This is a genomic window from Wolbachia endosymbiont (group A) of Phasia obesa (assembly GCF_964028125.1).
GTDB lineage: Bacteria > Pseudomonadota > Alphaproteobacteria > Rickettsiales > Anaplasmataceae > Wolbachia > Wolbachia pipientis.
Genome location: NZ_OZ034764.1, coordinates 806,452 through 864,122, shown reverse-complemented (window position 1 = coordinate 864,122; position 57,671 = coordinate 806,452). Strand labels below are relative to the sequence as shown.

Annotated in this window: 59 protein-coding genes, 1 pseudogene and 1 riboswitch (1 of these 61 running past the window's edge); of the genes and pseudogenes, 24 read left to right on the top strand and 36 right to left on the bottom strand. The window is 35.4% G+C overall.

Annotation, left to right across the window (positions count from 1 at the left end):
* The first annotated feature begins 97 nt into the window (after nt 1-97).
* Both ABWU29_RS04385 and tatC read left to right on the top strand, forming a co-directional pair.
* Entirely contained in the window at nt 98-1,195 is a 1,098-nt protein-coding gene (locus ABWU29_RS04385; protein ID WP_174516762.1) for a type I glyceraldehyde-3-phosphate dehydrogenase, read from the top strand.
* Nucleotides 1,192-1,953 carry a twin-arginine translocase subunit TatC gene (gene tatC, locus ABWU29_RS04380; RefSeq protein WP_015588978.1) on the top strand — a complete coding sequence of 254 codons (762 nt, stop codon included), beginning with the start codon at nt 1,192-1,194 and terminating at the stop codon, nt 1,951-1,953. The genes ABWU29_RS04385 and tatC overlap by 4 nt, the downstream gene beginning before the upstream one ends.
* Nucleotides 1,954-2,006: 53 nt before the next feature.
* Here the strand turns inward: tatC and ABWU29_RS04375 are convergent, their stop codons facing one another.
* Entirely contained in the window at nt 2,007-2,462 is a 456-nt protein-coding gene (locus ABWU29_RS04375; RefSeq protein WP_015588977.1) for an arginine repressor, read from the bottom strand.
* A gap of 125 nt (nt 2,463-2,587) precedes the next feature.
* On the opposite strand from ABWU29_RS04375, the gene ABWU29_RS04370 reads away from it, so the two are divergent.
* Genes ABWU29_RS04370 through ABWU29_RS04360 form a run of 3 tightly spaced genes read left to right on the top strand, consistent with a single transcriptional unit; the run spans nt 2,588 to nt 4,594 of the window.
* The gene (locus ABWU29_RS04370; protein ID WP_015588976.1) at nt 2,588-3,322 is read left to right on the top strand and encodes an ABC transporter substrate-binding protein; all 735 of its coding nucleotides are present in this window, start codon (nt 2,588-2,590) and stop codon (nt 3,320-3,322) included.
* The gene (locus ABWU29_RS04365) at nt 3,322-3,969 is read left to right on the top strand and encodes an amino acid ABC transporter permease (protein ID WP_007548901.1); all 648 of its coding nucleotides are present in this window, start codon (nt 3,322-3,324) and stop codon (nt 3,967-3,969) included. The genes ABWU29_RS04370 and ABWU29_RS04365 overlap by 1 nt, the downstream gene beginning before the upstream one ends.
* Nucleotides 3,962-4,594 carry an amino acid ABC transporter ATP-binding protein gene (locus ABWU29_RS04360; RefSeq protein WP_227738583.1) on the top strand — a complete coding sequence of 211 codons (633 nt, stop codon included), beginning with the start codon at nt 3,962-3,964 and terminating at the stop codon, nt 4,592-4,594. Before ABWU29_RS04365 ends, ABWU29_RS04360 begins: the two co-directional genes overlap by 8 nt.
* Nucleotides 4,595-4,984: 390 nt before the next feature.
* On the opposite strand, the gene ABWU29_RS04355 is transcribed toward ABWU29_RS04360, so the two are convergent.
* A complete protein-coding gene (locus ABWU29_RS04355; RefSeq protein WP_015588975.1) occupies nt 4,985-6,184 on the bottom strand; it encodes a phage major capsid protein in 1,200 nt (399 codons plus the stop codon).
* A gap of 48 nt (nt 6,185-6,232) precedes the next feature.
* On the opposite strand from ABWU29_RS04355, the gene ABWU29_RS04350 reads away from it, so the two are divergent.
* Complete coding sequence (locus ABWU29_RS04350; RefSeq protein WP_010962608.1) at nt 6,233-6,526, top strand: hypothetical protein; 294 nt, start codon at nt 6,233-6,235, stop codon at nt 6,524-6,526.
* Nucleotides 6,527-6,718: 192 nt separating this feature from the next.
* Here the strand turns inward: ABWU29_RS04350 and ABWU29_RS04345 are convergent, their stop codons facing one another.
* From ABWU29_RS04345 to ABWU29_RS04325, 5 genes are all read right to left on the bottom strand, one after another.
* Nucleotides 6,719-7,516, bottom strand: a complete 798-nt coding sequence (locus ABWU29_RS04345) for a hypothetical protein (RefSeq protein WP_353280176.1) — start codon at nt 7,514-7,516, stop codon at nt 6,719-6,721.
* 49 nt (nt 7,517-7,565) lie between these two features.
* The gene (pyrF, locus tag ABWU29_RS04340) at nt 7,566-8,240 is read right to left on the bottom strand and encodes an orotidine-5'-phosphate decarboxylase (RefSeq protein WP_006280567.1); all 675 of its coding nucleotides are present in this window, start codon (nt 8,238-8,240) and stop codon (nt 7,566-7,568) included.
* 30 nt (nt 8,241-8,270) lie between these two features.
* Nucleotides 8,271-9,593: a hypothetical protein gene (locus tag ABWU29_RS04335; protein WP_015588973.1), complete on the bottom strand. Its 1,323-nt coding sequence runs from the start codon at nt 9,591-9,593 to the stop codon at nt 8,271-8,273.
* Between the two features lie 157 nt (nt 9,594-9,750).
* Nucleotides 9,751-11,229 (bottom strand): hypothetical protein, encoded by a 1,479-nt coding sequence (locus ABWU29_RS04330; protein ID WP_353280174.1) that lies wholly within the window; start codon nt 11,227-11,229, stop codon nt 9,751-9,753.
* A gap of 74 nt (nt 11,230-11,303) precedes the next feature.
* Nucleotides 11,304-13,772 (bottom strand): valine--tRNA ligase, encoded by a 2,469-nt coding sequence (locus ABWU29_RS04325; protein WP_174516760.1) that lies wholly within the window; start codon nt 13,770-13,772, stop codon nt 11,304-11,306.
* 259 nt (nt 13,773-14,031) lie between these two features.
* On the opposite strand from ABWU29_RS04325, the gene ABWU29_RS04320 reads away from it, so the two are divergent.
* On the top strand, nt 14,032-15,042 hold the full coding sequence (locus tag ABWU29_RS04320; protein WP_353280173.1) for a hypothetical protein: 1,011 nt from the start codon (nt 14,032-14,034) through the stop codon (nt 15,040-15,042).
* A 50-nt stretch (nt 15,043-15,092) separates the two neighbouring features.
* Here ABWU29_RS04320 and ABWU29_RS04315 read toward each other — a convergent pair whose 3' ends face one another.
* Entirely contained in the window at nt 15,093-15,608 is a 516-nt protein-coding gene (locus tag ABWU29_RS04315; protein WP_141457186.1) for a gamma carbonic anhydrase family protein, read from the bottom strand.
* Nucleotides 15,609-15,752: 144 nt separating this feature from the next.
* Here ABWU29_RS04315 and secG point away from each other — a divergent pair, with 144 nt between their 5' ends.
* The 3 genes from secG to ABWU29_RS04300 are packed head-to-tail and all read left to right on the top strand — an operon-like array spanning nt 15,753 to nt 18,113.
* Complete coding sequence (gene secG / locus ABWU29_RS04310; protein WP_007548880.1) at nt 15,753-16,073, top strand: preprotein translocase subunit SecG; 321 nt, start codon at nt 15,753-15,755, stop codon at nt 16,071-16,073.
* On the top strand, nt 16,073-17,677 hold the full coding sequence (locus tag ABWU29_RS04305; RefSeq protein WP_015588967.1) for a CTP synthase: 1,605 nt from the start codon (nt 16,073-16,075) through the stop codon (nt 17,675-17,677). The genes secG and ABWU29_RS04305 overlap by 1 nt, the downstream gene beginning before the upstream one ends.
* 25 nt (nt 17,678-17,702) lie before the next feature.
* Nucleotides 17,703-18,113 (top strand): nucleoside deaminase, encoded by a 411-nt coding sequence (locus ABWU29_RS04300; protein WP_015588966.1) that lies wholly within the window; start codon nt 17,703-17,705, stop codon nt 18,111-18,113.
* Between the two features lie 106 nt (nt 18,114-18,219).
* On the opposite strand, the gene ABWU29_RS06035 is transcribed toward ABWU29_RS04300, so the two are convergent.
* Together ABWU29_RS06035 and ABWU29_RS04290 are read right to left on the bottom strand one after the other, a co-directional pair.
* A complete protein-coding gene (locus ABWU29_RS06035) occupies nt 18,220-18,423 on the bottom strand; it encodes a hypothetical protein (RefSeq protein WP_341813952.1) in 204 nt (67 codons plus the stop codon).
* Between the two features lie 160 nt (nt 18,424-18,583).
* Entirely contained in the window at nt 18,584-19,849 is a 1,266-nt protein-coding gene (locus ABWU29_RS04290; RefSeq protein ID WP_256359313.1) for an MFS transporter, read from the bottom strand.
* A gap of 1,102 nt (nt 19,850-20,951) precedes the next feature.
* Between ABWU29_RS04290 and ABWU29_RS04285 the strand changes: the two genes are divergently transcribed.
* Nucleotides 20,952-22,052, top strand: a complete 1,101-nt coding sequence (locus ABWU29_RS04285; RefSeq protein ID WP_015588963.1) for an ATP-binding protein — start codon at nt 20,952-20,954, stop codon at nt 22,050-22,052.
* A gap of 547 nt (nt 22,053-22,599) precedes the next feature.
* Entirely contained in the window at nt 22,600-23,598 is a 999-nt protein-coding gene (locus ABWU29_RS04280) for a pyruvate dehydrogenase complex E1 component subunit beta (protein ID WP_015588962.1), read from the top strand.
* Here ABWU29_RS04280 and ABWU29_RS04275 read toward each other — a convergent pair.
* A complete protein-coding gene (locus ABWU29_RS04275; RefSeq protein ID WP_015588961.1) occupies nt 23,574-23,954 on the bottom strand; it encodes a TrbC/VirB2 family protein in 381 nt (126 codons plus the stop codon). The genes ABWU29_RS04280 and ABWU29_RS04275 overlap by 25 nt on opposite strands.
* Before the next feature lie 101 nt (nt 23,955-24,055).
* Here ABWU29_RS04275 and ABWU29_RS04270 point away from each other — a divergent pair, with 101 nt between their 5' ends.
* Nucleotides 24,056-24,298 carry a hypothetical protein gene (locus ABWU29_RS04270; RefSeq protein ID WP_141457193.1) on the top strand — a complete coding sequence of 81 codons (243 nt, stop codon included), beginning with the start codon at nt 24,056-24,058 and terminating at the stop codon, nt 24,296-24,298.
* 382 nt (nt 24,299-24,680) lie between these two features.
* Here the strand turns inward: ABWU29_RS04270 and ABWU29_RS04265 are convergent, their stop codons facing one another.
* From ABWU29_RS04265 to ABWU29_RS04255, 3 genes are all read right to left on the bottom strand, one after another.
* Nucleotides 24,681-25,436, bottom strand: coding sequence for a hypothetical protein (locus tag ABWU29_RS04265; protein ID WP_015588960.1), 756 nt, complete (start codon nt 25,434-25,436; stop codon nt 24,681-24,683).
* Between the two features lie 463 nt (nt 25,437-25,899).
* The gene (gene lepA / locus ABWU29_RS04260; RefSeq protein WP_015588959.1) at nt 25,900-27,696 is read right to left on the bottom strand and encodes a translation elongation factor 4; all 1,797 of its coding nucleotides are present in this window, start codon (nt 27,694-27,696) and stop codon (nt 25,900-25,902) included.
* Nucleotides 27,697-27,775: 79 nt separating this feature from the next.
* Entirely contained in the window at nt 27,776-29,179 is a 1,404-nt protein-coding gene (locus ABWU29_RS04255; RefSeq protein WP_353280172.1) for a malonyl-CoA decarboxylase, read from the bottom strand.
* A gap of 800 nt (nt 29,180-29,979) precedes the next feature.
* Between ABWU29_RS04255 and ABWU29_RS04250 the strand changes: the two genes are divergently transcribed.
* A complete protein-coding gene (locus ABWU29_RS04250; protein ID WP_081600765.1) occupies nt 29,980-30,171 on the top strand; it encodes a hypothetical protein in 192 nt (63 codons plus the stop codon).
* Here ABWU29_RS04250 and ABWU29_RS04245 read toward each other — a convergent pair.
* From ABWU29_RS04245 to pgsA, 11 genes are all read right to left on the bottom strand, one after another.
* Entirely contained in the window at nt 30,164-30,799 is a 636-nt protein-coding gene (locus ABWU29_RS04245) for a transposase (RefSeq protein ID WP_264953956.1), read from the bottom strand. The two genes, ABWU29_RS04250 and ABWU29_RS04245, sit on opposite strands and share 8 nt — an antisense overlap.
* Nucleotides 30,783-31,112 (bottom strand): transposase, encoded by a 330-nt coding sequence (locus ABWU29_RS04240; protein ID WP_141456678.1) that lies wholly within the window; start codon nt 31,110-31,112, stop codon nt 30,783-30,785. The genes ABWU29_RS04245 and ABWU29_RS04240 overlap by 17 nt, the downstream gene beginning before the upstream one ends.
* Nucleotides 31,113-31,522: 410 nt before the next feature.
* A complete protein-coding gene (locus tag ABWU29_RS04235) occupies nt 31,523-32,215 on the bottom strand; it encodes a thiamine diphosphokinase (protein WP_010962623.1) in 693 nt (230 codons plus the stop codon).
* Nucleotides 32,196-32,471 (bottom strand): SemiSWEET family sugar transporter, encoded by a 276-nt coding sequence (locus ABWU29_RS04230; RefSeq protein WP_006280002.1) that lies wholly within the window; start codon nt 32,469-32,471, stop codon nt 32,196-32,198. The genes ABWU29_RS04235 and ABWU29_RS04230 overlap by 20 nt, the downstream gene beginning before the upstream one ends.
* Nucleotides 32,460-32,562: riboswitch (TPP riboswitch) on the bottom strand. It overlaps the preceding gene by 12 nt.
* Before the next feature lie 76 nt (nt 32,563-32,638).
* Nucleotides 32,639-33,484, bottom strand: a complete 846-nt coding sequence (locus tag ABWU29_RS04225) for an SPFH domain-containing protein (protein ID WP_141457374.1) — start codon at nt 33,482-33,484, stop codon at nt 32,639-32,641.
* A 7-nt stretch (nt 33,485-33,491) separates the two neighbouring features.
* Nucleotides 33,492-34,430 carry a M23 family metallopeptidase gene (locus ABWU29_RS04220; RefSeq protein WP_015588956.1) on the bottom strand — a complete coding sequence of 313 codons (939 nt, stop codon included), beginning with the start codon at nt 34,428-34,430 and terminating at the stop codon, nt 33,492-33,494.
* Nucleotides 34,427-35,167 (bottom strand): YebC/PmpR family DNA-binding transcriptional regulator, encoded by a 741-nt coding sequence (locus tag ABWU29_RS04215; RefSeq protein WP_015588955.1) that lies wholly within the window; start codon nt 35,165-35,167, stop codon nt 34,427-34,429. The genes ABWU29_RS04220 and ABWU29_RS04215 overlap by 4 nt, the downstream gene beginning before the upstream one ends.
* Nucleotides 35,168-35,227: 60 nt before the next feature.
* On the bottom strand, nt 35,228-35,935 hold the full coding sequence (locus ABWU29_RS04210; RefSeq protein ID WP_015588954.1) for an outer membrane protein assembly factor BamD: 708 nt from the start codon (nt 35,933-35,935) through the stop codon (nt 35,228-35,230).
* A gap of 60 nt (nt 35,936-35,995) precedes the next feature.
* On the bottom strand, nt 35,996-36,553 hold the full coding sequence (locus tag ABWU29_RS04205) for a hypothetical protein (protein ID WP_246039528.1): 558 nt from the start codon (nt 36,551-36,553) through the stop codon (nt 35,996-35,998).
* Nucleotides 36,554-36,581: 28 nt separating this feature from the next.
* A complete protein-coding gene (locus tag ABWU29_RS04200) occupies nt 36,582-36,944 on the bottom strand; it encodes a hypothetical protein (protein ID WP_246039529.1) in 363 nt (120 codons plus the stop codon).
* A gap of 111 nt (nt 36,945-37,055) precedes the next feature.
* Nucleotides 37,056-37,598: a CDP-diacylglycerol--glycerol-3-phosphate 3-phosphatidyltransferase gene (gene pgsA, locus ABWU29_RS04195; protein ID WP_015588952.1), complete on the bottom strand. Its 543-nt coding sequence runs from the start codon at nt 37,596-37,598 to the stop codon at nt 37,056-37,058.
* A 134-nt stretch (nt 37,599-37,732) separates the two neighbouring features.
* Here pgsA and ABWU29_RS04190 point away from each other — a divergent pair, with 134 nt between their 5' ends.
* A complete protein-coding gene (locus ABWU29_RS04190; protein WP_015588951.1) occupies nt 37,733-39,055 on the top strand; it encodes a malic enzyme-like NAD(P)-binding protein in 1,323 nt (440 codons plus the stop codon).
* Between the two features lie 14 nt (nt 39,056-39,069).
* On the opposite strand, the gene ABWU29_RS04185 is transcribed toward ABWU29_RS04190, so the two are convergent.
* Nucleotides 39,070-39,942: a P44/Msp2 family outer membrane protein gene (locus tag ABWU29_RS04185; protein WP_080717615.1), complete on the bottom strand. Its 873-nt coding sequence runs from the start codon at nt 39,940-39,942 to the stop codon at nt 39,070-39,072.
* A 164-nt stretch (nt 39,943-40,106) separates the two neighbouring features.
* Here ABWU29_RS04185 and ABWU29_RS04180 point away from each other — a divergent pair, with 164 nt between their 5' ends.
* Complete coding sequence (locus tag ABWU29_RS04180) at nt 40,107-40,331, top strand: BolA/IbaG family iron-sulfur metabolism protein (RefSeq protein ID WP_015588949.1); 225 nt, start codon at nt 40,107-40,109, stop codon at nt 40,329-40,331.
* A gap of 9 nt (nt 40,332-40,340) precedes the next feature.
* Complete coding sequence (gene grxD, locus ABWU29_RS04175; RefSeq protein ID WP_006280013.1) at nt 40,341-40,664, top strand: Grx4 family monothiol glutaredoxin; 324 nt, start codon at nt 40,341-40,343, stop codon at nt 40,662-40,664.
* Between the two features lie 194 nt (nt 40,665-40,858).
* Here the strand turns inward: grxD and fumC are convergent, their stop codons facing one another.
* The 5 genes from fumC to murC form a co-directional block, all read right to left on the bottom strand.
* Nucleotides 40,859-42,253, bottom strand: coding sequence for a class II fumarate hydratase (fumC, locus tag ABWU29_RS04170; RefSeq protein WP_015588948.1), 1,395 nt, complete (start codon nt 42,251-42,253; stop codon nt 40,859-40,861).
* A gap of 264 nt (nt 42,254-42,517) precedes the next feature.
* Nucleotides 42,518-42,748 carry a hypothetical protein gene (locus tag ABWU29_RS06030; protein WP_231115872.1) on the bottom strand — a complete coding sequence of 77 codons (231 nt, stop codon included), beginning with the start codon at nt 42,746-42,748 and terminating at the stop codon, nt 42,518-42,520.
* Nucleotides 42,729-43,751, bottom strand: coding sequence for an Obg family GTPase CgtA (gene cgtA / locus ABWU29_RS04160; RefSeq protein WP_174515741.1), 1,023 nt, complete (start codon nt 43,749-43,751; stop codon nt 42,729-42,731). The genes ABWU29_RS06030 and cgtA overlap by 20 nt, the downstream gene beginning before the upstream one ends.
* Nucleotides 43,739-45,013, bottom strand: a complete 1,275-nt coding sequence (eno, locus tag ABWU29_RS04155; protein WP_015588946.1) for a phosphopyruvate hydratase — start codon at nt 45,011-45,013, stop codon at nt 43,739-43,741. The genes cgtA and eno overlap by 13 nt, the downstream gene beginning before the upstream one ends.
* Before the next feature lie 4 nt (nt 45,014-45,017).
* Complete coding sequence (gene murC / locus ABWU29_RS04150; protein ID WP_015588945.1) at nt 45,018-46,514, bottom strand: UDP-N-acetylmuramate--L-alanine ligase; 1,497 nt, start codon at nt 46,512-46,514, stop codon at nt 45,018-45,020.
* A 26-nt stretch (nt 46,515-46,540) separates the two neighbouring features.
* Here murC and ABWU29_RS04145 point away from each other — a divergent pair, with 26 nt between their 5' ends.
* The 3 genes from ABWU29_RS04145 (at nt 46,541) to ABWU29_RS04135 (ending at nt 51,070) form a co-directional block, all read left to right on the top strand.
* Entirely contained in the window at nt 46,541-47,215 is a 675-nt protein-coding gene (locus ABWU29_RS04145; protein ID WP_015588944.1) for a septal ring lytic transglycosylase RlpA family protein, read from the top strand.
* Between the two features lie 869 nt (nt 47,216-48,084).
* Nucleotides 48,085-49,449 (top strand): ankyrin repeat domain-containing protein, encoded by a 1,365-nt coding sequence (locus tag ABWU29_RS04140; protein WP_141457199.1) that lies wholly within the window; start codon nt 48,085-48,087, stop codon nt 49,447-49,449.
* A 133-nt stretch (nt 49,450-49,582) separates the two neighbouring features.
* Nucleotides 49,583-51,070 carry a type II secretion system protein GspD gene (locus ABWU29_RS04135; RefSeq protein WP_015588942.1) on the top strand — a complete coding sequence of 496 codons (1,488 nt, stop codon included), beginning with the start codon at nt 49,583-49,585 and terminating at the stop codon, nt 51,068-51,070.
* 7 nt (nt 51,071-51,077) lie between these two features.
* Here ABWU29_RS04135 and ABWU29_RS04130 read toward each other — a convergent pair whose 3' ends face one another.
* Both ABWU29_RS04130 and mtaB read right to left on the bottom strand, forming a co-directional pair.
* Nucleotides 51,078-51,989 (bottom strand): P44/Msp2 family outer membrane protein, encoded by a 912-nt coding sequence (locus ABWU29_RS04130; RefSeq protein ID WP_353280170.1) that lies wholly within the window; start codon nt 51,987-51,989, stop codon nt 51,078-51,080.
* A gap of 67 nt (nt 51,990-52,056) precedes the next feature.
* Nucleotides 52,057-53,283 carry a tRNA (N(6)-L-threonylcarbamoyladenosine(37)-C(2))-methylthiotransferase MtaB gene (gene mtaB, locus ABWU29_RS04125; RefSeq protein WP_015588940.1) on the bottom strand — a complete coding sequence of 409 codons (1,227 nt, stop codon included), beginning with the start codon at nt 53,281-53,283 and terminating at the stop codon, nt 52,057-52,059.
* A gap of 389 nt (nt 53,284-53,672) precedes the next feature.
* Between mtaB and gatA the strand changes: the two genes are divergently transcribed.
* Nucleotides 53,673-55,142 (top strand): Asp-tRNA(Asn)/Glu-tRNA(Gln) amidotransferase subunit GatA, encoded by a 1,470-nt coding sequence (gene gatA / locus ABWU29_RS04120; RefSeq protein ID WP_015588939.1) that lies wholly within the window; start codon nt 53,673-53,675, stop codon nt 55,140-55,142.
* Nucleotides 55,143-55,322: 180 nt separating this feature from the next.
* Here gatA and ABWU29_RS04115 read toward each other — a convergent pair whose 3' ends face one another.
* Nucleotides 55,323-55,916 carry a hypothetical protein gene (locus ABWU29_RS04115; protein ID WP_227738582.1) on the bottom strand — a complete coding sequence of 198 codons (594 nt, stop codon included), beginning with the start codon at nt 55,914-55,916 and terminating at the stop codon, nt 55,323-55,325.
* A gap of 85 nt (nt 55,917-56,001) precedes the next feature.
* On the opposite strand from ABWU29_RS04115, the gene ABWU29_RS04110 reads away from it, so the two are divergent.
* The 3 genes from ABWU29_RS04110 (at nt 56,002) to ABWU29_RS04100 (ending at nt 57,044) form a co-directional block, all read left to right on the top strand.
* Nucleotides 56,002-56,346, top strand: coding sequence for a transposase (locus ABWU29_RS04110; protein WP_353280162.1), 345 nt, complete (start codon nt 56,002-56,004; stop codon nt 56,344-56,346).
* A complete protein-coding gene (locus ABWU29_RS04105) occupies nt 56,300-56,641 on the top strand; it encodes an IS3 family transposase (RefSeq protein WP_095866567.1) in 342 nt (113 codons plus the stop codon). The genes ABWU29_RS04110 and ABWU29_RS04105 overlap by 47 nt, the downstream gene beginning before the upstream one ends.
* Nucleotides 56,642-56,879: 238 nt before the next feature.
* Nucleotides 56,880-57,044, top strand: coding sequence for an IS3 family transposase (locus ABWU29_RS04100; RefSeq protein WP_081600771.1), 165 nt, complete (start codon nt 56,880-56,882; stop codon nt 57,042-57,044).
* A 67-nt stretch (nt 57,045-57,111) separates the two neighbouring features.
* Here the strand turns inward: ABWU29_RS04100 and ABWU29_RS04095 are convergent.
* A pseudogene (locus ABWU29_RS04095) lies at nt 57,112-57,319 on the bottom strand (IS4 family transposase); the annotation flags it as partial.
* 221 nt (nt 57,320-57,540) lie between these two features.
* Nucleotides 57,541-57,671, bottom strand: partial view of a gamma-glutamyl-gamma-aminobutyrate hydrolase family protein gene (locus tag ABWU29_RS04090; RefSeq protein WP_015589047.1) — the end only. 733 nt of this gene lie beyond the right edge of the window; 131 of the gene's 864 nt are visible here — the last part of the coding sequence; its start codon lies off the right edge, out of view; the stop codon is at nt 57,541-57,543.

Here is a 57,671-nt window from a genome sequence, read left to right as displayed (position 1 = left end):
ATTAATATATTAAGGTTAAAACTGCCAATTAGCAGTCAAAAGAATAAAATGAAATATCAAGTGATATCCTCTATAATTAAATTTTTTGAATGAAGAGATGACGGTTCGCGTAGGAATTAATGGTCTGGGTAGAATAGGCAGAGGCGTATTGCGTGCTATTTTCGAAATAGAAGAATATAGCAAACAAATAGAAGTTGTAGCTGTCAATGGATCGCTCAGTGCAAAGCAGCATGCACATTTGATTAAATATGATTCTGTTCATGGCAAATTCAGTGGTGATATTGATTTTAATGAGTCTCAAAATTGGATTTCTATAAATGGCAAAAAGTTTTCTTTATATAGAGAACGGAATCCTGAAAATATTCCTTGGAATGTTGATGTAATACTTGAATGTACTGGTGCATTCAATAAACGTGAAGAAGCAATAAGGCACAATGCAGAGAAAGTAATTGTCTCTGCTCCAGTTCCGGATGCTGATGTCACTATAGTTTATGGTGTGAATGACGATATGCTCGAAAAAGAGCATAAAGTGATATCAGCAGGTTCTTGCACTACAAATTGCCTTGCTCCGATTGTGAAAGTCCTACACTCCAGTTTAGGTATAAAAAGCGGTTTTATGACTACTATACATGCCTACACGAATGATCAAAATGTTCTTGATGGTAATCATAAAGATTTGCGTAGAGCAAGGGCTTGCGGATTATCTATGGTGCCAACTACAACCGGGGCAGCAAAAACAATTGGTTCTGTCATCCCTGAATTAAAAGGAAAACTAGATGGCACTGCCGTCAGAGTTCCAGTTAGCAATGTTTCTATGGTTGATTTTAAATTTACGACTGATAAGAAAGCGACCGTTGAAGAAATCAATGAAATATTTAAGGATGCAGCTCTCTCCTCTACGTCATTCCAGCGCATGACGCTGGAATCTAATTTCTGGATCCCAGTGTCAGCTACTCGGATGACATCAGAGGGTACTAGGATGACAGAGGGTTATCCAATGTCAAATGTACTTTCTATATGCGAGGAACCTTTAGTCTCAATAGATTTTGTGCATAACCCTTATAGTGCAATTGTGGATTTAACTGGTACATATGTTACAGGTGATATATGCAGGGTTGCAGCGTGGTATGACAATGAGTGGGCTTTTTCGCTGAGAATGTTAGACATAGCATTATTGAGCTATAGTAAAGTATGAACTGGAACTCAAGCAAATACGCCTCATTTTATGAGCACTTTGCGGAACTCAGAAAAAGAGTTATCTTTTGCTTTCTATTTTTTTGCGTTGCTTTTGGTTTTTGTTATTACTTTAAGGAAAATATATACCGTTTTTTACTCGCACCTTTAATAGAAGCAACAAAAGGTAGCGAAGGTTTTTCTTTAATTTACACAGACTTAACAGAGGCATTTTTTGTGTATCTCCAAGTTGCAATAATGAGCGCACTTTTGTTTTCTTTTCCTGTGTTTGCATGGCAATTTTATATGTTCTTAGCACCTGGGTTATATAAAAGTGAAAGGGCAGTGTTGTTGCCATACTTGATTGCAACACCGGTTTTATTTGTAACGGGAGCTACTGTAGTCTATTACTATATATTTCCTTTAGCCTGGAAGTTTTTCATCACTTTTGAACATAGTGGGAAATCTTTCGGTATACCAATAGAGTTTATGCCATCAGTTAGCGAATATTTAGACCTCGTTCTCCAATTTATGTTTGCTTTTGGCACTGCATTTCAAATTCCAGTAATACTCACATTAATGGTGAGAGTTGGGCTACTGACTGCACAAAGTTTGTCAAATAAACGTAGAATTGCAATAGTGGTAATTTTTATTATCGCTGCAATCTTAACTCCACCTGATGTATTAAGCCAAGTAGGGCTTGCAATACCTATGCTGATTCTATATGAATTGTCTATTCTGATATGTAGGTATATTGAAAAAAAGAAGACAAAGATTTAAACAAAGAAATCCCTCTTATCTCCTTTATATCACATTTTTAACTTACAACATTCTTATTCAGGACTTAAATATGGAAATGTTTCATAAATTGATTGTAATACTTTGTTAAGTTCAGCCTTACTTTTGATGATCAATAATACTGTATCATCACCTGCTATAGTTCCTATAATTCCTATGTTTTTGCTATTATTTAATGAATAAATAACATACTTCTGATCTAGAAAGTAAGCTAGGCTGCTAGCTTGTCCTGGTTGAGTGTGTAGTACTATTAAACCAAAATCCGAAATTTGCATATTAAGTATTAATGGTAATCGATATTGGTTGATGTCAATTACTTTATACATACCAGCAACTTTGGCAATTTTAAGTTTTTTTAATTTTCTTGATAAAGTAGCCTGAGGAATGTTGTGCCCTCTTTCTTTAAGCAAGATCTGTAAATCGCTCTGCTCTAAAATTTCGTGATTTTGAATAATATTTAAAATATGTTCACCTAGTGTGTTGTCATGCATTATGCATTTTCCTCATATTGAATATGTAATAAGTATATTTGAAATTATATTCATTATTTCTTGACTATTCAATTTTTAATGTCTATATTCATAAGATGAATAAAATATGAATATAAATTAGTAATATGAAAAAATATATTTTAAATGCTATTATAGTGATAAGTATTCTATTAACAGGATGCAAGGAAAATAAACACGATAATATCATTAGATTTGCAATTTCTGCAGATTATCCACCTTTTGAATATTATGAAAATGGTAAATTTACTGGCTTTGACATTGAGCTTGCTCAATTAGTAGCAAAAGAGTTAGGTAAAGAAGCGATATTTAAAGATATGCAGTTTAGTACTATATTTGCAGCATTGCAAAGTAATTCTGTAGATGCTGCTATATCTACTATTGGTAGCACAGAAGAGCGTGAAAAAAATTTTGATTTTTCAAATAGTTATTATACAGGGGAATTTGGTATTCTATATCACAAAAATAAACCCATAGCCGGTATAAACAACTTAACTCGCAAGAAGATAGCCGTTCAACTAGGAACTGTCATGGAAATTTGGCTAAAAGAGCATGTTCCTACAACAGCTCAAATTATTGCTATAGACAATAATAATCAAGCTGTAGAAACATTAAAGTCTGGTCATGTTGATGGCGTCCTAATTGATGAATTCCAAGGTAAAGTATTTAGCAAAAAAAATCCTGGTCTATCATGGTCAGCCACTGCCAAGTTAGATGGTGGTTATGTTATTGCTGTGAATAAAGGATCTGCTTTAAAGGATAAAATAAACGAGGCATTAAAAAGTTTAGAAAGTAAAGGTGTAATACAAAAAATAGCAGAAAAATGGCTAGGAGATAACTGATGCAGGAATTAATTTCTAATTTCTTGTTTGTTGGAACAGGCCTTGCCTTTACTTTAAAATTATTGATTGGAGGACTGCTTTTAGGTATGAGTCTAGGAGGGTTATTTTCAGTACTCAGATATAATAAGATCTGTATTCCATTAATTAATGGAATTATATCTGTAATACGTGGCACCCCCCTTATATTACAGTTAAGTGTTGTTTATTTTATGACTCCAACCATTGCAGGAATTAAATTAAACATATTTAGTGCTGGCATTATAGCATTTGGTCTAAATAGCTGTGCTTATATTGCTGAGATTTTACGAGCTGGTATTGAAACTATATCAAAAAACCAGTTTGAAGCAGCTAAAACTTTACAAATACCTAGTTTCTATATGTGGAGAGATATTATATTACCACAAGTTATTAAAAATATTCTTCCTGCAATGATAAATGAGATCATTGCACTCCTTAAAGAAACGGCATTAATCTCTACTATTGGTGGTGTTGATATTATGCGCTCTGCGCAAATGCTTGCAGCAGAACAATTTACTTATTTTATACCACTTTGTCTTGCTGGGGCTTATTATTACGCTCTTGTATTACTAATTGAATATATAGGCAAAAAGATTGAACAGAAAGGTATATATGATAAAAATGCATAATGTTTGTAAATTATTTAATAATGTTCCAGTACTTAATAATATTAACCTGATTATAGAACAATCTATAGTTGGTCTTGCTGGTCCTTCTGGTAGTGGTAAATCAACATTGTTACGTTGTATACAAAAACTCGAAGTTTTAGATTCTGGTAGCATTGAATGCAATGATAGTACTGGTTTTGTATTTCAGGATTTTCAACTTTTCTCACATATGACTGTCTGGGAAAATCTTACATATGCTCCCAAACTTAAAAACAAAACTCAGGATCAAAGTGATTCACTACTTGAGTCTTTGGGTATTGCCTCTAAAAAAAATGATTACCCTAGTAATCTATCCGGTGGGCAAAAACAGCGGGTTGCGCTTGCCAGAAGCTTAATGATGAATCCAAGGATTCTATTATGCGATGAGCCAACGTCTGGTTTAGACGTAGCAACAATAGTCGACGTTGTGGAACTATTACAATCAGTTAGAGATATGGGTATTACTATGATTATCGCTTCTCACAATTTGGATTTTTTAACAAAAATATCAGATCGGATTATTCTGTTAAAAAACGGAAAAATAATTGTAGATATCAATCCTAAAGAAATTGATGAACCAACAAACTATTTAAAAAATAATTATTAAAAGAGAATCACTCATATCATACTGAGAGCTATAACAGATTTTAGCATCGAAAATTACATAATATACATTATGGAAAACAAAATTACATAATGTAAGAAGCAATGCTAAAAATAAAATCACATAATATAGCAAACTATAGCTAACCCAAGAAAGGTTTTCCTACGTCATACCGCCGCGATATCTCAGCATAGATTCCGCTAACAAGTAGCGGAATGACGAATTTTTGTTTTTCAAACTGTCGGTAAATCTAAGTCAGTTTAGCTATATGTGTCAAGCACTGGGATGACACCCTCCTGATGGGCCAAAATCACAATGTTCGTACAGTTATGGAATGAATCGCGGTATGACGTGTTGCTTTGATCAGCTATAAAGATGATGCTGCGGAAGTTTTTAGTACTTGCTCGCAACTTTCAACAATTTAATAGCACTGGTGTTTACAACCTCTCCGCCGACACGCTTAGTGACAAAAAACCTCACATAAGGTTTATTCGTATAAGAGTCTCTTAATATTCTCATTCCTCTGTTATCTACAATCTTATAAGCTTGTTTGAAATCTGCCATCGCAATTACTGGTAGCTGATTGTTTGGCGCTGGTGGCATATCGGCAGATTGATATACTGGTATTCCCATTAAAGTATCTGGAGCTTCAAGCGACAGACTTGGCTGCCAGAGATACTGACCTGTTTGAGATTTTAGCAGCCTGATATCCTTCAACGTACTCCTGTTTATCAAAAATGACGCATTTTTGGAATAATATTCGTCCAGAGAGTAATACAACATCATTATTGAATCACTATCTAATTTTTCAGTTTTAACTTGCTCTATTTTATTATAACTGTTTCCATTTTCATAAGCTAAAATTCCTTTTGGTTGAAAAGTGCCCTCACCCTTAATGAAGGCTTCGCTTTCTTCCTTACTAAAAGTCTCGGCAATCTTTTCCACCAGCCAACTCTCAACATCGACAAACGCATCATCGAGTAACTTTTGTGATATTTGTGGTTGAGCATATAACTCGTAAGTTGTGACGGAAATCTTTTGGATTTTGGGCGTGTCCGTATCTTTTGCAAAATCATACTTAGACTTATTGCCACCGTTCTCATCATCTACTGTTTCACTGCTCCAACCTGCACCGGCGCGGTCAAAATCTTCTATAATGTAATCCAATGTTTCAGTAGAGATTCTTTGACTGGAGCATATTTGTCGCATTGGGGACGAATCAGTTACGCGCTTGTTTATGCGTTTTACAATATGCGGAGTAACTAGATACCCTCCGATATCACTGTCATCTCCACTGAGGGTTTTGTGTGATAAACCGCTTTCCATTCCCTTGCGGATATAATCAGAAAAATATTTATCGCTTGTGCTAAAATCTGTATTTACTTCTGGGCGTTGAGCTGCAGTTTCGATCAAGTCTAAACGCTCTTTGCAACTATCAATGGCATTATTTACCTTGCATAGCTGCTCAATTGTTGCAGAATCAGCACGCCCTTTGCTTTCAATTTCTTTTAGTTTGCGATCATTTATTAATTTAAATTGCTCCCATGATGAAGCGAGTTCATTGATACGGTGAGCGATATCGGTAAGTGACATAATAGCCTCCTTTGAAAATGAAATAAAAATGGAAATAAGGTAATAGGAATGGCATCCATAGATGTTTCCCACAGTTGTACGAATATTGCAATATGGTACATAGTAAACGATGTCATTCCAGTGCTTGACACTGGGATCCAGCTTCTATGCAACTTAATTAAAAACGTTTGTTTTAGCGTAAGACAACTACCTTTAGCTCATCAGCTCAGTTATAAGCAAAATTTCTGGATTCCAGTGTCAAGCACTGGAATGACATCATCTGTTGTGCAATTTACCTTTAAAAATGAATATCCGTACAGTTATGTGCTTGGCACTGAAATGGCATCATTTTTTATCTGTTGAAAATGTAAACCGAAAAATAGCGTGGCACTTTGTGCCACGCTTAGTACTGTAAGCTTAATCCAGTAATTAAATTAAGCGAGGTAAAATAAAAGATAATGACACTATATAATGTTCGTTCTTTTATGTCAAGCACTTTTTTGAATTTTTTTGGTGATAATTTTTATCCAGTTATTTTATTATTGTAGTATAATTTCAATGCCAGATACTATCATTATGATCACTATCTAAATTTAAATCGTAATTATCATCAAATTTATATATCCCCTCCATCTCTTCTCTATGCAATTCATGTGAATCACCTAAAGCTTTTTGATTAGAAACGTCAACACAATACTGTAACAGTGCTCTTAATGATCCAGCACTATCTTGATCTAAATTAAAATTGCTAAAATCAAATTTCTGCATACTCTCCACATGTCCTTCTCTACATAACCTACATATCTTAGCAAAAGCCCTTTCACTTTCTCGACTCCAAGCATTAAGAAAGTAAGGATCTACTACTTTGCTAAATTGTTTCTCTATCTCTTCAAGAGAGCTCTCTGGATTAAGTTCTAATATTACTTTGAAAATCCCACTGCCATGGAATCTATAAAATTTACTAGATAAGCTATCTTTTACAAAATTAACTGCATCATCTATTGTAACACCAGAGCGAGATTCAAATATCATCTCAAATGCTCCATAACAACTATCAATACCAAAATTAATTATTTTTTCCATAAAATCAATTACCTCTTCTAAGGAAATTTGTGGCTTATTCCTCAAGATAACTTCTAAACTCTTGACAAAATTATGCCCATGCTGACCCATAGCATGGGTTTTCCCATTTATTGTATAATGATATAGCTTCTTATTTTCTATTATATGCTTATTGCACTGGTAGATATGTAGCTTATTCAATTTGCCAGAATATTCCTCTATTTCCTTATCTGGTAATTTTGAGCGGAATTCCTTGATTACTTCGCGTATTATTCTATTGATATTACTCATGCTTATTCCTAATTAATATGTTAGTATTTTTATAAATTAAGTTATTATATTAAAATTCTTTCATGGATTTCAATATTAGCTCCGCACTACTTGTAGTTTTTGTAATGGGTCTGCCAATGACGATATAATCAGCTCCTGAATTTATTGCTTCTTTTGGTGTTGCTGTTCTTTTTTGGTCGTCATGACCTGGATCTATACGAATTCCTGGAGTAATAATTTTAAAGTCTTCACCGCATTCTCGGCGCACTTCTTGAGCTTCTAGTGCAGAACAGACTACTCCATGGAGTCCAATCTTTTTTGCAAGCTTTGCAAGCAAAATTACCTGTGATTTTGCCTCTCTTGCTACTCCAAGCTCGTTTAAATCCTCATTGCTCATACTAGTTAGCACTGTCACCCCAATCAGCTTTATTTTTGTGCCTTGCACTACACTTAGCGCTTCTTCAAGCATTTTTGTTCCACCGCTGATGTGCAGAGTTAACATTTCAATGTTCAGAACTTTTATTACTTCAACTGTTTTGGCTACAGTGTTTGGAATGTCATGCAATTTCAGATCTAAAAAAATTGGTACATTGCATTTTGCAACTTCTTGCACTCCAGAAAGACCTTGAGCAGCAAAAAATTCTAATCCCAGCTTTACCATGCCAACTTTACCACGCAGAGCATTAGCTAGAGAAATAGCCTTATTTAAGTCTTGTGTATCCAGTGCGCATATTATTGGGTTCATTATCTTGCATGATTTATCTTATAATAAGACTCATTGTTGTGTTTTGCAAATACTTTCACTCTGATTGAACTGACTGCGTTCATAAGATTCTGTCAATAGTGAATTTGGCAACTTGGTCGGGGTGGATGAGCGACTGACAAATAATGATTCATATCCAAGATCTTCCAGCGAAGAAGAAGGCGTTTCGTCTGGCAAAAGCCGTGCAATTTCTCCTTGTAACGCAGACTTTAATATTTGAATCGTATCTAATATTGCTTTTCCATCATTATTTCTTATTGGTTCTTCTATATTGTCTGTTACGCATCTTATCAACAGTTGCGCAAAATTCACTTGTTTTTCTTTCTCTTTCAAAAAATCTTCTATTTGACTGTCTCGTTCTAAAAGTGAATTTCTTAAACTTTTTACTTCATTATTACAATCTTTTCTTATCCCATCTAACTCAAAAGATTGATTTTTAATTAAACCATTTGCTTCATCTAACTCTTCAAATTTCTCTTTTAATTCTTTAGATAAATTTTTCTTTTCTTTGTTGACCTCTTTAATTTTACATTGTAGCTTATCTAAGTTTGCATGCAGTCTTTCTTGTTCTTCACGTAATTCCTCTACTTCTTTAGAAAATCTATTTTTTTCCTTATTCAATGCCTCTACTTTTTCACTAAGTTCATGTTTTTTCTCACGTAGTGCCTTTTGTACTTCACGTGACGTTTCTATTCTATCATTTAACCCCTTATTCTCTAGCTCTAAATGTTTATTATCATCCACTTCCATCTTCAGCTTTGCAATAAATCTACTTCTTTCTTCCAACTGTTTCTTTAAACATGAGATTTCAAGTTTTAATTTCTCTTCCTGCTCATTAAGCTTACCTATTTCCTTTCTTGTTTTGTCCAATTCATTGTCTATTTCAAACGTACGATTCTTTGCTGTTTCTAATTTTTTCTCTAAAGATTTTTTTTCTTCAAGAAGAGATTCTCTCTCAACTTCTGACTCATTTACTTTCTGATTCAATTTTTTTGCTCTCTTGTCTAAATTTTGCTTTTCTCGAGTTAATTCATGTTTTAATTTTTCCACTTCTTTGTTTGCAGCTTTTTCAGCTTCCTTTCCTAGAGTTATTTTATTTTCCAACTCTTGCTCTTTCTGAGCGAATTTATTTCTCTCAACCTCTATTTTTTTATTATTACTAATTATTTTATACGAAAGTGCAAGCACCAAAACAGATAATGTAGCTAAAGCAAGAATTAGAGGAAGAGGCACATTAGAAGTTACAATAAGCGCTAAAGATGTAAGTAACGTAAGAGTAGCTAAGGAACTAGCTACAAAATAAAATGCATTAGCCTCACTAAGCAAATTGCTCATTACTCCCCTCCCCCCCACGTTCAGCAGTCTTGTATATATTTATTAAAATTCTCTTATCTGTGGAGGAATTATAGTGCTGCACCTACAACAAACTTTCCTTTTTCAGCCTGCTAGCTAAAAATAGCTAAGGTTTTATGTATCCAGTGTACAACTGTACTCAAAATGTGTGGCAGCTGTTGGTCGGGGTAGAACATCCACTGGTATATCCAGAATCACATGAAGCATCATTCAGCTTTTTATATGGCGGTCTTATTAGAGTGGATATATAAGGTGGTTTTGGTTTCGGGAACTGTTTATTAACAGACTCATTTTCACCTATTCCTTCAAGTTCTGATAAATGTTCACTGCTTATATCTGAAGAAATGGAATGACTTTGCTCGTCTTCCTGCCCAGTTACTGCTTGCAGATGTTCAACTTTTCTTTTCAAATCAGAATTATGTCTTTTCAAATCAGAATTATGTTCTCTTAATTCCTCGCATCCGTCATCCAACTCTTTTTCGCTACTTTTCAACTCACTGTTATTATCGCGCAACTTTTCATTAAGTTTTTTTAACTCTCCGATCTTATCAAGATTTTCATTGTTTTCCTCTTCTAATTCCTTGTTTTCCTCTTCTAATTTCTTGCATAGTTTTTCTTTTTGTTCTAAATCTGCAGCTAGCTGGATCGTTTCTTGCGCTTTTTTATTTAACTCTTTTTTCAATCGTCCTTCTTCTAATACATCATCTAAATCAGATTGTAAACAAGAAGTTTTGCCTTTTTCTTTTCTTAACTGCACTGCTAATTTTCCTACTTTTTTCCTTTTCTCCTCTAAACATGTTTCCAATTCTGTTATTCTTTCTTTTAATGAAAGAGCTAAAATTCCTTCATATTTTAATTCATCTAACTGCCTTTTTAAGGAATCTATTTCTCTTTGAGATTGAGATAATTCCTCCATTAAAGAATCCACTCTTTCATTCAATCTTACATTTTCATCACGTAACTCTTGGTATTCAAGAGAAAGCATCTTCTCCTTATGTTCTAACTGACCTTGTACTTTTGCACTCAATTCTGTATTTTCATCGTGTAAATCTTTGTTCTTATTATTAAGAGCACCTATCTTACCCTCTAATTCTCGGATTTGATTACCTTTATTATTTAACTCTTTTGTAGCATTATCTAATTTTTGCTGTGTATCATCTTGTTGTGTCTTTAACTGCTCTATTTCCTTATTTAACCCTGCAATTTCGCTTTCCAAATCTTGCTTTTCTCGAGTTAATTGATCTTTTAATTCCTTCACTTCTTTATTTACAGCTTCTTTAGCTTTTTCTCCCAGAGCTATTTTACTTTCTAACTCTTGTACCTTACTCTCTGATTGTTGTTTTACGCTTTCTAACTCTTGCTCTTTTTCAGCAAATTTATTTTTCTCAACCTCTATTTTCTTATTATTACTAATTATTTTACATGAAAGTGCAAGCACCAAAATAGAAAGTATAGACAAACTCAAAGCAACAGGAAGAGCTACATTAAAGGCTGCAACTGAAGACAAGAACTTAACATAAGGGGCAACAGCAAGTGTCCCAGACGCAAGCAATACCAAAGTAGCAAGAGCACCAGCTATAAGATATGGTGCATTGGTTTTACTATACAAATCCCTCATTATTCCCTCATTATTCCCTCATACTAATAATGATTACAATAGCATGGATATTAAAGGAAGTAAAGCTATAAAAATCAGTATAAGTCTATATTCACTATGTATTTTCCGTCTTCAGTTTCAAGCTCAGACTGCATCCACTCTATCATTTCTGCATTGCACACTGCCTGCAAATCATCCTGTGCAGATTGATCTAACTTATCCTCTTGTACGCTCGCTTTTATCATCAACTTTTTTATCAGATGCTTAACTGATACATTATTATCTGCCTTTATCTTTCTGATAATGTTTAATATCTGAATAACATTATCTCCCATTTCCTCTGAATATTTATCGTAGATAAGTTCTTCTTTGCTCGGCCAATTACTTTGATTGTGTACAGAATTATAACTATACAACTGGTGGTATATCTCTTCTGTAATGTAAGGCAAGAAAGGTGCAAATAACCGCAAAATAATATTCAGTACATATGCCAAACTTTGCTTTGCACTTAAGGTTGCTTCACTGCTTCCGTACGCGCGTTTTTTTACTAATTCCAAGTAGTTATCACAAAAATCCTTCCAAAAAAATTCTTCTACTGCGCCCAAAGCTTCGCAGTATTCAAACTGTAATAGGTTATTCGTTGCTTTACCTATTACTTTGTACAGCTTAGACAGTATCCATTTATCCATCGTCTCACTGATGGAATTTATGCTTACTGTTTGATGCTTTTCCATGAACATGGAAACAAACTTGCTAGCGTTCCAAAGTTTTGTAACGAGGCGCTTGCCAATTTTGAATATATTTTCAGAGTAGACTGTATCAACTCCAAGCCTTGAGTTCGCTGCCCAATAGCGCACTACATCAGCTCCATAAGTTTCAAGTATTACATGAGGAGTAATGATGTTACCCTTTGATTTACTCATCTTTTTCTTATCATCTGCTAAACACCAACCGCTGATCATAATGTTTTTCCAAGGTAAAGAATTTGCATGATAATGTGCCTTTAAAATAGTATAAAAAGCCCAAGTTCTTATTATCTCATGGCTCTGGCTGCGCAGATCTGCAGGAAATATCGTATCATAGCGATGATTTGGTAAGCTAAACTCACTGTTTACTGCTAGTGCACTTAGTTGAGGAGTAATTGAACTTGTGGCCCAGGTATCCATTACATCTTGATCTGGGATAACCTCTTCTTTGCTATACCCTTTTGGCAAATCTTTCAATGGATCTATAGGCAGGTCCTTTATCTCAGCTAGAATAATTTTACCTTCTTCTCCCTTACGGTTGGAATACCACGCTGGAAATGGCACACCAAAATAACGTTGCCTTGAGATGCACCAGTCCCAATTTAGCCCTTCTATCCACACTTCCATACGTTTACGCATAGTAGCTGGATGCCAATTGCATTCTTTTACTTTATCTAATACTTGAGCTTTTTGCTCTAAAGTCTTGATAAACCATTGATAAGTAGGCAATATCTCAAGTGGTGCACCAGATCTTTCTGCGCACTTAACAGAATGAGAAATGTTAGTGCTTTCTACCAAAAGTCCTTTTTCAGTTAGGATTTCGATCATCCTCTTTCTTGCTGCTACAATTTTTAGTCCATTTATTTCATAGATTCCAGCGTCACGCGCTGGAATGACGCCGGGGTGTGGTGGAATGACATCATGAAGGTTCATCCTCCCATCCTGATCGATGATAATTTTCATCGGCAGATTATGCTTTTGCTGCCAATATATGTCGAGCTCATCACCGAATGTACAACACATAACAAGCCCAGTGCCTTTATCTATTTTAACCTTATCATCAGCTATTATTGGAACTTTTGTCTCTGTGATCGGCACCACGGCTGTTTTTCCGATCAGATGGGTGTAGCGCGCATCCTCTGGATGACAAAAAACTGCAACACATGCGGGAAGTAACTCAGGCCGCGTAGTTGCAATATTGATCTGCTCATTTTCTTGAGTAGAGAAAACTATCGTGTTTAAGGATGACTCAAAAACTTTATCTTCTATTTCTGCTTGTGCAATTGCTGTTTTATCAACCGGGTCCCAAAGGATGGGCTGCATTTTTCTATATGCATATCCCTTATTATATAGATCAATAAACGACATCTGTGAAAGCGTCACAGTTTCCTTGCTGATCGTGTGGTATTCCAAATCCCAGTCATAACTAATGCCGACCGATTTAAATAGTTCCTTGAATTCTTGCTTTGATTTTTCAATAACCTCATGGCACATCTCTATAAATTTTTCCCTGCCAACTTCTTTTGCGCGGGTTTTATAGGTTTGCTCAACCAATCTTTCAGTGGGAAGCCCATTATCATCAAACCCAATTGGGTAAAACACATCTTTTCCCAGCATGCGCTGAAACCTTGCAATAAAGTCCGTGTGGCAATAGCTAAATATATGGCCGATATGGAGTTTTCCTGATATTGTCGGTGGAGGCGTGTCTATAGTGAAAGTGTTATCCTTTTCACCATTCCATTTATAAACTTTACTACCTTCCCATAATATGTTGCATTTGTCTTCAACTTCTTTAAAGCCGTATTTTTCTTTTAACATAAATATTTCTCAATTTTAAACTTTAAGCTAGCAACGTCATACCGCCGCGGTATCTCTAGATCCCGCTAACAAGCAGCGGAATGACGATGGTCGGTAAACCTAAATTACTTTAGCTATAGCACAATTAAGTAAATACGGCAATTTTACGCCAAAATTTTTTGTTTACGAACATAAATTTTCTATGCTATGATAAAAATATTACTTGACCTTAGGTTCTAAGGGTATTATGTAATGTTAATTATATATATTGAGGTTAAATATGCATAATTCAAATCAAAATCTTTCACCTGGAGCAACTTCACCAACTGATATAACATCTGATCAAGAAGGAACTATAAATAAAAACTCTATTGAATCAGGAACAGAGCAGTCGTTACAAGGTTCTTTAGTTGGTAATCAAGAGTCTTTAAATGATTATGTTGATGCGAGTAGCACGCCTGTGTCTGAAGGGATTAATGATACAATGCAGGTTGCCGATGATAATGAGGTTACGTCGGGCAATAAAGGTAATCGAAGTGTTGTTTCTAGTGATAGCACGACATTAAGTGAAGGTTCTGTTAATGGGCAAGAAGGTGTTACTAAGTCAAAAAAAGGAAAAGGAAAAAGATCAACAAGTAAAAGAATACAACGGAGTAAGCAGCAGTTAAAAGAGAAAGACGAGGAAATAACAGCATTAAAAGCTCAACAAAATACACAAGAAGTTGCGGACTTACAGCAACAGTTACAAGCTAAAGACGAGGAAATAACAGCATTAAAAGCTCAACAAAATACACAAGAAGTTGCGGACTTACAGCAACAGTTACAAGCTAAAGACGAGGAAATAACAGCATTAAAAGCTCAACAAAATACACAAGAAGTTGCGGACTTACAGCAACAATTAGCAGATAAAGAGAAAGAAATAGCACAACTAAAACAACAACAGCCAAATGCTGAAGTTGACAAACTGAAGGCAGACTTAACAGCTAAAGAGAAAGAAGTTGACAAGCTAAAGAAGGAAAATAAAGAATTAGAAGCTGAAAACAAAAAAATTCAACAACTAAAACAAGGCAATGGAGCACGGTACACTGCTACTGTTGGTATGGGTCTTGCTGCTGGACTGATAGCATTTACTGCACTTGAACGTACAGTTAAGTTAGAGATGTTAGTAATGATTGGTATAGCAGTAGCATCTGCACTCGTAGCCGGTGGTATTACATATGCAGTATTACCTAGTACTCAAGTAGATGGGGCAAAAGCACAAGAAGTAAATGAGAATGGGAAAAAGAAGTAACAAGGGTTAAGCCGAAATGTACGTGTCAAGTAAAACACTTGACGCGAGCTTCAGTTTTTATATTCATTCATTAGCATAATATAATTTTGTGCTGATTGTGTAATATGTTTAATTTCTTCATTCGACATTTTTTTGAAGAATTTTGCTGGCCTGCCAGCCCATATTTCCCCACTTTTTATCACTTTTCCGTGTGTTACCAGTGAGCCAGCAGCTACCATAGCTTCAGGCTCCACAACTGCATGGTCCATCACGGTAGAGCCCATACCAATAAACGCCTTATCATGCACCGTGCATGCGTGCAACACACAAAAATGTCCCACTGTTACCATGCTGCCAATAATTGTGTCACCACCTGGGTTTCTATCCACATGAATTACCGTTCCATCTTGAATATTTGTTCCATTACCTATTTTTATTGATCCAACGTCCCCTCTGATTACACAATTAAACCAGATGCTTGCATCTCTTCCTATTTCAACCTTGCCTATGATATGCGAACCACCTGCGATGAAAGCACTTTCGTCTATTTTTGGTTCATAATTTTTGTATTTTAAAATGTGATACATATTAAGCCCAAAGTTTTATGCATATGTTAATCAAAATAAGGTAAGCAGTAAATACATACTTAGATTTCAAGTTATTTGGGTGACAGATGTTCTTGACTTACGTGCTTTGTACTGCTAAAATTTTTATTTTCAGCCCTATCTATAATGTCAGTAGCGGTATTAAGTATATTTCAAATAATATTGGTTGTTGTGTTAGTAATTTTAGTGCTCTTGCAGCCGCCTGGAAGTAGTTCGTTAAGTGGTTTTAGTAATACACAACAGGGGGTCAATTCGATGATTCCGGTGAAATCTTCTGAAAACCCGCTCAGCAGAATAACGGCTATTGTTGCTGGATTGTTTATTATAAACACATTGCTATTGTCAGGATTATGTTCAAAAGACGTACATAAAAAATCGATCGCAGAAAAAATTATATTAGAAAAAAAGCAAGAAAGTGAATCTACTTCTGTTCCATTTGAAAATTAATGAAGGAAGCTAAATTTATCTTTGTCACAGGTGGAGTTGTGTCATCGCTTGGTAAAGGCTTAGTTGCTTCGAGTGTTGGTGCGCTTCTTCAAGCTCACGGTTTTAAGATCCGTATCAGAAAACTTGACCCGTATCTCAACATTGATCCTGGGACAATGAACCCAACTCAGCACGGAGAGGTATTTGTTACCGAAGATGGTGCTGAAACTGATTTGGATCTTGGGCATTATGAGCGTTTTACTGGAATTAAAGCAACAAAAGATGACAATATAACAACTGGTAAGATATATCATGAGTTATTGAAGAAAGAGAGGCGTGGTGATTATCTGGGCAAAACTGTGCAAGTCATTCCTCATGTAACAGATTTGATCAAATCGTTCATTTTTAATGGTACGGAAGGTTTAGATTTTGTAATATGTGAAATAGGCGGAACTGTAGGTGACATTGAAAGCCAACCATTTTTGGAGGCTATACGCCAAGTTAACTACACATTAGGAAAACAAAGAGTTATCCTGATTCACTTAACTTTAATACCATATCTTACCGCAGCGCAAGAATTAAAGACAAAACCAACGCAGCATTCAGTTCGAGAGTTAAATTCCGCGGGGTTACAACCAGATATTATATTATGCCGCAGTGAGAAAGAAATTTTCGATAATCAAAGAGAGAAAATAGCTAAGCTTTGCAATGTTTCTTTATCCAATGTGATACCTGCCCCTGATGTGAGTCATATATATGAGTTACCGGTGTTGTATAGCCAATGTGGGCTTGATACGCAAATTTTGGAGCACTTTCATTTAAGTAAGCCAAAACCAAGCTTGACTGAATGGGATCAAATAGTGCATTCCATAAGGCACCCAACACAGGAAGTTACTGTATCTATAGTGGGAAAATACACCGAATTCCCTGATGCATACAAATCACTGGTTGAAGCATTAAATCATGGTGCGATTAGTAATAAAGTCAAAGTAAAGATAAATTGGGTTAACTCAAGAGAGAAGGAAGAAAAACCTATAAATGAAAAGCTTATAGGGGAGAAGTTACAGAATTCTCATGCAATCCTTGTTCCAGGGGGGTTTGGTGATGACGGAGTAGAGGGTAAAATATTAGCAATAAATTATGCCCGTACAAATAATATCCCATTTTTCGGAATTTGCCTTGGTATGCAGCTTGCAATTATTGAATTTGCTCGTAATGTTGTTAAGCTTGAAGATGCACACTCTGAAGAATTTCGTAACTGTAAACATCCAATCGTTAAGTTAGCTGGCGATCAAGATGACGATCTTGGTGGAACCATGAGACTTGGGGCATACAAATGTAATATAAATGCAAACTCTAAAATGATGGATGCATATAGTAACACTACTATTTCAGAAAGACACAGGCATAGGTACATAATCAATTCAGATTATAAAGATGACTTAGAAAAAAATGGGCTGTTATGCAGTGGCATATCAGAAGATGGAACGTGCATAGAGGCAGTGGAGTTAGAGAGTCATCCGTGGTTTATTGGTGTGCAGTTTCATCCAGAATTTCAATCAAAGCCGTTTTCTCCTCATCCTCTTTTCGTGTCGTTCGTTAAAGCAGCAATTGATAAGAAATAAGTGCCTAGTGTTTAAGTATCAATATATGGAGCTTGCCATAGAGCAAGCCAAACTCGCTCAAAAAAATGATGAGGTGCCCATAGGTGCTGTAATAGTGAGTGGAGACAATATCATTTCTTCTGCACACAATATATCCAGCGATCCAACTGCACATGCAGAGATGTTAGCGATCAGACAAGCATTTTCAACTCCCACGCTTTGTGATGCTGATATGTACGTAACATTAGAACCATGTCCGATGTGTGCTCAAGCCATTTCCTTTGCCAGAATTAAACGATTGTACTTTGGAGCTTATAATCCAAAAGGTGGAGGAATTGAAAATGGTGCTAAGATATTTCAATTTTGCAGCCATATACCTGAAGTTTATGGTGGGATATTAGAAACAGAATGCTCTTTTTTGTTAAAGGATTTTTTTGAGAAACTAAGGAACATTTGATAAATCGTCATGCTACTTGTTTTCCGATACAAAATCGTCATCCCGCTACGTGTTAGCGGGATCTATGCTAGGAGATACCGTGACGGTATGGCGGTTAAGTAATTCGTCATTCCAGCGCGTGACGCACAACTATACAAACATTGTCCACCAGCAGGGTGTCATCCGAGTAGCTGACACTGCCCTCCTTTGTCATCCCAGTGCCCAGACACTGGGATCCAGAAGACTTAATTTTAACCAAGTGGCTGCATAATAAAGGCTGGATTCCAGTGTCAAGCACTGGAATGACATTACAGGGACACTGGGATGACATCATCCTTTTCTCTGGATTCCAGACTGGAATGACAGCAGTCCTACGTCATACCGTCACGGTATCTCTAGATCCCGCTAACAAGCAGCGGGATGACGGTTGTCAGGGTGTCAGCTACTTAGATGAAACCCTTTCCCGGTCTATCAAATCACATAGGAGAAAACTAAGACCAATCAAATTTCTTATCTTGCGGTTTTATTTGCAATATTGCTACCACACTGATCAACAAGCAGAAGACTATATAAAGCCCAGCAGCAAGGTTTGTTTGAGGAAATGTTACAGTCAACCAAATACAAACCATAGGAGTAAATCCTCCATGTAACGCATAAGAGATATTGCGTGATAAGCTCACACCACTAAATCTAACATTGGTAGGAAAGAGTTCAGATGCAACTATTCCTATGGGAACTATACCCCTTTCTATTATAGAGAGAACCATTACGCTCAACGCAATCACAAGATAATTTTTATAGTAATATGCAATAGATAACGCAGGACAACACAGTGCCATTGTAATTGCTATAAATAAGATTGCAGTGCGCTCTTTTCCAACTTTATCAGCCAACATTCCAAACGCTATTGAAGATATCGGCATTAATACACTGGTTATAATCAATACAATTTCGTTGATATATGTTGTTACATAAACATCCACTGATGCTATTTCCTTTGCGAGAGTTCGAAGAAATATGGTAAATCCAACAGCAACATTAACAGGTACAGATATTAAAATAGCAAGTATAAGAGCTCTCTTGTGGCGTTTTATAAGCTCTATTATTGGCAAATCAGGTAAATTTCTTTGTTTTCGATTTTTTTCATATGCTGGAGTTTCTCCCAATGTGTATATGCTATACGCGCTAATTAATCCTAAAATAGCTGAGAAAATAAATGGCAATCTCCAACCCAAGGTACAAAAATCAGTAGTTTTTTTGCAGATAATCACTATCACCGCAGAAAGCAAGACGCCAATGGAGCGACCAAAACCCATCATTCCAAAATACATCCCTAAGTTCTCTTTCCTACTGGATAAATGCTCTATAAGATAAACAGAACTTCCTTGTTCACCACCAAGTGCAATTCCTTGTGTTATATGGATTGCAAGAAGCAATATAGTAGAAATTATACCTACTTGATTGTGACTTGGAATAAATGCAATGAGACTTGATGGTATCGATATTAGCAAGATAGTAATTATTAATGCTATCCTCCTTCCATACCTGTCACCAACGTGACCAAATATGAATGCACCAAGTGGCCTTACAATTGCACCTAGCCCTACAATTCCAAATAATTGCAGTATGTTACTGTAGACATCTTTTGCAAAACAAAACTCTCTGCTGATTATGTTAATCAAATCAATAAAAAGCATGTAGTCATACCATATTGCGATTCTGCAGAGTATGGTTGATATCAACACCCTTGTTTGCACTAAATTCAATTCGTAAATGTTTGCTTATTCTATTCTGGCTGCTTTTTGGGATTTTACAACCTAAACATATGGAGTTGACTTTTTTATTATGGTGTGTGATAATTGCAATGAATATAGCTTATTTAGCAGCACTTATAGCAGCAGCTATAATAAAAATAGCAGCAGTAATACTTTGTGCTATAATGTGTATAAGCATTTTCTTTATATTATTTAAGGGAAAAAGAACACTTAGATTCAAAAGGATTTCTATCTCTTCTGAAAACAGTAGGTGTAATTTATATAATACTATCAATTATATCTCTCCCACTTATTATATTAAGCCTTACTACTCCGTCACCTCTGGTAGTAGGTATAGTAGGTGGTATCGTTGGTGCTATTTCCATAATACCATTAATAGTAGCTTACATTTTGCTTGTGGCTATATCGAATATCTTTATTACCAAGTCTTTATAAATTTGAGCTAATGTTACTGTCTTCATTTCTTCTTGGTTGTAATATTGCTGAAAGTTATCTATTTCCATAGGTATAACATATAATCTGATTTTATAAGATATTCTACCGGGATTAAAATATCGTAAATCTTAGGCGTTATAAACAAAATTTACAGGAAAAATAAGATGATACTACTCAAAAAGGCAAACAAGACGGTATTTTTCTGGCATAAGTTAGCGTTCAGCTTTACCTTTCCTTGCAAGACATTTTAGAGCTATTATGTCTTACTTCTTGAAGATACAAGTTAGCGTTTTTAACCCGAATTCTGGATTGGAGATTAAAAAAAACAAGAATATCAATAGCTTATTGTTTTAGCATTTACGATAAAGCAGTAAGCATTTTAAGACTAGTTACTAATTTAGTAAAATTCAAGACTTTCAATAATTTACCTAAAATCTAATCCAGAATTCTGGTTAATAATAAAATCTTGTTTTTTGAAAATGAATTTGGTAAACTTTAAAGATGTATGTGACAATATGGTGATATATTGTTTTTAGTATTTAATAAATTAAAGTACGTACTTGATAATTTTTCTGAACGCTCTAATCAAGCTAAAATAGGTAAGCTAGATAAAATTATTCTTAGTTTAAAATTGGTATAAGGTATTAAGATGAAAAAAATTGAAATTTCAGAATTACTAAAAAGAATTTCAATCTGTTTACTATGCGTGGCAACTATTGTCTCTATCGCTTTTTTGTTTGCCTATATGCATACAATGTTGCTTAGTAAAGGGTATGAGTTAGCTGCACATTATGTTAGTGAAGCTATGCCTTGTGTGTTACTTGTCGTTCCCCTTTTTATTGTTTGGTTTGTATATGATCAAGTATTCAGCAAACTAAAGGAAGTAGAGCTGCCTATATCGATAGAATTAGCTAATTCAGATGATAAAAGAATAACATTTGCTGATGCTATAATTGATGACTCCTTAAAACAACGGTTGCAGATGATTTGCTGTGACCAAATGACAGAAGAAATGCGCAAGCTGTTTGGAAATAAAAGTATTAATTCACTAAGAGGTTACATATTATATGGCCCTCCTGGAAATGGTAAAACACTTATCGCTCGTGCAATTGCAGGTGAATCAAATATGAATTTCATAAGCATCTCAGGTCCTGAACTTATTGGAGTATATATTGGTCATGGTGCACATGCTGTACGCGAGCTTTTTAAAATAGCAAAAAAATATTCTCCTTGTATAGTCTTTATAGATGAAATAGATGCAGTTGCTCAAAAAAGAAGTACCGCTAATAACTCAGCTTACCATTGTCGAGAGAGTTTAACACAGTTGTTAACTGAAATAGATGGATTTAAGAGCAGAAAAGATATAATAGTAATTGGTGCAACTAACCTTATCGGTGGTATAGATCCAGCACTTATTAGACCTGGACGTTTAGGTCAGAAGGTTTATGTCCCTAATCCAAACATAGAGGTGAGACAAAAGATATTGGCACTTTATATGCGAGGTACAAAAACTGATGAAAAGCTAAGCCTCCAAGACATTGCAGACAAGACTGAAGGCTATTCTGGGGCTGAGTTAGAGCAATTAGTGAATGAAGCAAAAATTAGCGCTGGTGCGCAAAGACGGCTTATAGTGAGTGAGGAAGATTTCAGTTACGCGCTTCACAGGTTAAGTCCAGAACAAGAAAGAGATAGAATAAAGTTAGTTTCAAACGCGAAGACACAGATAGAAGAAACTTCTTTTATACGGTAAACATAAAAATTGAAATTATAGAAGTGTAGCTGAGCCAACCTTCGTTATTCTTATTATTACCCACAAATAAAGACATGGTATTGCATTTACTCAAATAATTTAATTTTATTAACCTGAAAGCTTATTGGATTAAAATTATTAAATTAAGAGTTATAATTTTAGCAACTAAAAGCTGTAAATTGCACCATATAAACAGTTATTTCAAGCAAAAGTTATACTGACCTTAGCCAGAAAAAGTGGTGGAAAAGTTAGGAATGTTTTTTACAAAAAAAGACAGTATCAATAAAAAGGATTTTATTCTATTTGAAATATAAAATTATCATGTATTTTTCTGTTATTCCCAAGTGAATTATTATTAACTTAGCAGTATATATTATTAAAAACACAAGCAATACAATCATTTTTAGCAACCAAAACCAGCAAGCGTGAGAAGATTTTTTTTTGGAATGAGTTGGTCATGATGTTTGTAAAACTTAATTTGTACACTTTACTTACCCCCAGTAATTCTGATATAGTTACTTTAGTTAAAGTCTATAAAAGTTTATAAATGGCAACCTTAAGTGTAAGAGAAGCTTTATGCACAGCAATTAGAGAAGAAATGCAAAACGACTCTGATGTGCTTATCATGGGTGAAGAAGTTGCAGAGTATGATGGTGCTTATAAAGTAACGAAAGGATTACTGAAAGAGTTTGGAGAAAACAGAGTAGTTGATACGCCTATTACCGAACATGGATTTGCTGGCCTTGCTGTTGGAGCGGCATTTGCTGGATTAAAGCCAATAGTCGAGTTTATGACTTTTAATTTTTCTATGCAAGCTATTGACCAAATTGTGAATTCCGCAGCAAAAACAAATTATATGTCAGGCGGACAACTTGGATGCCCTATAGTATTTCGTGGACCAAATGGCGCTGCAGCAAGAGTTGCTGCACAACATTCTCAATGCTTTGCAGCTTGGTATTCGCATATACCGGGGTTAAAAGTAATAGCACCCTATTTTGCCTCAGATTGCAGAGGTCTGCTTAAAGCTGCAATTCGTGACCCTAATCCGGTAATATTTCTAGAAAACGAAATAGCTTATGGACATGAGCATGAAGTTTCTGACTCTGAGCTATCAAACAAAGATTATCTACTTGAGATAGGCAAAGCTGCTGTTATACGGGAAGGAAAGGATGTAACTATCACTGCTTTTTCATTAAAATTAATGGATGCCTTAAATGCAGCAGATTTACTTTCGAGTGAAGGTATAGAAGCTGAAGTTATTGACCTCAGAACCTTAAGACCACTTGACACTCAAACTGTTATTAACTCTATTCAGAAGACTAATAGGTTAGTTAGTGTAGAAGAAGGATGGCCATTTGCAGGAATAGGAGCAGAGCTGTCAGCCGTTATTATGGAACAAGGATTTGACTACCTTGATGCTCCAGTTGTACGTGTAACTGGCAAGGACATCCCCTTACCTTACGCTGCAAATCTAGAAAAAAAAGCATTACCGCAAGTGGAAGATATAGTTGAAGCCGTGCATCAGGTCTGTTTTAGAAAAAAATAGTTCTTTTTTGTGTCTCCTGTTCCGCATTGGTCCATCAAAGAAGTATTTCCAGTGCCGCCTATACCACCCATTACTTTTATGACGATAGTTTTAGCACCGAAAAATACAGCACAAAATATACCGAGTGCAAAAAGAGCTGGCCATGGCATTCTACCAAATATCGCAAGCAAAGCTGCACCTATTATCACTACGGTCATAAGCGGTCCGCCTATTCCCCAAACGTAGCCAATAATGTTACATATTACTTGAGCAGTTGTATCAGTATTAGTGTCAGCGGCAGCACTCCCAACATGAGAAAAAGAAATAAATAATACTATAAGAAAAATATTGAAAATTCTCTTGATTGTAGGATTCATCTCTATACCTTAAACTTAGATATTGTAATTATATCTAAAATAGTATAATTTTTAGTAAAACTAGCATAAAGATTGAATAACAAACGGTGCCACAAAAGTAGTTGACACACAACTGCACGAACATTGTGCTACCAGGAGGGCAATGCTTCCTTCTCCTGTCATCCAAGTGCCCTCTTTTTGTCATGAAAGTAGCTGACACTGATTTCCATCCAAGACGGTGTCATCCAACTCCCCTGTCATCCCAGTGCTTGACACTGGGATGGCTTTGTTGCATCGCTAGCTATGATGGATTAAAGATAAAAAAGGTGGAGAATATCAGTAGCTTATTATTCTGGTATTTATAACAAGAACGGTCAGTGAATACCTAAATTTGAGTAAAAGAAATTTCACTACCACTCACTAATCCGGCTAAAATTCAAGAATTTCAATGCTTTAGCTATTTTCAATAGAATTAAATTTATTAATATAAATAACAAATTACTATTCTTAAATTTGATCAGATTGATTGCAAAAAAACAAGATTTTCAATAAGTTGCTTATAATCCTAATTATAGTTAGCCTTTCATAAGTAGCGATGCAACAAAGCCCACTGGGATCCAGCCTTTCTGCAATCTCATCGAAAACGTTGTAACCACTTTCTATGCTAGTTTGCTTGTGAGCAACCTGGATCCCAGTGTCAGCTACTTGGATGACAAAAAAAGGAGCACTGGGATGACATCTTTATATTTAGGGCAAAAGAGGTACTTTCCGCTCATTTTTAACATTTCCTTCTTTTGCTTCATCCACTTTAGAGTCTGGTTCTTTATGTGTATCAGTCACAGATTCTTTTTCTGCTTGCATTATTTTACCTGATATGTACTCCTTAGCTTGCTTAGCGAGATCGATTACAATAACTACTCCAATTGCAGTTGCAATCGTAAGTGCTAGTGCATGTATTCCTACTGCAGGTAAGGACTCTAGTGCTGCTGATAAAGATGATAAGGAATCTACTTTACATATTGGAAAAACACCACTTACAGCGATAAAAGCTCCAGCTATGATGTTTCCAATAAACAGTAAAAGAGAAGTTAAGAACAAGTGCTGATAATTTTCAGGCTGTTGAGACAATCCTTTCGATGTTATTGAAAGCAAAATGTAAGCTACTATTAATGGTATTATGGAAATAGCACCAACGATACCACCTACTATACCTACTACCAGAGGTGACGGAGTAGTAAGGCTTAATATAATAAGTGGGAGAGATATAATTGATAGTATTATAGAAATTACACCTACTGTTTTCAGAAGAGATAGAAATCCTTTTGAATCTAAGTGTTCTTTAATTCCCTTAAATAATATAAAGAAAACGCTTATACACATTATAGCACAAAGTATTACTGCTGCTATTTTTATTATAGCTGCTGATATAAGTGCTGCTAAATAGGCTATATCCATTATCATTTTACCACTAAACTTAATAACACTGCAATTATCACATACCATAATAAAAAAGTCAACTCTATAGCTAACCCAAGAAAGGTTTCCCACGTCATACCGCGATTCATTCGCGGTATCTCTAGATCCCGCTAACAAGCAGCGGGATGACGGTTGTCGTTTAGCCATAAACATTAAGAAATTTACCAAATAAAAAAAAAGGCAAAAGAAACCCTAGGGTAGCTAGTTATTCACTATCCATTTTTTAAGTTGGCGTTTTTTTATGTTTTAAACGCTTTATAAGCGCGTTTCAGCTTATGTAGGTAGAAGTTTGATAAAGACATAAGGTGCACATAGTGCAAAAAATTAAACATGAGACGCCAGATACGTGAGTTTTTTTGTCATTTAATCTGTACAGAGAAGATAAATAAATAGCTTCAGTTTCATGATAAGGGGGCTGGCGGAGTTTGTCAAGTAAGTTTTTTCGTTTCTAACGGTTGTTGCCAAAAACTATACAAGAAGTCTTTTAAGATCAATCACTTATCTTCAAGGCTTGAATAAAAGCATTCTGTGGAATATTTACGTTCCCTATAGAATGTAACCTTTTTTTACCCTTCTTTTGCTTTTCAAGTAGTTTCATTCTTCGCGTTACATCTCCACCATAGAGTTTAGCTGTTACATCTTTTCTGTATGGGTTAATCGTTTCTCTGGCAATAATTTTTCCGCCCACTGCCGCTTGAATCGCGATTTTATATTGCTGACGTGGTATTAGATCCTTCAAGCGTGCACATATTTCACGCCCCCTTTTTTCTGCCCTACTTTTGTGAACGATACAAGCCAGTGCATCTACGGGCTCTCCATTAATTAAAAAGCTTAATTTATCTATTTGGCTTACCAGATAGCTGGAAATTTCCCAATCCAAACTTGCATATCCTTTGGAAATTGATTTTAATCGATCATAAAAGTCAAAAACAACTTCAGATAGTGGTAATTTATATCTTAACAATGCTGTTGTTGTGTTACCAATGTAAGATAAATCCTCCTGTTCTCCCCTCCTTTCTTCACATAGAGATAGAATCTCTCCCAAGTATTGGTCAGGGACCATTATTGTTGCAGTAATCCACGGCTCTTCCACAATTTCAATTTTCGTTGGATCTGGCATATCACTTGGGTTATGAATATTCAAAACTTCACCACTTCGTGTTGTAACCCTATATATAACACTCGGTGCAGTTGCTGTTAGGTCTAAATCAAATTCTCTCTCGAGCCTTTCTTGAATAACTTCAAGATGCAACATTCCCAAAAAACCACAACGAAATCCATAGCCTAGTGCATTTGAAGTTTCAGCTTCGAAGGTAAAACTTGCATCATTTAAATGTAACTTTTCTAGAGCTTCTCTTAGATATTTAAAATCATCCGTTTTATGAGGAAAAATGCTACAAAATACCACAGGATGCACTTCTTTAAATCCAGGAAGTGCTTTACTACAAGGTCTCTTTTCCTCAGTGATAGTGTCCCCTACCTTGCAGTCTGCTACTTCCTTCATTGAAGCAGTTATAAAACCAACTTCACCCGCTGAAAGTTCACCCGTCATCACTTTTTTAGGGGTGAAAATACCGATATTATCTATCTGATATGTAGCATTATTAGACATCATAACAATTTTCATGCCTTTTTTTAGCACTCCATTTTTAACTCGCACTAAAATTACTACTCCTAAGTAAGTGTCATACCAACTATCAACTAAAATTGCTTGCAATGGAGCATTGACATCACCTTGAGGAGCTGGAAGTTTTGCTACTATTGCTTCCAGTACATCTTTTATTCCAAGTCCAGTTTTTGCTGATATTAAAACTGACTCACTTGCGTCAATGCCAATTACTTCCTCAACCTGGAGTTTTACCTTTTCTGGATCTGCAGCAGGAAGATCAACTTTATTGAGCACAACTATTATTTCATGGTTGTTGTCAATAGCTTTATATACATTTGCAAGGGTTTGTGCTTCAACGCCCTGGCTACTATCTACCACTAAAAGTGAACCTTCACATGCGGCTAAGCTTCGACTTACCTCGTAAGAAAAGTCAACGTGACCTGGGGTGTCCATGAGATTTAGGCAATATTGATTACCGTCGTTTGCCGTATAATTGAGTTTTACCGTCTGTGCCTTAATTGTAATCCCACGTTCGCGTTCTATATCCATTGAATCGAGTATTTGATTGGTCATTTCTCTTGCTTCAAGGCCGTTACATTCCTCTATTAAACGGTCAGCAAGCGTTGACTTACCATGGTCTATATGCGCTATTATTGCGAAATTCCTTATGTTGTTCATTTATGGCCCACTATACTTAATTAGTGAAACTATTTTACATTTTAAGTGTTGTGAGGGCAATCCTTTATTAAGAGACTATTTACTCCTTCAACATAGACGACACTTTTTTCGAGCAGGAAATCACTTTATTAACCATATAGTTTTCATGATTATTATCTATTTTAGGCAACTCATATAGATAATTTACCATCATCCCGGCTGACTGACTAATACCCTTTTCAGAAGTATCCGCCATCCAGTTTAATTGTTTTATTGATGCGCCATTGCTTAAATGAAAATGCGCCACCGGGTCATAAGTATTTCCATTACTATTATTCACTTTTAGTAAATAATATGCACATAGTCTAAGCATGTATTGTTTAGTTTCATTTGTACATTCAACATTAGTTTTTAATTGCTCTGCACTTTCTAAAATTTCTGCACTAGATTGTTTTATATTTAGTTTGCCCAATAAAGTGACATCTTGGTTTAGATTGTTTTTTAGCCATTTCGTAAAGCCAGGTATTGGAGAAAGAGTTGCATATGTTTTTATACTTTTAAACTCCTGTGATAGCTTTTCTACAACCCTTTTGATCAAAAAATTACCAAGGCTGATTCCAGATAACCCTGCTTGAGTATTTGATATTGAATAGAATATAGCAGTGCTCGCATTACTCGGATCATTTGAAGGTACTGACTCATCTAAAAGGTGTTGAATGCTATCTGCAATCTTATCCACCAATGCAACCTCTACAAAAATTAGAGGTTCGTTTGGTATCTTGTAATGAAAAAAAGCAAAACAGAGACGATCAGAGTCTAGTCTGTTTTTTAGGTCGCCCCAAGAGGAAATTTTATGCACAGCTTCATATTTTATAAGTTTTTCTAGCAATGATGCAGGTGAATCCCAGGTGATTTGACGAAGATCGAGTAGATCAACATCAACCCAAGTATAGAGTATATTTTTTAATTCGCTCTCTAGTGGATTCAAGCTTCTATATTGGTTCTTTAGCTTAAGCACATCAGAACGCATATCAACAATAAACTTAAGGCCTTCTGGTAAAGAAATAAATTGCTTTAATATTTTAGAACGCGGTGATTCAAGAATTTTTATTAAATCCTGTTCAAATTTATAGTTTAACTCGGGATCTTGGTTTTTCTTATACTCTCTAATTTTCTCATCTATTTCCGCTTTATTCGGATTAAATTTTTCTGCCAGGGTTTGTAGAAATTTTATTTTACCTTTCTCTGATAAGCTTAAGTACAAGTTACCAAGAGATACAGCGTTTTTACGTGCTGAAACCTCCCCTCCCTTTGGATTTAAGCACTCGTTCATCTTCAAGACTAAACTATCGATATCGCGACTGTTGCTTAAATCAGGACTGATGTTACCAATCCACGATCTTACAGCATCTGCCACTCCACCTAGTATTTTAAAAAAGCTTCTTACCGCCTTTTTGTCTTCAACTTTCACTATATCAGTTTTTACCAATGATTCTTTTGTCATAGATTCCCTTTATTATACATAGCTAATGCAAGTCAGGGTCATACCGCCGCGGCATCTCTAGATCCCGCTAACAAGTAGCGGGATGACGAATTTGTCGTTTGTCAAATCGTCGGTAAACCCAAGTTATTTTAGCTACATATAGCTTAAGTTAAAGGAAAATTTTAGCTACATAGCAGGCACTATTACTGAATTATTAATGATTCAGTAATACAATAGACTTCTTGCACTACCTCCCAAGCCACAACTGTCATTCAGTAGAAACAAAAACTTCCTTGACAAACTCCGCCAGCCCCCCTATCATGAAACTGAAGCTATTGTATTTGCTTTCGCCAATCTGCAGATTAAAAGGTAAGGATTACTTAATGTATCGGCGTCTTATGTTCAATTTTTTGCAGTATATAGATACTGTATGTCTTTACAAAACTTCATCTACATCTAGATTTTTATCTAAATAAGCTGAACGCGCTTATAAAGCGTTACAAGACATCAAAAAATGCCAATACTCGACAGAGATAGTAAAAGACTAGCTAACTCGGGAATTCTTTGTCTTTTTTTCTGCTTAGTAAATTTCTTAAACATTTGCAGCGTAGGTTAGTTGCAATTAAAAGCAGCTAAATTGCAGTGTTTAAGACTTAAAAAACGCCAATACTGAAAATAGACAATGACTAGGGTTTCTTTTGCCTTTTTTTCGTTTGGTAAATTTCTTAAATATTTGTGGCTAAACGACAACCGTCATCCCGCTGCTTGTTAGCGGGATCTAGAGATACCGCGAATGAATCGCGGTATGACGGTTAAGTAGGGTGTCATCCCAGTGCTCCTATGATGTCATTCCAGTGCTTGACACTGGGATCCAGCCTTTCACGCAATCCCATCAAGAACGTTGTATTTTACATAACACTTTTATGCTTACCAACTTAATAAAATTCCTGGATCCCAGTGGGCTTTGTTGCATCACACTTTATGAGATGGTGATTTATGGTAAATTCATGTAACTATCTCAAATTTAGCCATACCAATATCAGTGAATTTATTAAGCAAATAGCATTTGATTAGCAGTTCTTTTTCTCGATTTATCTCAGATTTATTCCTAAAACTAAATCCGAATATTTGCTTTAATCTTGAGAAAAACCCTTCAATATAAGATCTTTTCCCATAATTTACTTCTTTTTTCCATTCTTTCATGCCATCTTCACCGTATAATTTTATTAACCTAATAGCAGCATTCCTGTCAGACATATAATCTATTTCTGGATGTTCTGCCGCATTGTTTATTGGTGGAATTTTTGTCTTTATATCATATTCGTTACACAACTTATAAAACTTGTGCCTATCACATGCTCTATCTGCATATAGTGCTTTTATGGCATGCTGAAAATCAACTTCTTTTAGCAAATCACAAGCTCCATAGTGATCAGAGTAGACACCGTTACTGTATTTTACAGCTATGGCTTTTTTGTTGTTTATATTCAACATTACGTGCAATTTTCTCGTTTGCTCATAGCCACGATATTTTCTGTTAGTGCTATTTTCCTTGCTGTGACCAGGAGTGTTGTTGTATATACTAATTCCTGTACTGTCTATAGCAATTTCGATATCTTCCATATTATTTTCTGCAATCATTTATCTTAATATTAAGTTTCTTAAACCTTCTTGATGCTTGTGAATAGCTGATAACTGCCAAATCTCTTCCTATTTGTTGCAAATACCCTTTTATAAACCCGACTGTTTGTCTTAAACCAATTCTAAAGAAACTGACGATTATATGCACCAAAATCACAACTTTATCACTATAAATATAGTTGCCGCCCTGCATTTTTGGACAATTCTCGTACCAATTTTCTATGGCGTCATTGATATAACAAAAAATGCTTCCTCTTTCTTGGAGAAATTTGTTATATTCATGGCAGTTACTGACTCTCATTTTTTGTGGCATATTTTTTCTTCAACAGTTAAATGGCTATTTATAATGAATTTTGTCAGTAACTGCCAGTTCTTTTCACTTGAGCGATGCAACAAAGCCATCCCAGTGTCTGGGCACTGGGATGACAGGCTAGCCTGACAACCGTCATCCCTGTAAAGATCAAGTATCCCACTACGTGTTAGCGGATGAGATACCGCGGCGGTATGACGGTCTGCGGCGGTATGACGGTTCGTGGCGGTATGACGGTTAAGCAATTCGTCATCCCGCTGCTTGTTAGCGGCTAAGAGATACCGCGGCGGTATGACGTAGGACTGCTGTCATTCAAGTAGCTGAAACTGGAATGACACGTCATAAAGGAACCAGTGTCAGCTACTTGGATGATACCTTTTTTCTACTTAGTTTGGGTTATGCAAGAAGTCTATTTACTTCTTAACTTGACGCACATGATGTCTTGCAGCATCATCTACTGTCTCTAAATAAATCATTGCTAGACATATACCACTGTGTACTTCTACGGATACCTTATTGCCTAAACTTCGATTAAAGCAAGAATTTTTTCCCGGAAAAGCAAGATTACTAAGGTGCAGTTCCCATTTTAATCCTTTAGTTGATATTTGAGCTCTCGGTATACCAAGTAAAGATATTTTAGTATTTTTTGGCAAAGAAAAAAAATGGGTAATACCTTTTTGTAAAGTGTAACCTACCATGGGAGGTGAAGGTGTGTAAAAGATACTGCCCGTACTTAGAAAAATGTTAATATTCTGTAGTATGTGATCAATTGCTCCTCCAGTAATACCCGTTACTATTGATGGCAATAACTTTACTGTTTTTAAGTGAGCCATTGCTTTAGAAAAGTCGCAATAATCTTGATCAGGTAGATATATCGTATTCAAATTAGCACGTAAATCCAGATTTACGCTATCCAAATCTCCTACTACAAGATCAGGTTTTACGCCAATTGATAGAAGCTTGTTTGCTCCTCCATCTACAGCAATAATAGGTATATCTCGTTTAAAAAACGATGAGCTCGGTATTTTTCCATTTAGCACTACAATAGAACGATATTGTTGTTGTGTACTGCAGTGCAGCACATGATCATGGTGCAGGTTTTGCATCGTAGTAACATTTTTGAATAATTGATATTATGCTAATCACTAATCCAGCAATATTGCTAAGCACCACAAAAATTGAGCTCTGGTAAAGACCATAGCCAATCCAAGACAATGAACAAATAAGATAGTTTACTAACATTAACATCGATACATCACGAGTAACTTTAGTGATATATGCTTTATATACTTGAGGTGATAATCCAATTAGAGATGCAATTAACGCAATGAAGCCGAAGCATTCTTCAATATTTATATACATACATTTTCCTACGCTTGCTTTAACAATATCAGGTTCAAAGGGTTGTACTTTATGTACTCTCAGCTTTTCTAGAGCACCCCTAATGCGTGTAATTTATAACATCATTTAGTCTATTAATCAAGAAATTAATAGTGACTTGCATTTATGAAACCCAATCGGCTCCTATGCTAATTATTATCTAAACTAATCTTCGGTTGTGCATCTTGCTCAGAGATTAGGGCAACCAACAAATTATTTATCAATTGAACCTTTTGCTTGCCATCTAATTGTAAGCTTTTGTTTTTTTCAAAATGAGCTATTACTTCCTCGACAATTCCTATTGCATTTTGCACTATATGCCTTCTTGCCGAAGTGATAGCATGTGCTTGTTGACGCCTTAACATTGCTTGTGCAATCTCGGACGAATACGCCAAATGCGATATTCTTGCTTCTGTAATCTCAATTCCTGCAATATCTAATCTTTGTTGTAACATTGACCGCAATTCATCTGAAATTTTATCAGAATTTTTACGTAAAGACTCCTCATCGCTTTCGCTATCATACGGATAATTGCTTGCTAATTCTCTTATTACTGAGTCACTTTGTACAAAAACAAATTCGTGATAGTTGTTAACATTATAATACGCCTTCGCCGGGCTGTTCACTCTCCAAACAATCACTGCTGAAATCTCTATTGGACTTCCATTGGCATCATTCACTTTTATTTTTTCTGTGTTGATATTTTGAAATTTTAGGGAAACTATATATTTGCTTGAAAAGGGAAGCGTTACACATATTCCAGACTTAAAATAAGTTCCAATATAATGACCAAAAAACTCTATCACTCTTGCTTCATTAGGGTCATTAATAAAAAATCCTTGAAGAAAAGTCAAAATTGAAACGGCAGCAACTCCAAGTGCAATTGTGCTGTCATATGCCAAAAAAAGCAGCGATAAAATTAATCCTAGCGCTATTAGTACAGGAAAAAACCGGAGTTGACTTAAATTTCTATCGTTTATCGTATTCTTATCCATATTGTCTTTAAACTTCTTTTTCACTTGAACCCTCTCTGTTGATCGTTTTATTTATCTTATTTACAAATAGTTTAAACTCTCTTAATTCATGATCAGGCAATTTTACTTCAGTTTTATGCGCTATCGTAAGCGGATCGATGTGTTTGCCGTTATATATAACTTCGTAATGTAAATGAGGTCCTGTTGCAACACCAGTGCTACCAACATAGGCGATGACCTGCCCCTGCTTTACTTTAGAGCCTAACTTTATATCGCCACTAAATCTACTTATATGCGCGTAACAGGTTGAATACTCATTTTTGTGTTTTATTTTGATGTAATTTCCATAGCCACCATTCTTTCCTATATATTCTATCACACCCTCTGCAGCAGCGTATATGGGAGTGCCAAGTTTAGCTGCATAATCCACTCCTTTGTGAAAAGCAATTTTACCGCGAACAGGATGCTTTCTATTGCCAAATTTTGAGGATATGCGATAATCTCCATTTAAAGGATTTGCAAAAATTTCGCCATTTTTTAAGCTTATTCCTTCTTTATTAAAATACCTTTCTTTGCCGTCTTGTGATTTATAATGATATAAACTAATAGCTTTTTTGTTTATTGTCAGTGAAGCATATAAAATTTTTTCTTCAGTCTTCTGATTATTAGGCAATCTCTCAAAAAGAACCTCCAATTTACTCTCTGGCACAATGTCTTTTTTAAAATCAACACCAAAATCTTTATATATGTTGATCAATTTCACCACTGTATTTGGCGCCAACCCTTCCGTGGCAAAAAAGGAAGATTTTATGGTACTGGATATGAATAACAACTTTCTATCACTTTCTGTCGTCAAAGTAGCTTTTTTTTTTCTGATTCCATGCTGGAATGGCTGTGCAAGATCTGTTGATGTTTCAGTAGCATATGCTGGTAAAATACAAAGCAATACAAATATTACCAGCCTCATAGCTTATCAACAAAAGTAAAATTACCTTCCACATACTGTACATCATCATTATCTTCCAGCTCTTCAACCAATGCAGATAATTTATCAATCAACTCTTTATCGCTAATTTCAATCAGATCTTTTGGCTGCCATGAAAGACGAGCAAGTTCTGGTTCTCCGAATTTTGCATAAAAGGCATCGCGTACTTTACCAAAATCTTTTATTTCACAAGTTATAACGTGTAATCCTTCTTTGTCATTTTCCTCAATATTCAATACTTCTAATTCGATTCCATGACTGAATAAATCGTCAAAATTCACACCCTCTGCTTTATAGACGATTAAGCCTACATGATCGAAAAGGTAACTAACACTTCCTGTTTCTCCTAAATTTCCACCTTTACGAGAAAAGATATAACGTACCTCAGAAGCAGTACGGTTGCGGTTATTAGTCAAGGCATGGACAATGAGTGCAGTGCCAGAAGGCCCATGACCTTCATATTGGATTTCCTCATAATTTTCTCCAGCAACGTTACCAGTTGCATTTTTTATTGCTGTTTCTATTTTATCTTTTGGCAAATTTTCCTTGCGCGCAGCAAATATAGCAGAACGAAGGCGTGGGTTGAGTTCGTGATCGGGTAGCCCTTGCTTTGCAGCAACTGTTATTTCTCTAATCAGCTTCGTAAATTTTTGAGAGCGCTTTGCATCCTGAGCGCCTTTCCGATGTTTTATATTTGAAAATTGTGAATGACCAGCCATATTCAAATAGTTAAAAATCTAAATTATATATCAAAGCATAGAAAAAGCTAAAGCAAATTTTCAAGCCTCCGGCTTGGCATCTTGTAGGTTTTCTGCTAATAACATACTTTCATACTGCTCAGCTTCTAAGTCAAGGCCAATAGCTGAATGGACTGCTATTAAATAGTTAATAGATTTAGAAAAATATTTAGAATCCTTATAGCTTGCCATATTCTGGAAACGCTTAATTGCTGCTAAATATTCACCACGCCTCAGGTAAAATTTACCGATAGAATACTCTTTTGTTGATATATGCTCTGTGATTAGCTTTGTTTTTTCCTTTATCTCGTCTACATATTCGCTGCCTGGAAAGAGATTAATGTATTCTGTAGCCAGCTCTAAAGTTTTATATGCAGTTTGCTGTCCAAGTTGCACTTTATTAATTTGCATGTAATAAGATAATACTCTTAAGTAGTATACATATGGTAAATCTTCACCATTTGAATAAACATATATATAATCAGCCATATCACTTGCAGCACTGCTATAGTTACCCATATTATAGTGAGAAACTCCAGATAATAATTTCGCTTTCATTGCCCAATAAGACAAAGGATACAAATCCTCTATCTTGTGAAATGCCCTAATAGCTTGTTTATATTTTTTCTGGTCAAAAAGTTCAACTGCTTCTTCATATAGTTCAGTTTCAGTTTTTTCAAGATCATCCGCATACGATTGTGTAAAGGAGCAAATTAGGAAAATAAAGCACGTGATTAAAGTCTTATACATAAGATTTTTTTCGATCAAAATAAAGTATAGACCTAAATATTACTTAAATAAATAAATTTCTTAGGCAATAGCCGGCCCTTCTTCTTTATAACTACGGTCAGAACTACCTGCATTTCTTGATTCACCTCGTCCTTCCACTTTTGGATCTTTCAGCGTCTTGCTGTAGGAATGTATAGTTAAGATCTGTACAGCCATAAAAATTGCAATACCTATCAAGCCTAAAGTAGGTCCAACAGCAGGATTTAAGGACGATGCTAATGCCATTAACATTATCCTTCTTATTAAAAATATAGAAGAACCAGCAAGCGCCAATCCGGCTACAGATATATTGCTAGTTTTCTTGCTAGATTTCTCATCAAGATCAGACTTTTCTGTTTCCTTTTTCTTATTTTTTTCATGCTTATCAATATAAGAAACAAGAGTTGCAAGAAAAGCAATTGCATTGGCAAGAAATAAAATTGCATCCTCTGCTGCTTCAAGTGAAGATGTTTCACCCATTATCATACCTACAATAACCAGTGCAGTTGTTATAGCCTCAATATAGATCAAACACTGACCTATATCAGAAATATTGTGCTCTTTTTCCTTTACTTCCTCTCCATTTTCAATAATCTCCAACTCTCGTTCTTTTTGTGCTATCTTCCTATTATTGTAAATTAAATATAGCGTACAAATAAGAGATAAGACTGTAAACTGTAAAAGGTAATATAGTGTGGCTTAGCGCGCCACTTATCACGCCAAGTAATACCTGATCGCTACATATTTTTTCCAGTTCAATAGCCATAAATAATGCAAATGGAACCATTGTTACCAATGATACACATTGTCTATATAGCTCTCTTTTTTTTAGTGCTAATAGTTCTTGTTCTAGCCTTTCTCTTTTGACTTCTTTATCAACTGTTGGCCAAAAATCCCAAAAAAACTCTTCTAATGGTTCAAAATCTCTTTTTTTCTTATTCTTTCCTGGAACCTTTTTGGTAGAAGAAAATTTGCCACTAGGTATTTTCATAATATTAACCTAATTAGTTGTAAGTTAATACAATTATACACCTTTTTGCTTTCTGAGTCAATATCACTAAGATATTAACTACTCTTGTCTATTAACTATTTCCTAGGAGATTTAACCAATCTGTTTGATGCCGGCTAGGATATAATTATAGCCTGACCACATAGTTATAATAGCTGCAACCCATAAACAAATCGCACCTGTATATTGAATCATATAATAATCGTTCATTATTAGCGCTACTACAGCAACCATCTGCAAAAATGTTTTAATTTTGCCAGCTTTGCTTACAGGTAGACTAACATTTGTAGCTATCAAAAACTCCCGCAAACCCGAGACTAATATCTCCCTACAGATGATGATAATCGATGGTACTATTGTAAAATCATTTATCTTCTGCTTATAAACTAGCATAATTATCGTTGAAACCACTATTAATTTATCAGCAATTGGATCAAATAGCTTGCCAAATTTTGATTGGACTTTCCACGCACGCGCCAAGTAACCATCAAAAAAATCCGTAATGCACGCAAACACAAAGATTGATATTGTTATCAGGCCTGCATATTTATTTTCTATATAAAAACTTAATATTATTGCTGGTACTGCAAGCGCACGAGAAATTGTAAGCAAATTAGGCACGTTTTTCTTAAGCATGTAATACCATTCTACGTAGTAGGTAAACTTATACAGAAGTACACCAGAGTTCACAAGCTAATAGTTTACAATTGAACATTTATAAAAACTCCATATACTTAAAAAATATAAGCTTAAAATATAAGGATGTAATGATGAACGATGATTTAGATAGTACCACAAAACAAGAGGCACTTAATTATCACAGTAGAGGTGGTAAGCCTGGTAAAATTTCAATCATGCCAACAAAACCTTTATCTACCCAGTATGATTTGTCACTTGCTTATTCCCCTGGCGTTGCAGCTCCGTGCCTTGAAATAGCTAAAAATCCTGAGGTTATTTATGATTATACGGCAAAAAGCAACTGTGTTGCTGTCATTTCAAATGGCACTGCAGTGCTTGGACTTGGTAATATCGGTCCTCTTGCTGCAAAACCTGTCATGGAAGGCAAAGCTGTTTTATTTAAGCGTTTTGCTGATATTGATGCAGTTGATATAGAAGTTGGTACAGAAAATATAGAAGATTTTATCAATGCAGTAAGGTACCTTGGGCCAAGTTGGGGGGGGATAAATTTAGAGGATATAAGATCTCCCGATTGTTTTATAATAGAGAAACGTCTGAATGAACTGATGGATATTCCAGTGTTCCATGATGACCAGCATGGAACTGCAGTGGTTGTTGCAGCTGGTATAGAAAATGCTCTTGATATTGTCGAAAAGAAATTAGAGGACGTTAAGATCATTATGAATGGTGCTGGAGCAGCCGGTATTGCATGTTTAGAAATACTAAAGTCCATGGGCGCTAAAAATATAGTGCTGTGTGATAAGCAAGGAGTAATATACAAAGGTAGAAACGAGGACATGAATGAGTGGAAGGAAAAATATGCAATTGATACTTCCGAACGTTCTCTACTTGATACAATAAAAGGCGCTGATGTATTCATCGGACTATCTGCAAAAGATGTGTTAAATGAAGAGATGTTAAAGAGTATGGGCAAAGACCCGATTATTTTTGCTCTTGCCAATCCCGATCCAGAAGTAAGGCCTGAGTTTGCAAAATCTGTGAGGCCAGATGCAATAATTGCAACTGGTAGGTCAGATTACAACAACCAAGTCAACAACGTAATGGGTTTTCCTTATATATTTAGAGGGGCACTTGATGTACATGCAACAACAATAAATGATGAAATGAAAATTGCAGCTGCAGATGCAATAGCAAAGCTTGCCCGTGAGCCAGTACCAGGTGAGATATCTGCAGTCTATGGCGGTCGTAAAATGGGCTATGGACGTGAATATATAATACCTACTCCATTTGACCCAAGATTAATTTCTATAGTAGCTCCTGCTGTTGCAAAAGCCGCAGTTGATTCAGGTGTTGCAAGAAAGGCAATACAAGATTGGAGTAAATATGAAAATCAATTAAAATCTCGTCTTTCTAATGTTCTCAGCACGCTGAATTTACTATCTTCACATATGTAATTTATTGGATAAAGTTAAAAGTGATAAACCAACCCAAACTCTAAGCCATATATGCCAAACCTATTGGTAATGGTTGCAGTTGTTGATTCAACACGTGCAGTTTCATCAACTTTACTTCCTCCACCGGCAGGAATATATCCTTCACCAGCTAGTATCTTTATTCCTGGTACAATATCTTTAAATTGGTTATCAAGGATACCAAAATAGCGTAAACCAGCAAATGCTTGAGTTTGTGCTGTAAGTTGGTGATTGATACCAAGTTTTGCTTGGTAAGCCAAGGCATATCTGGTTTTTCCTAGAAATTTAACCCTAGTTACACCTGCACCAATACCAACATATGGGGTGAATGGCATTTTTGCTATATTAAAATCACGATATACATTGACCATTCCAGCTAAGTTATTAAAACCTTCATTTTTCATCTTAAATGCAGCTCTGAACTCTGCTTCAACACTACAATTTTCTTGAATGTGAATATCAACCTTTCCACTTCTCCAAGGTGAATTGCATTCCGCTCCAGTAGACGCATCATTGTGACGACGAAGTTCAATATATCTTGCTTTTTTCTTATCTGAATAATCTTCATCATATAAGTTAGTCTGAGAATATAAGCCTTCAAACTCAACTCTCATATTTTTGAATAAATACCCTATTGCAGCACTACCGGCAAACCCTGGAACATATTTAGGACTGTATCCAGCTTCAATTCGCTCCTTCTTATTAAAACTAAAAACCCCCTCTGTTATATTGTCACCTGCATCTTCTTTTCCTTCTAGAGAACCTATTGCATTGAAGAATGCTCCAAAATAGTTAGCTTTGATGTAAACATTCTCTAAGTTATTTATTTTATCATCGTAAGATAAGCACCTAAATGAAAAAGTTAGCAAAACCAAAGATATGTGAATTTAAATCTTTCGCCCACCACAAAGCCTCCCTGCATAACTTGTCATTCCATTATTATAGTATGCTTCTATTTTTTATGATAGCAACTTTTTATTGCGCTCAATCGTTTTAGATTTATAATGAAAGTATTGTAATTTAAAGCAAATCAATGACTATTGCAATTCACGAATTAGAGAGGATCATCAAACAATCGTTCCCCGACGCTGATATAAAAATTCATGATCTTGCTGGAGATGATGACCATTATCATTTAAAAATAAACTCCAAGTGTTTTCTTGGAAAGACAAAAATAGAACAGCATAAAATGGTATATAAAGCTCTGGAAGGTCAGTCTATACACGCCTTGCAACTGGAAACTAATACTTTAAAATAAGGTGAATTTATGAGCAATTTTGAACAAATAAAAAAAGATATAACAGAAAATGATGTGGTATTGTATATGAAAGGCACTTCTGATTTTCCTCAATGCGGATTCTCTGGACTCGTCGTGTCAATCCTAAAAAAATTGAACGTGAAGTTTAAGTATATTAACGTGTTGGAGAATGATGAAATACGTGAATCTATAAAAAAGTTTTCTGATTGGCCAACAATTCCACAATTATATATAAAGGAAGAGTTTATTGGTGGTTGCGACATCACTCGCGAGATGTACGAAAAAGGCGAACTGCAAAGTTTATTGAAGGAAAAAAAAATTATTGCGGAATAAGTACCAAGAAACCAGTGCCCAGACGCTGGATAACGTAGTATAGCTATGAAAAAGGATCTTATGTCTTAAACCGTATCCGTTCAGGGGAGCGGCAAAATAAGGTAGACAAAGCAAGATAATAATGTTGATGTTAACACTATTGTCAAGTTTACTGGCCTTTCTATTAGTGAGATTGAAGAATTAAGTGTGAGCGGTTACAAATAATTTACCATTTCTTCTGGTTTCACTATCCTTTCAAACTCTTCCTCAGTGAGCAGTTGAAGTTTTGCTGCTGCTTCTTTTAGAGTGATATTTTCTTTATAAGCAAGCTTCGCTATTTTTGCTGCATTGTCGTACCCTATATGCGTATTTAATATAGTGACCAACATCAACGACTGATTCAGTAAATCTTTTATCCTCTCTTCATTTGCTTTAATACCAACTACACATTTTTCTGTAAAATTTAAACTTGCGTCAGCTAAAAGTCTTATAGACTGCAAAACATTGTAAATTATCACTGGCTTAAACACATTCAATTCAAAATGACCGTTTGAACCACTAATGGTTACAGCAACATGATTTCCCATAACTTGAGTGCATACCATAGTCACCGCTTCACACTGAGTTGGATTCACTTTACCTGGCATAATTGAAGAACCAGGCTCATTTTCCGGTAACATTATTTCCCCAATTCCGCATCTTGGACCAGAACCAAGCAGCCTTATATCATTTGCAATTTTCATTAAACTGACTGCTACTGTATTGAGTGTTCCACTGAGCTCAACTAAAGCATCATTTGCTGCTAGCGCTTCAAATTTATTGCCTGCTGAAGTAAATGGAAGGTTAGTAATTCCTGCAACTTGCTTTGCAAAATCTTCAGCAAAACCCTTTTTAGTATTGAGTCCCGTGCCAACCGCAGTGCCACCTTGTGCAAGCTCATATATATCACTTAAAGTTGATTTTACTCTCTCTATCCCCTTTTTAATCTGGGCTGCATAGCCAGAAAACTCCTGTCCTAGTGTTAGGGGCGTTGCATCTTGCAGATGAGTACGTCCTACTTTTATTATATCTTTAAATTCCTGAACCTTATTATCCAGCACCTTATGCAATTTTTCAAGATTTGGAATAAGCAAGCGGTTTATCTGGTCTGCTGCTGCTATATGCATTGCTGTTGGAAAGGTGTCATTTGACGACTGACCATAATTCACATGATCATTTGGATGTATCGGAGATTTACTACCCAAATTACCACCTAAAATCTCTATTGCGCGATTGCTGATCACTTCATTCATATTCATATTAGTCTGCGTTCCGGATCCGGTTTGCCAAACAACAAGCGGAAATTCATTATTAAATTTGCCATCTATTACTTCCTTTGCGGCTGCGCAGATTGCGTCCCCTACCTTATTATCTATGCTACCCTGCTTCATGTTAACATGTGCTGCTGCAAGTTTTACTATTGCTAATGCTTTAATCAGAGGCTCTGGCATTTTTTCTGTGCCAATCTTAAAATTTTCTAAAGAACGCTGAGTCTGCGCTCCCCAGTAATGTTCACTTGGTACTTTTACTTCCCCTAAGCTGTCTGATTCTATTCTCGTCTTTCTATCCATATTTTCCTCCTGGTGTTATGCAAACTGGTTCACTACATAATTTTTTCATGCCTACTTCTTGGTTAATTAAATCATACTAGATCCAAGTAGTCAAGTGTACGAACATTGCAATTTTCAGGTAACTTGCATGGTAGATGTACAACTGTACGAACATTGTCTAGCAGGAGGGTGTCATCCCAGCGCCCCTATGATGTCATCACAGTGCTTGACACTTGGATCCAGAAATTTTATTAAGTTGGTAAGCATAAAAGTAGCCGTTTTATGTTAAAATACAACGTTTTGATGATTATGAAAAGGCTGGATCCCAGTGTCTGGGCACTGGGATGACACCATCTGCCACGCAAATTGCCTGCAAATTGCAATGTTCGTACAGTTGTGTGGTAGATGCAAGTAGCTGACACTGGGATTTGTTGTGTTTAACAAAAACAAATGTTCGTACAAATATATTCTAGTTATATGATAAAATAAATGAAATTCACATCTTAAAAGGATCATATACATCGATTTCCTTAGAATTACTCTTTTTCAATTTTTCACTTAATAATCTTAAAATAGGCTGTAAATCACCATTAATTGATAAGCACAGCACTTCTTTATTGAGATAATTAGCTAGGTGATTCTTCTTTTCCAGAATTTCTGCTTCCCTCAATAAGTCGCATTTGTTTAATACTACAATCTCTTCTTTTTCAACAAGATCACTATTGTAAAGTTCCAATTCATTATGGATACAACTATAAGCCGAAACAACGTCATCGTGAGTTACATCGATTAAATGAAGTAAAATTTGACACCTTTCTATGTGCTTTAAAAATTTATGCCCGAGCCCAACTCCAAGGTGAGCATCAGTAATTATTCCAGGAATATCTGCTATTACAACTTCGCTATCATCCACTTTTACCATGCCTAAATGAGGTCTTACGGTGGTAAATGGATAATCGCCTACTTTTGTATCGGAATTTGAGCAGCGAGTCAAAAATTTTGATTTACCTGCGTTTGGCATGCCAATAATTCCAACATCTGATAAAACTTTTAGTTTTAATAATACATGTTTTTCTTCGCCAGGCTGACCGTAAGTAAAATGTCTTGGTGCCTTATTAGTAGAAGATTTAAAATTAGTATTTCCAAGTCCACCTTTTCCACCCTGTGCTACTTGAAATTCCATACCAGGCTTGTCAAGGTCTACTATTATCTCTTCACTTTCTTCATCAATTATTTGTGCACCGACTGGAACTTTAAGTATAACGTCTTTCCCTGCTGTGCCAGATCTATCCCTGCCTGCACCATTTTTTCCACTATCTGCTTTAATGTGTCTTCTATAACGAAAATGAAGCAAAGTGTTGAGATTAGCGTCGCTGATGAAAACTATGTTTCCACCCTTTCCTCCATTACCACCATTTGGACCACCAAATTCAACGAACTTTTCTCGACGAAAACTTGCACAGCCATCACCACCGTCACCGGCTTTTAAACACAATTTTACTTCGTCTATAAAACCCATGCTAACCCACGATAATATTTAGCATCCTTTCCTAACGTGCTTTCTATTCTCATTAGCTCATTATACTTCGCGAGTCTATCAGAACGCGATAGCGACCCGGTTTTTATTTGCCCGCAATTTGACGCAACTGCTATATGAGATATTGTTGTGTCTTCTGTTTCACCTGAGCGATGAGAAACAACAGCTTTATAGCCATTTGATTTTGCCATTTCAATTGCATTAAACGTTTCTGTTAACGTCCCTATTTGATTTGGCTTGATCAGTACAGCATTTGCCATTTTTTCCTCTATTCCTTTACGTATTAGTTCACAATTTGTAACAAATAAATCATCCCCGACCAATTGAATTTTATTCCCTAGTTTTGCAGTAAGCAATTTCCAGCCTTCATAGTCGTCTTCACTCATTGCATCTTCTATAGAAATTATTGGATATCTTTCCACAAGGTTACAATAATATTCGGTTAACTCTTCTGAAGTAAGCCCCTTACTTTCAAATTCGTAAATTCCATCTTCATAAAAAGTAGATGAAGCAACATCAAGGCCTAGTGCAAAATCACTTTGCGCTGAATAACCTGCTGATTCTATAGCGTATATGATCAAATCAAGTGCTTCTTCAGTACTTTCAATATTTGGTGCAAAACCACCTTCATCCCCTACATTTATGCTATAACCTTTTTTCTTAAGAATGCTACGTAAGTTGTGGAATACCTCCGCAGATATTCTAATCGCTTCGCTGAAAGTCTCAGCACCGACCGGAAGAATCATGAATTCTTGGAAATCGAGCTTATTGTCTGCATGTACTCCACCATTAATTATGTTAATGAGTGGAACCGGCATAACACTCGTCTGCTTTCCTCCCAAATATCTATATAGCGGCATTTTGAAACTGTTTGCTGCTGCTTTTGCAACTGCAAGAGACACACCCAAAGTTGCATTTGCTCCAAGTTTTGATTTGTTTTTTGTTCCATCCAGTTCAATTAATGCTTTATCAATTGCATTTTGGTCCGCTGCATTCATTCCAATGATTTCATCTGCTATTATCCCATTTACAGCTTGAACAGCTTTCAGCACTCCCTTACCACAATACCTTTTCTCATCTTGGTCCCTGAGTTCCAAGGCTTCTAATTTACCAGTTGAAGCTCCAGAAGGTACAGATGCCCTGCCTATTGCGCCATCACAGAGCTCAATTTCTACCTCAATAGTGGGGTAACCCCTGCTATCTAAAATTTCTCTTGCAAATACGTTATTGATTATCTTATTCATTACATTAAACCTTAACTTCCGCAATAAGTGCTGCAGTTTCTTTTGCTAGCTTAGCTATATTACTACCAGCACCAATAAATAATACTATATCACTTGGACTTGTCGAATCACTAATAAAATGTGAAATGAGCAAAGCATCATTCATAATTTTTGTGTTATTAAATCCATTACTGATTAAAGCTTTTTGTATATCATCAATCCCACAACCAGGAATAGGATTGTCTTCTGGGGGATGAACAGGAGTGAGGATGACATAATCAAACATCATGAAAATTCGTATGAATTCATCAAAAAAATTACGAATGCGGGCAAAACGAAGTGGTTCGATAATTCCTATTACTTTTCCTTTAGTAATCGAACGTGCAGCCGTTAAAGTTGCATATATTTCATTTGGATGATGGGCATAATCCTCAATTAACTTAACACCTTTAATATCGGCAATCAAAGAGAATCTTCTTGCTACTCCTTGAAATTCCAAAAGGCCTTTTTTAATCTCTGCATCGCTAATTCCGAGCTTTATCGCAACTGATATTGCAGCTAGGGCGTTGCTTACTTTGTGAATTCCAATTGCATTTGATAGTACTATGTTTTTTAAAGGGCTGGATCCCAGTGTCACGCACTGGGATGACATCTCTGTACACTTTCCTTTTGTCATTCCAGCACGTAATGCTGGAATCCAGTTGTTCAACACATCAAATTCTATGCTGTTAGCATGCTGTTTAATGTTGCTGGCTCTTATGCTACCATTCTCAAACCCAAACGTTATAGAATTACCCGCATCATAATCGATGTCTACAGAATCAGGTAAAACTGCAGAACCTGCATTATTCACGAATTGGGAAAATGCATTTTTGATATTATCAAATGTGCCGTAATAATCTATGTGGTCATTGTTGATACTTGTTATGACAGCAATCTTTGCAGGGATTTTTAGCATAGTTCCATCAGACTCATCAGCCTCGATCAGAAAAGTGTCACTCCCTCCAAGTTTGAAGTTGCTCTTATAGGAATTTAATATCCCTCCTACAGTTACAGTCGCATCAATGCTAGAATGATCAAAAATGGAAGCAATCATAGCGGTTGTTGTTGTCTTTCCGCTTGAACCTGAAACCGCTATCACATATTTATCTCTTAAAAGTTCAGCAAGCATGTCTGATCTATGCAAAACGATTTTATTGTTATTTTTTGCCGCAATTAACTCCACATTATCAGATTCTATCGCAGAAGAATATACAACTATTTGAGCTTGGCTTATATTATCAGCATTGTGACCAATGTAAACTTCTATACCCAGCTTTTGTAATCTATCTACATTGTTGTTTGACTGCGCATCACTGCCTTGAACTTTGTAATTGGAATTGTGAAGAATTTCAGCAATGGCACTCATTCCGATTCCACCTATACCAATAATATGTATTATTCCTTCTTGAGTTTTGTTAATATTTAGCAGTAGATGTTTACTCATTACTAAATTTATTATAGTATAATTTAAAATCCTCATAGTATCGAACCCTCTTACCGAATACAATGATAAAAAACCTAGCCTTCCTATGTCTAATATTCGTTTTGATGAGTAGTTGCAGTTTTAGCAACAGGTTTAATTGCACTGCAGGTCATTACAAAATTGGCAGCAGCTACACAATAAATGGTATAACTTATTATCCAAAAAACTGTAAACACTATGAAGAGATAGGGACAGCGTCGTGGTATGGAATAGAAGATCATGGCACGCTTACAGCAAATGGTGAAGTGTTTAACCGTCACTTGATCTCTGCAGCGCATAAGACTTTGCCCCTACCCTGCTTTGTTCTTGTCACTAATTTAGAAAATGGAAGAAAGCTTGTTACAAGGGTTAACGATAGAGGACCATTTATTGAAGGTAGAATAATAGACTTATCAGAAAAAGCAGCTCAAGTCTTAGGATTTCATAAATCTGGGCTTGCAAAAGTAAAAGTCCAATACCTAAGAAAGATGTCAGAACAATTGATACAAAATACTCCTCATTACAGAAAGCAGTATGAAAAAGAAATACAGAAACGTCACCCAAAACAAGACAGTGCAGAAAGTAAGGGATATGTTGCATTTTTTAAAAGTGCTCAGGCTGCTAAATCAGCTGCATCAAAGCTTCGCAATCAAGGAATAAAAAATGTTAGATTGCTTTTTAAGAACGATCAATATTGCGTGAAAGTGAGTTATAGGTAGTGGTGAGTGCAGAATTTGAAAAATTTGGTTAATGTCAGAAACGCTGGCTAACTATTGTAAGTTAAAAATGTGATATAAAAAAGATATCAACAATTTATAGCTATACCACCGCGATATCTCTTAGCCGCTAACACGTAGCGGAATGACGAGCTTATCGTCACGCCACCGCTAACCGTCATACCGCGATTTATTCGCGGTATCTCAGCCGCTAACAAGTAGCGAAATGACAGCAATCCTACGTCATGCCGCCGCTAACCGTCATACCGCGATTCATTCGCGGTATCTCAGCCGCTAACAAGTAGCGGGATGACGAGCTTATCGTCATGCCACCACGAACCGTCATGCCGCGATTCATTCGCGGTATCTCAGCCGCTAACAAGTAGCGGGATACTTGACCTTTACAGGAATGACAGTTGTCGTTTAGCTATAAATATTAAGAAATTTACCAAATAAAAAAAAAGGCAAAGAAACCCTAGGGTAGCTAGTATTCAAATTCTCCCTTGTCTATTTGACGTCTTTTACTGTCTTAAACACTTTATAAGCGCGTTTCGGCTTGTATAGGTAGAAACCTAAAAGTTTTATAAAGACATGAGGTGCACATAGTGCAAAAAATTAAGCATGATTTACGCCAAATACATTAAGTTTTTTGTCATTAATCCACTGCAGAGATTGCGAAGATAAATAAATAGCTTCAGTTTCATGATAAGAGGGCTGGCGGAGTTTGTCAAGTAAGTTTTTCGTTTCATCCAATGCGCTGCCAAAAGTTTGTTATGCAAGAATGCACTAGCCATTTCTCACAGATTCATTTAAACTTAATCAAGTAGGAGTATTATTAACGCGAAAAGAGTTTAATTAGAGATTTAAGTGATATGGCGCGTGAGGAAGATATAAACCAATTAGTAGAAAATGGATTTGATATTAACTCAAAAGATGCAAGTGGAATCACTCTCTTGCACAAGTTCACAAAAGAAGGTGATTTAGTTGGAGTAAAGTCATTACTAGAGCACGAAGCTGATTTCAATGTCGTAGACAACGAAAATAGAAATCCACTGCATTATGCCATTATGCATGGACACAAGAAAGTTGCTAAACTTTTTGTTAATCAACTGACAATTAATTCCAAGGATAAAAATGGATTTACTCCACTGCACCTTGCTGCACTACAAGATGACACGGAATTAATAGATTTTTTGATAACAAAAGGCGCAAAAATTAATGAAAAAGATGTCAAAGAGGGCTATACTCCTCTTCATATAGCTTCACTATACGGTTCTAAAAAAAGCGTCCAAATTTTAATTGATAGCGGAGCAAATCTCGAATGTGAAGATAACAATTTTCGTACTCCTTTGTTTTTAACCATTTATCAATGCACCGCACATTATGACAGCAGAGCAGAAATTATAGAATATCTGATAAAGAAAGGTGCAAATATAGAAGCCAAAGATGCAGAAAATAACACTACGCTTTTCCTAGCAGCGTATAACAACAAAATGCAAATAGTAAAGCTTATTGCAAAAAAACAGCAAGCAAGTAACGATAAAATTAAACTTAAAGAGTTTTTTTGCACAAAAAACAATCATGGTTTTGATGCATTAGATTGCGCTATTGAGCATAATAATAGAAAAATGGTAACATTTCTTGTATCAAAAGGAATAGATGCAAATGATCAAGATTTTAATGGCAACGCCAGGCTGCATAAAGCTAGCCATAATGGTAACACTAAAACAGTTAAGCTCTTATTGAGGCTTAAGGTAAACATTAATGCTGTTACTAAATGTAACAGAACTCCCTTGCTACTGGCAGTTAAAAAAGGCCATACAAAAATTGTGAAAATGTTATTGGAAGTTAGAGCCAATATGAACATTTGTGAGCAACAAGGTTTTGCACCTCTACATCTTGCTGTTCAAAAGGATTATTTTGATATAGCTCAGCTATTAATAGAAAAAGGTGCAGACCTTAACATTAAGTGTAATAACGGTCATACCGCAATAGATATGTTCATTAGCAAGGCTCATAGCAAAAAAAACATCGAAGAAAATTACAAAAAATTTTGCAGATTTTTGATGCTTTACCTGAAAGAGCTACATAGTAAACACAAAGCCTGTTGTATACTTTCAACCCTAGCTCTAAGCCTAACAATTATAGGCTTACCATTTATTTTCAAGCCTATTATTAAATATAGAGAAAGAAGTAAAATATATAAAAAAACTAAGGCTATGCTGGTCTACATTTAAGTACAAGAAGAGTATACAAAAAATACATAGCCAAAGCTAATATATGACAATTATCTGCTCGATGAAAACGAAATTAAATACATTTTTAATATTTTTATAGAAATCTATTAGTATAGATCTATATGCTGTTCTAATGGCTATTTTTAAATGCTTAATACTCCTCTTCATTATTTCTTGCACACATCTACCTACCAAGCAATATCCTATTAACATAGACAATTATAAGCACGATTATCCGTTGCAACAATATAACACCTCTTTGGAGATTAATGAACCGGCAATACCAGAAATTATGCCTTTACCAATAGAGTTTCCCGATCTCACAATCAGTAATCAGCTTATTTCTATTAATGTTAGTGAAGAAGTATCAGTAAAGGATTTGCTGATTGAGATAGGAAAACTTTCTGACGTTAACTTGGATATGGACCCAAAAATATCAGGTAATATTATTTTAAAGCTAAAAGATAAGGATATAAACGAAGTAATTCAGAGTATAGCAAATAGCGCCAAACTGCGTTACTCAACAAGTAATGGTGTAATTAGAATTGAGCAGGACTTGCCATACGCACAAAATTATTACGTAGACTTCATCAATATTCAACATTCTGCTCAAAGCAGTTTCGTCATTAATAACAATATTACTAACAGTGATGGAAGTAACGTTGATAGGGACTATAACAATGTTATGAAGTCTCAATACAGTAGTGACTTATGGAATTCATTAGAAAAAGGCTTGAATGCAATAATGGATGTTAACGGGGTGGATGATGGCGAATTCCTTTCATCCAACAGAGAAGCTGGTGTTATTATTTTGAATGCTAGAAAAGATATCCACAAAGCTGTTGAAGAATATATTAATAAGGTTAAGAAGTTAGCGTCTTCTCAAGTAATGATAGAGGCAAAAATAGTTGAAGTTGTGCTAGATGACAAATACCTTTCTGGTATGAACTTAAATGACTTACAAGATGGAACTAAGTCTATAATAAATCAAGATAACTCCATTATTAACCTAGCAATGAACTTTGGTGCAAATGATCTAGGAGATTTAGTAAAAAATTTAGACAAATTTGGCACTTCAACTGTAATTTCAAGCCCCAGAGTACATGCTATAAATAATCAGCAAGCGATGATTTCATTTACTAAAAACCATATTTATTTTACCTCCGATATACAAAAAGATACTAGAAACTCTAATCAGACCTTAATTACCAAGATGAATAGCGTCCCAATAGGTGTTGTGCTAATAATCCACCCAAGCATTAACATTGATACTAGTGAAATATTCATGGATATACATCCAACTTTATCAAGAATTAACGGCTACACTAAAGATCCAGATATAGAGTACGTCGCACAGCAGAGTAAAATGAAATTAAATAGCGACATTCCAATTGTTGAAATCAGAGAAATGAACTCTATGTTAAAAATTAAGAGCGGTGAAATTATGGTAATCGGCGGGCTTATAGAACATAGAGAAGATAAGCAAAGCTTATTGCATCAGAAATCAAAAAGGCTAGCGAATAATATTAGAACAGTAGAAACTGTCATTTTTTTAAAAGCAACAATCGTACCAACATTTGGTTTGTTAGATAGAAAAGATAAGAATTTATATATATATTAAATTATCACTAAAAATTAAATATCAAACCAACTTCAATATTGTGAGTAGATATGTCATCTGCAACAGGTATCGGAACGCTAAAGTAACGATAGCCGAGAAAGGTTTTGATTTCTGGGATTATTGAATAATCAACACCAAGTTTTATTTGATAAGCAAACCAAGGAACATTCAGTGGCATTGAATTTTGGGGTGACCCATTAATCCTTTTTAATCTAAAAACTGTTGGTCCTATACCAAGACCGATGTACGGAGCAAATTGTGTATCCTGAACGCTGGGATTATAATAGAAGTTTAACAAAAACGCAAATATACTTGCTGATTTATCAAATACCGGAGGAGAATTACTATCTCCAATATTGGCTATAGAATACGCGGCTTCAAAATCAATTTTACCATTTTCTCCAGCATAGTAACCTAAAGACATGCTGCTAAACCACTGGAAATCAATTTTACCATCAAATTGCTGTATACTTTTAATTTCATCTGCCACTATATTTTTTATTATAAAACCATAATGACTTTCAACTAAAGTTAGGACTCTCTCCCCTATTGCCTTTATACCCTTTACAAATATTTCTGAATTATCATGGTATACCTTACCACCGTTAGCGCTAACATAAAAATCAAGTTTTTTTGATTTTTCTTTTGTAGGCTCAGCTTGATCTGCAATACGTGACCACATATTTTTCTGATCAGCTACTTGGAAAACAGAAGGTGGACTACTTTCAAGTTCTTGATATTTTATTGGTATTTCTTTTGCAGTAACCTCCTCAGAACGTATCACACTTTCATCATTGTCTGTTTCTAATTTTAAGGGTTGTACTTGCTCAATGTGTGTACTATTACTAATATAAGTAATAAAAAAATAGACACATGGAATGAAAATTAAAAATAAAGCAATAGATATTTTAGTTATCACAAATGAACCCATAATTATCATTTATAGTATAACTACTATATCATATATTTCTTTAATGTACAAAAAATTAAGGTAAGATACTTCCGATTAGATAATTATTTTCCACTCCTTTAACATTAACTTTCACAATACTCTTGGCTTGAGCTTTTGGTTCAAGCTTTACTAATGCAAAATTTTCTGTTCTACCGATATGATTTTGCTCAACCAGAACGCTTTGCTCGGTGCTGAGCAAAGATTGATAAAAACTGCTCATCATTTCCTTATTCACCTCTCTTAGGTGCTTTACCCGTTCTTTACGTACATTTTCTGGTATTTGCGGCATCCGTGCAGCAGGTGTATTTTTCCGCTCTGAATATGGAAAAGCATGTAGGTAAACTACATTTATTTTTTTTAGTAGATCAACCGTATCCTGAAACATTTCATCAGTTTCTGTTGGAAATCCAGCAATAATATCAGCGCCAAATGCTATATTAGGTCTCAAGCTCTTCATTTTATGATAAAATTCTATCACTTGCTCTCTGTTGTGACGACGCTTCATTCTCTTTAGTATTAAATTATTACCAGATTGTAGACTCAAATGTAAATGAGGCATAAGTCTTGACTCATTAGCTATTAAATCCATTAATTCGTCGTCAACTTCAGCAACATCGATAGAGGAAAGTCTTAGCCTCTTCAACTCTGGTATATCCTTTAAAACTCTCCTAATCATTGAACCAAGTGATGGCTTACCCAACAAATCTGTACCAAAGTCAGTAATATCAACCCCTGTAAACACTACTTCTTGATATCCATTTTCTACAAAGATCCTGATTTGCTCTATAATACTGTTTATTGGCACAGATCGATTATTCCCTCTTGCCTCAGTAATTGAACAAAATGTGCAGCTATGATTACAACCATTTTGAATTTCAATAAATGCCCTTGACTTATCTTCAAATCCATTAATTAGAACAGGTTCTACTTGGTTATCACTGACCAAGATTTTATCGTCATTTAGTAAGTAATTTTCAGCTTTTAGCTTATCTTGATTACCGAGCACTTTACTTACACCAGGAATGCTACTGTAAACTTCTGGATCCAACTGAACAGCACAACCAACTACGATAATTTCTTTATTTGGATCATTTTTGTAAATCTTACGTATCTTTTGCTTTACCTGACGTTCTGCTTCGTTTGTCACTGCACAGCTATGCACCACAACAACATTTTCTCTCTTTGCTTTTTTTAATGCTTCTTTGATTAACTCGCTCTCGTAAAAATTTAGACGACAACCAAATGTTATCACTTCATTCATGTTAGTATTTTTTGCTTTAATAGACCTAAATTATATCAAATATCCAAGCAAAGTCTCTTGCATGACTATTTTTTTGTAAATAAATGCTATGCAAGCAGCAGACACTGGGATCTCAACGATTTTCACTCAGACACAGTATCACTCCTTTGCTTATTATAGTCTTTTGACCTTTTTAAGATACAATCCGGATTGGATACTGAGTTGGTGAGTATAAAAGTATAGCTTCTACGTCATACCGCTGCGGTATCTCTTAGCCGCTAACAAGTAGCGGGATGACGATTGTCGGTGAATCTAAGTTACCTTAGCTACATTTCTAGCTGTAACTATAAATGTATGGATTTTTTATCGTGCCATGTTATAATTAACGTCTTGCTAAAAATTAAATATTGATGAATGAACTAAGAAAGTTAAGTATTACACAAATGCATGACGGGCTCAAAAAAAAGAGTTTTTCTGCCGTTGAACTCGTAGAGGCGCACATCAGTGCGGTTGAAAATGAGAAATTAAATGCATTTATAACAAAAACCCCAGAGATAGCAATGAAAGCTGCTAAAGCTGCAGATGAATATTTCTCTAGGCAAAAGGATGATTTAATCTCGCCGCTCATGGGTGTACCAGTTGGCATCAAAGATCTATTCTGTACAAAAGGAATAAAAACAACAGCATGCTCAAAAATGCTGGAAAATTTCGTTCCGACTTACGAATCTACGGTGTCTGACTTGCTTTTAAAAAGTGGAGCAGCCATGCTCGGTAAGCTTAATATGGATGAATTTGCTATGGGTTCTGCGAACACAAACAGCTATTTTGGCCCTGTCGAAAATGTGTGGATTAGAAAAAGTGATGGGGAAAAAGTTGTTCCTGGTGGATCATCTGGTGGATCTGCAGCATCGGTGGCTGGATTTTTATGCGCTGGAGCACTAGGGAGTGACACCGGTGGATCTGTACGCCAACCAGCAGCTTACTGTGGAGTAGTTGGAATAAAGCCAACTTATGGAAGATGCTCGCGTTTTGGTATGATTGCATTTGCGAGTTCTCTAGATCAAGCAGGAGTCATTACTCGTTCTGTCTCTGATTCAGCATTAATGCTGGAAGCAATCTGTGGCTATGATACAAAAGATTCAATATCAAGTAGAAAGCCAGCACCTAAATTTTCCAGCTTTATAAATGGTGATGTTAAGGGTAAGCGTATTGGTATACCAAAAGAATATAGGATGGATGGAATTTCAGAGGAAATAGTCCATAATTGGGAGAAAGTTGCTTCCTATTTAAAAGAAAATGGCGCTGAAGTTGTTGACGTTACTCTGCCACATACTAAATATGCAATACCAGTCTATTATTTAATTTGTTCTGCTGAAACTTCATCCAATCTTGCTCGTTATGACGGTGTGCGTTATGGGTTCAGGGTTGATGCTGATACCCTTGAAGAAATGTATTCACTAACAAGAGCAGAAGGTTTCGGTAAAGAGGTGAAAAGAAGAATTTTAATTGGCGCTTATGCGCTTTCTTCAGGTCATCATAATGAATATTACGAAAAAGCGCAGTGCATTAGGGCATTAATCAGAAATGATTTTATAAAAGCGTTTGAAAAAATAGATTACATACTTGTGCCATCTGCTCCAACAGAAGCTTTTGGCTTAAATGAAAAGCCAGATCCGCTAATTATGTGCATCAATGATGTGTTTACTGTGCCGGCAAGTCTGGCAGGATTGCCTGCTATTTCTGTTCCTGTTGGGCTCTCCAATGAGGGTTTACCACTTGCCTTGCAAGTGATTGGAAATTATTATGATGAAGCTGGAATATTAAATGTGGCAAGTGTGATAGAGCAAAATTGCGGCAGAATAATTAGACCTCTTGCATAATCTATTTTTTGATAGTAATTTTTGCATTAAAATTTGCTTACGCTCCTCAACGTACTCTATGGTTCCATTTTTAGATGAATAGCAAAAACAGGGTATATTAATCTGTTTACAAAATTTTCGTGTAACAGTTCACACTTAATTAAACAGACTGAATTCTGTAATTTTGGGATGTTGAAAAATTTACCTCACGTTGTCATTCCAGCGCATAACGCTGAAATCCAGATTTATAGAAACGAAAAAACTTGCTTGACACCCTTCGCCAACCCCCTTATTATGATGTGTAGTACAATGATACAAATTAAGAATTCCCCCATCCTGTGCTGGTTCTTCGATCTGAAATCCTACTTCTACCTGATCACAACCAATGTTAATTTGTCCTATTAATGCTTTAATAATGCCGCGCTTAGTTTGCCAATCTAGCTGTTCCAGGTTCGATTTTACACTAGAATAAAAATTCTTTATGCTATTTATAATAAGACTTATTCCTTTTTCTACTGCCTTCTGATCAACTACCTTTTTTTTCTCTTCTTCTATCCCTTGTAAGCGTTCTTTCATTTTTCTCATTGTCTGTTTAAATTCTTCCTCGCTTATATATCCTTTCTCTCCTGCATTTTCTTGACTATAATAATCTTCCATTAATTTTTCGATACCTTCTTTTATTTGATTTTCTCTTCTTGCAAACTTTTTCTCTGATGATTCATCATTTTTATTTTCTAATACTCTACGTTGGTATTCCTTTTTTATCATCTCTGGGTTTTTTAGTACATCTTTCACCTTTTCCCATACTGACCTTACCCAGAAAAAGTGGAGAGAAAAAAAAGAGTTTTTTCGGGTAAAATAAAATTTTGGAGGATTAGAAATGGTAAGAGAATATACGGCAGAATTCAAATTGGAAGCTGTTAAGCTGGCAAATGAACAAAGAAAGGTAGGTCAAACAGTTGCAAAAGTAGCAAGAGATCTAGGAATAAGGGATAGTGTATTAGGAAAATGGATGAAGAAATATAACGAAAAAAAGTCAGCGGCAAATGCATTTCCAGATGTAGCACCTTATGACAAAGAGAGATTTGATTTACAAAGCAAAAGTAACAAGAGAAAGAGACATTTTAAAAAAAGCCCTGGCCAGTCAAAAAGAGTAAAATATTTTTTCATAAAAGAGCATAGTAAACACTATAAAGTGCAGGAATTATGTAGGGTTTTCTGCTAGTGGCTACTATAAGTGGACTACAAGGAAAATAAGCAGTAGAGAATCAGCAAATAAAGAGTTATTAGCAGATATTCAAAAAATATATCAAGCTTCTAAATGTAGATATGGAGCTCCTAAAATTCATGCTGAATTAAAGGCTTTGGGTAAAAGTTGCAACTTAAAAACAGTGCAAAGTATTATGCAGAAAAATGGTATTCAGGCTATATTGAGAAGAAAATTTAAAATTAAGAAACAACAAACGGACAGTAGCTCCCAATATATTAGACCAAAACTTTATTGTCGATCAACCAAATAAAGTATGGGATTACTTATATAAAAACCAAAGAAGGATGGCTATATTTGGCAACAATAATCGATCTATATTCACGCATGGTAGTTAATGAGCAGTTCAATAAATAAACAATTGGTTATGGACTCTTTATTAATGGACGTTAACAAGCGTAAACCTGCCAAAAATCTACTATTACATAGTGATCAAGGTTCACAATATACTTCGCAAGGTTATCAATATCTCTTATCCATAAAAAACATAGATGAGTCATAAAGGTTGTTGTTACAACAATTCTGTTGTGGAAAGCTTCTTTAGCTCATTGAAAAGAGAAATACTTATTGATACTTCACAACACTCTGCTCAACAAACTAGAACTGCAATATTTGAATACATAGAAATTTTTTATAACAAACAACGTCACTATTAACTATTGCATTCCTGAGCATTTTGATTCATCATTCTCTTTGTGAAAAACATTCCAAACTTTCTCTCCACTTTTTCTGGGTAAGGTCACATGTCAATGGCTCCATAAGTTCACATTCTATTCCCAAACTTTTTTTAACTAACTTTAAAATCATAGAAAATACTGTCGAAAAAGGAAGTTTTCTTGTTCGTGTAAAACTCAACACAATGGATTTTCTGAAAAGTTTTCGAGTATATTATATTTTTAATTTGTAGAATAAGGTTTTTTCCTTTTTGCATATTTCACCTAAAAAGGACACATTTTAGACTTCTTTGTTGAAATAAAACAGAAACAAAAGTGCTGTCCCTTGCACTCTTTGGATAATTTAATGATAAAAAATTTGGAGAGAAATTTTATACACTATCGCTGATATTTTTCCTTAAGTTGACGCCATTGCCTGAACGGATACATGACAAATCTATCGTTTATCAAATCGTCGGTAAGCCTAAAGCTATAGCCATTAAGCACGATAAAGAAAATCATTCATAATCGCTATAGCAACTAGTGTAGACACTTGACGTTCCTTGTGATTTGATAAATAGAGGTTTTTATCTGACTTCACAACAAGGGCTTCTGGATGACTTTGAAAGT

What these genes read in the sequence shown, in the direction of transcription:
- grxD (WP_006280013.1), top strand. Translation starts at nt 40,341, where the DNA reads ATGAGCAATTTTGAACAAATAAAAAAAGATATAACAGAAAATGATGTG.
- ABWU29_RS04360 (WP_227738583.1), top strand. Translation starts at nt 3,962, where the DNA reads ATGCATAATGTTTGTAAATTATTTAATAATGTTCCAGTACTTAATAAT.
- cgtA (WP_174515741.1), bottom strand. Translation starts at nt 43,751, where the DNA reads ATGGGTTTTATAGACGAAGTAAAATTGTGTTTAAAAGCCGGTGACGGT.
- ABWU29_RS04215 (WP_015588955.1), bottom strand. Translation starts at nt 35,167, where the DNA reads ATGGCTGGTCATTCACAATTTTCAAATATAAAACATCGGAAAGGCGCT.
- pyrF (WP_006280567.1), bottom strand. Translation starts at nt 8,240, where the DNA reads ATGAACCCAATAATATGCGCACTGGATACACAAGACTTAAATAAGGCT.
- ABWU29_RS04265 (WP_015588960.1), bottom strand. Translation starts at nt 25,436, where the DNA reads ATGGTATGTGATAATTGCAGTGTTATTAAGTTTAGTGGTAAAATGATA.
- ABWU29_RS04350 (WP_010962608.1), top strand. Translation starts at nt 6,233, where the DNA reads ATGGCATCCATAGATGTTTCCCACAGTTGTACGAATATTGCAATATGG.
- ABWU29_RS04190 (WP_015588951.1), top strand. Translation starts at nt 37,733, where the DNA reads ATGAACGATGATTTAGATAGTACCACAAAACAAGAGGCACTTAATTAT.
- ABWU29_RS04300 (WP_015588966.1), top strand. Translation starts at nt 17,703, where the DNA reads ATGGAGCTTGCCATAGAGCAAGCCAAACTCGCTCAAAAAAATGATGAG.
- ABWU29_RS04320 (WP_353280173.1), top strand. Translation starts at nt 14,032, where the DNA reads ATGCATAATTCAAATCAAAATCTTTCACCTGGAGCAACTTCACCAACT.
- ABWU29_RS04235 (WP_010962623.1), bottom strand. Translation starts at nt 32,215, where the DNA reads ATGCAAAACCTGCACCATGATCATGTGCTGCACTGCAGTACACAACAA.
- ABWU29_RS04180 (WP_015588949.1), top strand. Translation starts at nt 40,107, where the DNA reads ATGACTATTGCAATTCACGAATTAGAGAGGATCATCAAACAATCGTTC.
- ABWU29_RS04245 (WP_264953956.1), bottom strand. Translation starts at nt 30,799, where the DNA reads ATGATTGCAGAAAATAATATGGAAGATATCGAAATTGCTATAGACAGT.
- ABWU29_RS04325 (WP_174516760.1), bottom strand. Translation starts at nt 13,772, where the DNA reads ATGTTAAAAGAAAAATACGGCTTTAAAGAAGTTGAAGACAAATGCAAC.
- ABWU29_RS04200 (WP_246039529.1), bottom strand. Translation starts at nt 36,944, where the DNA reads ATGAAAATACCTAGTGGCAAATTTTCTTCTACCAAAAAGGTTCCAGGA.
- ABWU29_RS06035 (WP_341813952.1), bottom strand. Translation starts at nt 18,423, where the DNA reads ATGTCATCCCAGTGTCCCTGTAATGTCATTCCAGTGCTTGACACTGGA.
- pgsA (WP_015588952.1), bottom strand. Translation starts at nt 37,598, where the DNA reads ATGCTTAAGAAAAACGTGCCTAATTTGCTTACAATTTCTCGTGCGCTT.
- gatA (WP_015588939.1), top strand. Translation starts at nt 53,673, where the DNA reads ATGAATGAACTAAGAAAGTTAAGTATTACACAAATGCATGACGGGCTC.
- murC (WP_015588945.1), bottom strand. Translation starts at nt 46,514, where the DNA reads ATGAGGATTTTAAATTATACTATAATAAATTTAGTAATGAGTAAACAT.
- ABWU29_RS04210 (WP_015588954.1), bottom strand. Translation starts at nt 35,935, where the DNA reads ATGTATAAGACTTTAATCACGTGCTTTATTTTCCTAATTTGCTCCTTT.
- ABWU29_RS04315 (WP_141457186.1), bottom strand. Translation starts at nt 15,608, where the DNA reads ATGTATCACATTTTAAAATACAAAAATTATGAACCAAAAATAGACGAA.
- ABWU29_RS04240 (WP_141456678.1), bottom strand. Translation starts at nt 31,112, where the DNA reads ATGCCACAAAAAATGAGAGTCAGTAACTGCCATGAATATAACAAATTT.
- ABWU29_RS06030 (WP_231115872.1), bottom strand. Translation starts at nt 42,748, where the DNA reads ATGATCCTTTTAAGATGTGAATTTCATTTATTTTATCATATAACTAGA.
- ABWU29_RS04305 (WP_015588967.1), top strand. Translation starts at nt 16,073, where the DNA reads ATGAAGGAAGCTAAATTTATCTTTGTCACAGGTGGAGTTGTGTCATCG.
- ABWU29_RS04110 (WP_353280162.1), top strand. Translation starts at nt 56,002, where the DNA reads ATGGTAAGAGAATATACGGCAGAATTCAAATTGGAAGCTGTTAAGCTG.
- ABWU29_RS04220 (WP_015588956.1), bottom strand. Translation starts at nt 34,430, where the DNA reads ATGAGGCTGGTAATATTTGTATTGCTTTGTATTTTACCAGCATATGCT.
- ABWU29_RS04255 (WP_353280172.1), bottom strand. Translation starts at nt 29,179, where the DNA reads ATGACAAAAGAATCATTGGTAAAAACTGATATAGTGAAAGTTGAAGAC.
- ABWU29_RS04225 (WP_141457374.1), bottom strand. Translation starts at nt 33,484, where the DNA reads ATGGATAAGAATACGATAAACGATAGAAATTTAAGTCAACTCCGGTTT.
- lepA (WP_015588959.1), bottom strand. Translation starts at nt 27,696, where the DNA reads ATGAACAACATAAGGAATTTCGCAATAATAGCGCATATAGACCATGGT.
- secG (WP_007548880.1), top strand. Translation starts at nt 15,753, where the DNA reads ATGTCAGTAGCGGTATTAAGTATATTTCAAATAATATTGGTTGTTGTG.
- fumC (WP_015588948.1), bottom strand. Translation starts at nt 42,253, where the DNA reads ATGGATAGAAAGACGAGAATAGAATCAGACAGCTTAGGGGAAGTAAAA.
- tatC (WP_015588978.1), top strand. Translation starts at nt 1,192, where the DNA reads ATGAACTGGAACTCAAGCAAATACGCCTCATTTTATGAGCACTTTGCG.
- ABWU29_RS04365 (WP_007548901.1), top strand. Translation starts at nt 3,322, where the DNA reads ATGCAGGAATTAATTTCTAATTTCTTGTTTGTTGGAACAGGCCTTGCC.
- ABWU29_RS04345 (WP_353280176.1), bottom strand. Translation starts at nt 7,516, where the DNA reads ATGAGTAATATCAATAGAATAATACGCGAAGTAATCAAGGAATTCCGC.
- ABWU29_RS04100 (WP_081600771.1), top strand. Translation starts at nt 56,880, where the DNA reads ATGAGTCATAAAGGTTGTTGTTACAACAATTCTGTTGTGGAAAGCTTC.
- ABWU29_RS04135 (WP_015588942.1), top strand. Translation starts at nt 49,583, where the DNA reads ATGGCTATTTTTAAATGCTTAATACTCCTCTTCATTATTTCTTGCACA.
- ABWU29_RS04285 (WP_015588963.1), top strand. Translation starts at nt 20,952, where the DNA reads ATGAAAAAAATTGAAATTTCAGAATTACTAAAAAGAATTTCAATCTGT.
- ABWU29_RS04385 (WP_174516762.1), top strand. Translation starts at nt 98, where the DNA reads ATGACGGTTCGCGTAGGAATTAATGGTCTGGGTAGAATAGGCAGAGGC.
- ABWU29_RS04230 (WP_006280002.1), bottom strand. Translation starts at nt 32,471, where the DNA reads ATGTATATAAATATTGAAGAATGCTTCGGCTTCATTGCGTTAATTGCA.
- ABWU29_RS04375 (WP_015588977.1), bottom strand. Translation starts at nt 2,462, where the DNA reads ATGCATGACAACACACTAGGTGAACATATTTTAAATATTATTCAAAAT.
- ABWU29_RS04335 (WP_015588973.1), bottom strand. Translation starts at nt 9,593, where the DNA reads ATGAGCAATTTGCTTAGTGAGGCTAATGCATTTTATTTTGTAGCTAGT.
- ABWU29_RS04330 (WP_353280174.1), bottom strand. Translation starts at nt 11,229, where the DNA reads ATGAGGGATTTGTATAGTAAAACCAATGCACCATATCTTATAGCTGGT.
- ABWU29_RS04140 (WP_141457199.1), top strand. Translation starts at nt 48,085, where the DNA reads ATGGCGCGTGAGGAAGATATAAACCAATTAGTAGAAAATGGATTTGAT.
- ABWU29_RS04370 (WP_015588976.1), top strand. Translation starts at nt 2,588, where the DNA reads ATGAAAAAATATATTTTAAATGCTATTATAGTGATAAGTATTCTATTA.
- ABWU29_RS04280 (WP_015588962.1), top strand. Translation starts at nt 22,600, where the DNA reads ATGGCAACCTTAAGTGTAAGAGAAGCTTTATGCACAGCAATTAGAGAA.
- ABWU29_RS04145 (WP_015588944.1), top strand. Translation starts at nt 46,541, where the DNA reads ATGATAAAAAACCTAGCCTTCCTATGTCTAATATTCGTTTTGATGAGT.
- mtaB (WP_015588940.1), bottom strand. Translation starts at nt 53,283, where the DNA reads ATGAATGAAGTGATAACATTTGGTTGTCGTCTAAATTTTTACGAGAGC.
- eno (WP_015588946.1), bottom strand. Translation starts at nt 45,013, where the DNA reads ATGAATAAGATAATCAATAACGTATTTGCAAGAGAAATTTTAGATAGC.
- ABWU29_RS04355 (WP_015588975.1), bottom strand. Translation starts at nt 6,184, where the DNA reads ATGTCACTTACCGATATCGCTCACCGTATCAATGAACTCGCTTCATCA.
- ABWU29_RS04275 (WP_015588961.1), bottom strand. Translation starts at nt 23,954, where the DNA reads ATGAATCCTACAATCAAGAGAATTTTCAATATTTTTCTTATAGTATTA.